Genomic DNA, 57,671 nt, shown 5'->3' with positions numbered 1-57,671 from the left:
CTGATGGGTTTATTCATACTCGAATTATGGCCTACTCAGCTAAATACGCATCTAGCTACTATGGCCCATTTAGAGATGCTGTAGGCTCTGCTGGTAACTTAAAAGGTGCTGATAAAAAAACTTACCAAATGGATCCAGCAAACTCTGATGAAGCAATACGTGAAGTCGCATTAGACTTACAAGAAGGCGCTGATATGGTTATGGTAAAGCCCGGTATGCCTTATTTAGATATTGTACGGCGTGTTAAAGACGAATTTGGTGTACCTACTTTCGCATATCAGGTAAGTGGCGAGTATGCAATGCACAAAGCAGCAATTGATAACGGTTGGTTAAGTGAAGAGGCTACAATAATGGAATCTTTACTTGCATTTAAGCGTGCAGGAGCCGATGGAATATTAACCTACTTTGCTAAGCAAGCCGCAAAATATCTAGCTAAAAAGTAATTTTTTATTAAAAGGCGGTTAAACCGCCTTTTATTTACATTCGTTTACATTTTTGTATTATTTCCGTCATATTTATTCTCTAAACTGGTGTCCCATTTTGGGATTAATACACGGGAATAATAAAAAAATGTTTAAAACAAAAATAACACCACTCGCACTTGTTATAGCAAGTCTCAGTGCACCAGCATCCGCTGATCTAATCATTTCAGAATATATAGAGGGAAGCAGTAATAATAAAGCAATCGAGCTTTATAATAATGCTGATACGGAGCTTTCTCTTGAAGGTTATACTTTAGGACTCTATTCAAATGGTAGCAGTTCGATTGGCAACTCGATTGATTTAACCGGAACATTGGCCGCCAATACCACCTACATTATTTCAAACCCCAGTGCAGCAGCTGCAATACTTGATATTGCAGATGAAACCAGCACAGTAACCTACTATAACGGTGATGATGCCCTTGTTTTAACTAAAGACGGTGTAATTGTTGATAGTTTTGGTCAAGTTGGTGTTGATCCGGGTTCAGAGTGGTCTGAAGGGGGTGTAACTACGGTTAACAAAACGCTGCGAAGAAAAGATAGCATTACCACAGGCCGAACTGACTCGACAGCCATTTTTGATCCTAGCGAAGAATGGGAACAGTTTGATATTGACACCTTTGATGGATTAGGTTCACACACAGGAAACGGCGGTACCGCTCCTGTGCCAGACCCTGAGCCAGAACCACTTGAACCACTAGTTTGTGGTGCAGAAAAAACACTAATAAATGCTATTCAAGGTGACGGCTCTGCTAGCCCACTTGTAGGTACATTAGTAGAACTTGAAGGTGTTGTAAGCGCCGATTTTCAAGGTGATGAACAATTAAAAGGCTTTTTTGTTAACTCACTGGCTGCTGATATAGATGCAAATCCACTTACCTCTGAAGGTGTATTTGTATATTTTGCAGATACTGACGTGAATGTAGGCGACCATGTACGTGTACAAGGTACTGTTGAAGAATATTTTGATGCAACACAAATTGGCAGTGTTAGCCAAGTTGCGGTGTGTGGCACTGGTTTAGCTGCAGCAGCTACAAAAATCACTTTACCTTTAGCTAATACAACTGATTTAGAAGCTTTTGAAGGTATGTTAGTCACATTAGAGCAACCATTAGTAGTGACTAATAACTTTGGTCTTGGTCGATATGGTGAAGTTGAATTAGCAACAGAGCGCTTGTACCAAGGTACTCAGGTTGCGTTACCTGGCGATGCTGCTAATGCAGTTGAAACTGAAAATCTACTTAAAAAGATTTTAATAGATGATGGCTCTACAGTACAAAACTTAGACCCTACAGCTTATCCAACTCCAGGCTTATCGGCAGAAAATACATTACGAACTGGCGATACTGTTAATACTGTTACAGGGGCACTTGCTTATAGCTTCGGTCTTTACCGAATTCACCCAACTTTAGCGCCTTCGTTTATTGCAACAAATGCACGTGAAGATGCGCCTGAACTTAATGCTGAAGCAGATTTACGTGTAGCTAGCTTTAACGTACTTAATTACTTCAATGGTGATGGCCAAGGCGGAGGGTTCCCTACATCTCGAGGTGCAGATACTGAAGCTGAATTTATTCGTCAAGAAGCTAAAATTGTAAGTGCTATTAGCGCTATTGAGGCCGATGTTGTTGGTTTAATGGAAATTGAGAATGATGGCTTTGGCGAATTTAGTGCAATTGCTAGCTTAGTAGATGCATTAAATGATGCAGATAGTGCTAACAACTATGCTTTTGTTGATTTTAATGTAGATCAAATTGGTACCGATGCAATTACTACCGCACTTATCTATCGTGCTAACAAAGTAGAAGAAGTAGGCACTGCAGCCATTACAACTGAGGCTCCATTTGATTTTAGTAACCGTGCTCCAATTGCACAAAGCTTTAAATCAATAGAAACTGATGAAGTATTTACTGTTGCTGTGTCACATCTTAAATCTAAAAGTTGTGGTAGTGCTTCTGGAAATAATGCAGATTTAGGTGATGGCCAAGGCTGTTGGAATGAAATACGCACGCAAGGTGCTAATGCATTCGCAGATTGGCTTGATAGCAAACCAACCGGTGTTGATGACGAAGATACTATTTTAGTCGGCGATATGAATGCTTACGCAATGGAAGATCCAATACGTGCATTTGCTGATAAAGGCTACAAAAATGTAGTTGCTGAAATTGATGGTGATACACTTGGTTATTCTTATAGCTTTTCTGGTCGTGCAGGAAGTTTAGACCATGCAGTAGCTACACAATCATTACTTAGCAAAGTTGTCGCTGCAACAGATTGGCATATCAACGCAGATGAACCTATTTCACTTGATTACAATGTAGAGTTTAAAAGCGAAGGTCAACAATCTAGCTTGTACTCTGAAAGTGCATACCGCGCATCAGACCATGACCCTGTGATTATTGACATTAAATCTGAAATTACTTTAACGCCTGAAGAGCAAACACCTGTAATTGCAGCCGATCAAGTTTTTGCAATCGATGAAAACAGCGCAATTGGCACAATTATCGGCACGCTCGATTTTAGTGATCCAAATGCCGATGAATCACCTGTTGTTAAATTTATTACATCTGATAATGACAGCGTTTCTATTAACAATGAGGGGCAGTTAATTGTTGCTGGAGAGATTGATTACGAATTCGAAAATCGTATTACTTTAACAGTACAAGCTCAAGATAGTGCTGGTAACTTATCAAACATTGAAAAAGTAGCCGTTAAGGTAAATAACTTACGCTCAGATGATGATAATGATGCAGGTTCATTATTATGGTTATCACTTCTTTTAGCACCACTATCAATAGTGCGTCGATTTAAAAAGAAATAATTAAGTAAAATCTAAACATATAAAAAGCCGCTTTTGCGGCTTTTTTATTTTATACAAATGTAATTCAGACAAGCTTCATTAAACTCCCCGTAATATGTTCATACGATTAGTGAGTCTTCTAGTAATTAATCAGTAACAACTACATAAGATTGAGTTAATTTTACACAGCAAAAACCTCAATGAGTTACGTATATTGGTTTTCCTATTGATAAATATGAACTTTTATAAGGGTTCACATTTTGCTTTAAGTAAATTAGAAGATACTTACAAAACAAAATCAATATTTACCCTAAACGTAAAAATAAGTCGTGTTTTTATAAAGGAATGAGAATGAAACAACTAACCCAAAACTTGCCTAAATGGCAAAAAAAGTCAGCACCACTACTGGGTCTACTTATTATTTTTTCGACTTGGGGCAATAGCAACCAAGCGATTGCTGCAACTGTTGATGTAGCAATTCCACAAAGTAGCTTATTTGATGTAATTAGCGCTCGCGCTAAAAAGCTAGCAAGCGAAGAATATGTGGCACCTAAAAACATCGAGCTTGAAGCACTAAATAATATTGATTATCAAGACTACCGTTCAATTCGATTTAAAAAAGACAAAGCGGTGTGGAAAGATGAAGGCCTGTACGAGCTGCAATTATTCCACCCTGGTTTTTTATATAAAACACCTGTAACAATAAATACTGTTGATAGCGACTCTAAACGTAGCCGCTTACCTTTCAGCACCGACTTTTACCAATACGATGGCACTGCTGCACCACTACAAGAAGAAATAGCTAAAAGTGTGGCGGGCACTCAACTAGGCCATGCTGGATTTCGCTTACATTACCCATTAAATACTAACGAGTATAAAGACGAAGTAATGGTATTTCAGGGAGCATCGTATTTTAGAGTCGTTGGCCCTCAACAAGTTTATGGCTTATCAGCAAGAGGCCTTGCCATTGATACTGCTGAGAATTCGGGTGAAGAATTTCCAATGTTCAAAGAGTTTTGGTTAGTTAAACCAAAGGCAGAGCAAACACAAATCATCATTTTTGCATTATTGGATAGTCCATCTATTTCTGGTGCGTACAAATTTAGCGTCGACCCTACAACTAACATGCTAGTTGATGTTGATATGCAGATTTTTGCGCGTAAAGATATTAAAAAACTAGGTGTAGCACCATTAACGAGTATGTTTTATCACGGCGAAAACAGCACCAAATTTTTTGATGACTATCGCCCTGAAGTTCATGACTCGGATGGCCTATTAACTCAATCTGCTGATGACAAGTGGGTATGGCGTCCTCTTAACAACCCATCACAACTCAGCGTTACTTCATTTTCGTACAATAACCCAAAAGGTTTTGGGTTAGCTCAACGAGACCGAGACTTTAATAACTATCTAGACACAGAAGCACATTACCACGACCGCCCTAGCCTATGGATTGAACCACAAGGTGAGTGGGGAAATGGTCGTGTAGAGCTTGTAGAAATACCGACTGATACAGAAACTAACGACAATATCGTAAGTTACTGGGTACCAGAAAAACCAATGAAGGCCGGAGATTCATTAAAATTAAGCTACAAAATGACCACCTTTAATTCAGTTTTAACTCAGCACGAGAAAGCACGTGTACTACGTACAAGAATTGGTAGCGCCGCTTTACCTGGTGAGGACAACCCACCACCAAAAAGCCACCGCCAATTTACTGTTGATTTTACTGGATCAGAAATAAATCAACTGTCTAAACAGTTAAAACTAGATGCCGACATTCAACTTACAACAGGCGAAGTAACCGACGTGAATGTACAAAAACTTCCGGATTCACGTGGATGGCGTGTAGCCTTTAAAATTGCACCACAGGACGATCAACCCGTTGATATGCGTTTATCGTTAAAACTACGTGACAAAGAAATTAGCGAGGTATGGAGCTATGTTTGGTACCCAAATGACATCAAGTAATAAAGGTAGGGGCACTCCAATGCCATTCAAAACACTAAGAGTATGGCTATTTGCCATTGCGGCACTTGGCACATCTGGCTACGGCATATCTATTATGTTTGAGATTTTAAGCTCAAACGGTATGACACTACTTGAGTATGCTCTTTTAATATTATTCTCAATCACATTTGCTTGGATTGTAACGGCCTTTTGTAGTGGCACAATCGGCTTTGTACTACAGTTATTTCGAATTGACCCGCTTACGTTAAAACGTATTAAACCAATTGAGTTCAATAACGAGGCAATTAACGCTCAGAAAACCGCCGTTGTAATGCCTATTTATAACGAAGATACCCACCGTGTTATCGCGGGCTTTGAAGTAAGTCTACAATCGTTAAAAGAAACTGGTCAGCTTGATAATTTTGATTTTTATTTATTAAGCGATACACAAGACCCTCAAATAGTTAAAAACGAGCTAAGTGCATGGCATGCATTGTGCGAACGTTTAGGGGATACAGCAAAGCATGTTTTTTATCGTCGTCGCGAAGATAACAAACACCGCAAAGTAGGTAACCTAACCGATTTTTGTGAGCGCTGGGGAAGTAATTACGACCATATGATTGTGCTTGATGCAGATAGCGTAATGACCGGTAAATGTATGTTAGAACTTACTACAAGCATGCTAAACAACCCACAAGCAGGCCTGATCCAAACGATTCCAATACCTGTTCGTCAAGATACCTTTTTTGGTCGTTTTTTACAGTTTGCGTCAGTGCTATATAGCCCAATGCTCGCTACTGGCTCAGCATTTTGGCAAACAGATAAAGCCAACTACTGGGGTCATAATGCAATCATTAGAGTTGAAGCATTTATAACGTGCTGTGGCTTGCCAACACTCAAAGGTAACGCACCTTTTGGCGGTGAGATTTTAAGTCATGACTTTGTAGAAGCATCACTACTTCATAGTGCAGGTTGGGATGTACTATTACTATCAGATATTGAAGGCAGCTACGAAGAAGTACCAAGTAATATTCTAGACTACGCTGTACGCGATAGACGCTGGGTGCAGGGTAATATTCAGCACTTAGGTTTACTATCGTCATCTAAATTAAAATTAATGAGTAAGCTGCACTTTCTATTAGGTGCAACCGCTTATATTTCATCACTAATTTGGCTCTCAATGCTAGCGCTAAGTACTATTGATGCAGTAACGCGCGCATTAAATAGTGATGTGTACTTTAACCGTGTTTATCAATTATTTCCTACATGGCAAATAGCTAAAACCGATCTTATTGATTCACTCTTGTATTTAACTATTGTTATTTTATTAATGCCTAAATTAATGGGCGTAATAGTCACCCTAATACATAGAAACAAACGCTTTGGTGGTTCAATTAAGCTCATACTAGGTTCAATCATTGAAACCGTATTTGCTATTATTGTTGCGCCATTAATGATGGTATTTCATGCTTACTTTGTGCTTTGCGTATTTTTAGGTAAAAAAGTGAAGTGGGATGCACAACCGCGCGAAGGTCGTATGGTTCCGTGGAAAGAAGCGTTTGGTTATACGTTATTCTCTACTATTGTGGCTATAGCATGGGGTAGCACAGCCTACTACTTCACACCTGTCTTCTTTTGGTGGCTATCACCTATATTATTAGGCTTAGTATTAGGTGCTCCAATTATCCGTTATACCAGTAGTATCAAACTCGGCGTACAACTAAGAAAGTTAGGTATATTTATTTGCCCTAGTGAAGTTGATAACGACTCAACTCTAGAGGCGCTTAAAGTACATCTAAAAGAGATTTCCGTGCCAGAGGAAGGAACTTACCCACAAACAATTCCGGCACTGCCACAAGAGCATATGGTATCAATGCCTATACAATCTTTTAAAAAGCCACGCAGGCTAAAGATGAAAGCGCTAAAAGCTAAGGCTATAAAAAAGTTTAATTAGCGCGTTATAAAATAAAAACAAAAAAGGAGCAATTAATTGCTCCTTTTTTCTATCTAAATTAAAAAATCATGCGCTGCATTTGCCGCTAATATTTTCTATTTTTCTAGCTAACTTATTACAGTACATTTTAGAAATAACTGATTGCGTTTCATCATCAAGTTGCCAGTTATAAAAATGAAAAACCTTACCATTCTCCATTTCTACTTTAAAATAGTGAAAAGAAAAAACGAGCTAAATGATACAACAGTAATTTCCTCACTATTGATATAACGCTCTGTGCATAGACGTGTATAACAAATCCCTGCTTTGTAACAATATAAATAAATTGCTCTAGTACCTTTTTATTAATTAAAAATATAGGACTAATTAATAATAAAAAGCAGTTATAAAAAGCTATAAAAAATAAAACCAAATTATAGGTAATAAAAAACCCGCAACATGTGCGGGTTTTTTAAAGAGTTAAAGAGCTAATTACTTAGCAGCTTTTTTCTCTTTTTCTGCAGCGATTACTGTGTCAGCTACGTTTTGTGGACATGGTGCGTAGTGTGAGAACTCCATAGAGAACTGACCACGACCAGATGTCATTGTACGTAGTGAACCAATGTAACCGAACATTTCTGATAACGGAACGTCAGCTTTAATGCGAACGCCAGTTAAACCAGCTTCTTGGTCGCTTAGCATACCACGACGACGGTTAAGGTCACCGATTACGTCACCAACGTGATCTTCTGGAGTGAACACGTCAACTTTCATGATTGGCTCAAGAAGTTGTGCGCCCGCTTTAGGGATCGATTGGCGGAAAGCACCTTTAGCAGCGATTTCGAACGCGATTGCTGATGAATCCACGGCATGGAAACCACCGTCAAAAAGTTCAACTTCAACGTCTAATACTGGGAAGCCAGCTAGAACACCTTCGCCCATCATTGACTTAAAGCCTTTCTCAACTGCAGGCCAGAATTCTTTAGGTACGTTACCACCAACAACTGATGATTTAAACGTGAAGCCTGAAGCAACTTCGCCTGGCTTGATGCGGTAGTCGATTTTACCGAACTGACCAGAACCACCAGATTGTTTCTTATGCGTGTAGCTATCTTCGATTTCACGAGTGATAGTTTCACGGTAAGCAACCTGTGGTTGACCAACGATAAGGTCTACACCGTAAGTACGCTTAAGGATATCAACTTTGATATCTAAGTGAAGCTCACCCATACCTTTAAGGATAGTTTCGCCTGAATCTTCATCAGTCTCAACTTGGAAAGATGGATCTTCTGCAACCATTTTACCGATAGCAACACCCATTTTCTCATTACCGCCTTTATCTTTAGGCTGTACAGCAATCGAGATTACTGGAGTTGGGAATACCATTGGCTCAAGTGTTACTGGGTGCTTAGGATCACATAGAGTGTGGCCAGTTTGCACATTTTTCATGCCTACGATAGCAATGATGTCACCAGCTTGTGCGCTAGTTAATTCATTACGGTCATCTGCTTGCATCTCAACCATACGGCCAACACGCTCAGTTTTACCAGTAAACGCATTAAGGATAGTGTCACCCTTATTAAGCTTACCTGAGTAGATACGTACGAAAGTTAATGCACCAAAACGGTCATCCATTATCTTAAATGCTAGCGCCTTGAAAGGTTCGTCAGCAGATACGATTGCGAATTCGCCATTTTCGTTACCTTCTTCATCCATAAGAGGTTGAGGATCAACTTCTGTTGGAGCAGGTAAGTAGTCAACAACAGCATCAAGGATTAGTTGCATGCCTTTGTTTTTGAAAGCAGAACCACAGAACGTAGGGAAGAAAGCAAGGTCACGAGTACCTTTACGGATGCAACGCTTGATATCTTCGATAGAAGGTACTTCACCTTCCATGTACGCTTCCATAAGGTCATCGTCTTGCTCTACAGCAGTTTCGATAAGCATTTCATGGTATTCATCAGTTTTTTCTACCATGTCTGCAGGAACGTCAGTGATTTCGTAGTTTTCTGGAAGACCAGTATCATCCCATACGTACGCTTTTTTAGTTAAAACATCTACAACACCAACAAACTCATCTTCGATACCGATTGGTAAAGTCATGATTAGTGGAGTTGCGCCAAGTACTTTACGTACTTGCTCAGTTACACGGTAAAAATCAGCACCCATACGGTCTAATTTATTTACAAAGATAATACGTGCAACTTCTGATTCGTTAGCATAGCGCCAGTTAGTTTCTGATTGTGGTTCAACACCACCAGAACCACAGAATACACCAACACCGCCATCTAATACTTTAAGTGAACGGTATACTTCAACTGTGAAGTCAACGTGTCCAGGAGTATCGATAACGTTAAAACGGTGATCTTTCCAGAAACAGCTTACAGCCGCAGACTGGATAGTAATACCGCGCTCAGCTTCTTGTTCCATGAAGTCAGTAGTAGATTCACCATCATGAACCTCACCTGTTTTATGGATTTGACCAGTAAGCTTTAGGATACGCTCAGTAGTCGTGGTTTTACCCGCATCAACGTGCGCGAAAATACCAATGTTTCTGTACTTCGATAAATCTGCCATTAATTTTACTCTTAATAAAGTCGATAAATTATTCGGCAGGAGTATAACATCACTTAATGCGAACATCACCATACAAGCCGCTTAAAATGCAATCAATTCAACATATTTTTTTTATCGTCAGAATCTATTAAATATCAAACATAACAAAAAAAACGCAAGACATTGAAATTAATAGTGTTTAATACTTAAGTTTCAGATACACCAAGTTACTTCGCTATTTTATAGCAACGTTCAGGACGGCCAATACTGCCATAACTTTGATCCGCTGTTAACTTACCTGATTCAAGCAAATACTCTAAGTGACGGCGTGCTGTAGAGCGACTCACACCGACCAAATCGCCCATTTGCTGAGCAGTAAATGCAGTGGTTGCGTGCTTTATAAAAGCATAGTGTATTTTGCAAAGTAAAATGTGTGCCGAGCAATAAGACAAACAGCAAAGGCATTTTTAGAGATAATTAAATACCTTTATGCTTTCATTGTATTTATAACCCATGCCTATAAATAATAAGCTAAATTGAGCTGAACTTATTCATTATCATAATTATAAATATAAATATAAATATGTCGATGGATTCTATTAACATCTCATTGTCAAAAAATCCTAAATTTGGTACATTATTCCTTCAATAGTATTTATAAAAACAACTATAAGACCCCACAATGAAATGGAACTTCCTTCGACTCAGTGCTTGGCTAATTGCACTTACCTTATTAATCTTCTCTCATAATATTTTTGCGCAGCAATATAAAATAGATAAACCAGCTAATTGGGTTAATACACATATAATTGAGCAACCCAAGGATTCCGATATAACCAAAGTACGTGACGGCACACTTTATTTGTTACTCGATAACCAATCCTATATACCGAGCAGGCAAAAACAGCAACGTTATACCCGTTTGGTTATGCAGGCATTGAATCAAAGTGGTGTTGATTATATAAGCCAGCTTAGTCTTGATTTTGATCCAAGTTACGAGTCGCTAACACTAAATAGCTTAACGATTATCAGAAATAATGAGCACATTGATAAACTTGATAGCGCGAGAATGACGGTTATACAGAGTGAATCTGAGTTAGCTGAGCGTATTTATAATGGTAGCTTATCACTCAATATTATTATTGATGATATGCGCAGTGGCGACATACTCGATTACAGCTACACAGTGACAGGCAGCAACCCTATATATGCTAATAAGTTTAGTACAAGACGCACGCTGAACTGGTCGGTACCCGTAGTGCAACAAAATATGCGTGTACTTTGGGGTAAACAAACACCTCTACATATAAATACAATAAACGGCGCAGCTGATATTCAAGAAACGCTTAATAAATATGGCAAAGATTATTCTATAACTCTTTTTGAAGAACCTTTACTGGAGCAGAATTCTCAAACCCCAACGTGGTACGACCCATATACACAAGTTTACTTTTCTGAGTTTGACGATTGGGGTCAGGTAGTTAACTGGGCATATCCGCTTTATCAATCAGCCATAGAAACCCCAAGCAGCATTTTGGATATAGCTAAAAAAATAAAAGCAAAACACACAAAAACATCAGATAAAATTGCAGCAGCACTGCGCTTTAGCCAAGACGAAGTTCGATATTTAGGGCTTGAAATGGGCACTAACTCGCATCAACCAACGTCAGCTTCAGAAACGCTTTCGCTACGATACGGCGATTGCAAAGATAAAACAGTACTGCTTATCTCGTTATTAAAAGCGATGGATATAGAAGCCTTCCCTGCGCTAGTTGATACAGAGGAAACCAAACGTTTAAAAGAACTTCCACCTTCTGCAAGTGTATTTAATCACGTTATTGTTACGCTTAAACAAAACGGAAAACGCTACTGGCTCGATCCTACGGTTAGCTACCAGCGAGGTACTCTCGAATATTTAGCACAGCCTGATTATGGCTATGCCCTAATTATTGATAAAGGTGAAAGCGCTTTAACTTCAATGGCGCAAAAACCTGTACATACAAATGTATCTGTAGAAGATAACTTTTTTATTGCTGAAAAAGTATCTGAGCCATCACGTTTTGAAACCCAGTACACTTATGCTGAATTTGAAGCAATTAACCGAAGAAGCAATATAGCCAGCAGTGGTCTAAATAGCGTTGCTAAATCTTATTTCGAGTATTACCAAGGCTTTTTAAATGGTCTATCAATCAATGAAGCAATGGCAATTAGTGAGCAAGAAAAAACGGGCAAACTAATAACCAAAGAATCGTATTTAATTAGTGAATTTTGGGAAAAAACAGACGAAGGCTACGAAGCTAGTTTTTATGCGAGTGAAATACAAAATAGCGTTTACGAACCAAAGCAGGTAAATCGTACCGACCCACTTTACTTTGACTACCCCAATATAATTAACACCACAATAAAACTACATTTTGCAGAAAAAGATTGGGGATTTGATAGCGATCAACAAGAAATTGACAACGACTACTTCAATCTAAAAACAACTACTGAATTTAATGATAACGTTTTAACACTGAGCTATAACTATTACGCAAAACAAGATCATATTAAAGCGGATCAAATAGATGATTATTTAGCACAGCGTAAAAAGTTAATATCAGCAACCCATTACTCTATTCTAAAATATGCAAAGGCGAGTGAAACGCCTCAAACAACAGCTGATGTGCTAGACAGCCTTGGTTATAGCTGGCTTAAATATGTGTTGGCTGGCTATATTTTAGTACTCATATTCTTTTTTGCCGATTGGCGATTAGAGTCAGCAAAAAAAGTTAAATTTGAAGATAGTCCATTTTATGCTGTATCTGTAAGTAAGTTTATAATTTACAGTATTTTAAGTTTAGGCATATTTGTTAACTACTGGAGTTATCGTAACTTTAAGGCCATTAAAGAACGCGATAACTCAAGTGTTATGCCTATTGCTCGAGGTATATTTGCATTTTTATGGTATTACCCTTTGTATCGCGCACTTGCACAGCACAGCCAACAACAGTTAAACAAAAATAGAGTAATGCCTAACTGGACTGCCTTAACACTCTGGCTAATGGTACTTGCCAGCGCCTTTGCTTATCGTATGGACGAATACGCAACCATAGTGATTTGTATAATGCCATTTTTATGGTTGCCTCTAGTTAGTTACATTGAACAAACCGATACAAGTAAAGAAGCCCTACATTACAACTCGCACTGGCGAATTAGGCAGTATTTAATCTCGCTTGCGTTTGCACCTCTATTATTTTTAGGCGTACTTCAAGAAGTAAATATTTTACCCAATGCTGCAATTATAAAAGGCGATAGTTTATGGCCTTACCAAGTACACTTTTTAAAACGTAATCGCCTCACACCTGAAAACGAAGAAATACTCTATTTTTATAGCGATGCAATGTTTGATTACCGAGAAGACGGTAACGGAATAACCGAGAACTATATTTTTAGTTACTACAAAAACGATGACGGTAAGCTTGAATCAGATCTTAGTCACTTTAAAGACATAGAAAAAATAGAAACCACATACGGTAAAACCAAACTTGATAACACAAGTATAAAAGTAATAAAAACTGACGGTAGTGACTTCTTACTCATTGTAGGGCGTCTAAACAAGCAGGATAAAGTACTAGTGGAGCAGATTAATTTACGTATAACAGCAAATAAAGTGCGTTAGTGGCTTAAAATATCCAATTAGTACGAATATTTTTAGCCACTAATTAAAGGCTGTTAATCTTTGAGGGCTAAGATTTTACAAGAGACTATTTGATTTGATATCAAAGCAGTCGCTGTCTTGGAAGGCGATAAAATCATTCCTAGCTTGAATTTATTTTAACTTTGAAAGATCAATGCTTTTATACTAAAAATCCATATCAAATTATTTAATAAGTATCAAAAACCTATTCTTAATTGTTTAACCAAGATAAGCATTTTTATGAAATGGCAGTGCTAACTAGCCGATTTATATATGAATAAAAAACAAGCTCCACAATAATAAGAATTATTTGCATTTAGGTGTTGACAGACTGTTAGATCTAACTGATAATCAATATCAACAAGACGGATTGCATACCACTTGTTAAGGAATGAATTGATTTGTTTCTCGACCCTGAAACAACGTGTGGCGCACGTAAACAGCTATGGTTACTTGTTATGAACCGCAACGCCCCTTGATGTTGATGATGAGTAACCGCCCTACTATTTTACTTGCTACATTGCTCATATCGGTGACGGTAGATATGAAACTAAAAAAGCCCTTACGGGCTTTTTTTATGTCTGTAATTTAGTTGGTTAAATTAAACTAAATCAATTAACGACGGTTTTTACGTGCGCGTGCTCGGCGTTGTTTTTTCTCTTCTTCTTTAGCTGCCTTTTTAGCTTCTGCTGCAGCGCGTAAACCAGCAACCATTACTTCTTCTTCCTCACGCATTTGCGGAGTTTCCATAGTAATACGGCCAATGATACCGTCGCGTAATTCGTTGATTAGTATTTCAGACATTTTGTATGTGTCTATTTGGTTACCACCACGAATACAGCCACGTTTTTTCCCCGCCATTTCAACAAATTCCCAATCACTTTGTGGTAATTCATCTATTTTATAACGCGCTTTTAATAACTCTGGGTATGCACGCAATAGGTACTCAGCTGTGTAACTTGCTACTTCTTCATACTCAAGTGCTGTATCACGAATGGCACCGGTAGCGCCTAAGCGATAACCTGAGTTTTCGTTTTCTACTTTTGGCCACAACATACCTGGCGTATCGTAAAGCATAATACCGTCTTCAAGCTTAATGCGTTGTTGTGCTTTGGTTACCGCAGGTTCATTACCTGTTTTTGCAACTATACGCCCAGCCAATACATTAATTAACGTAGATTTACCCACGTTAGGAATACCCATGATCATGGCTTTAATTTGCTTATCTGCACCCACTTTATGCGGCACTAGCTTTTTACAAAGCTCATTAATACGGTGTACTTCAGCTGCTTTATCATGCCCAAAAGAAATCGCTTTAACACCGTTTTCTTGCTCAAAATAATCTTTCCAGATTTGAGTCATTTTAGGATCAGCTAAATCAGCTTTGTTCAAAATTTTGATGACCGGCTTACCTTCACGCAAGGTTGCCACCATCGGGTTTTCACTACTGTAGGGAATGCGCGCATCAAGCACTTCAATGATCACATCCATTTGTGGCATTATTTCTTTAATTTCATTGCGGGCTTTATTCATGTGCCCAGGGAACCACTGGATAGCCATTTTTAACTCCTAACGTATAATTAACCGCTATTTTAACTGGCAATTCATTTAATTGCGCTATACTGGCGCAAATTTTTTCAGATTAGTTGTTATGGCTCTTAAATCCACCATTATGAAAGTGCAGTTATCGCTTAGCGATATGGACCGCCACGTTTATCAAGATTTTAATTTAACCTTGGCTCAACACCCATCAGAAACCGACCAAAGGTTGATGATTCGCTTACTCGCTTTTGCGCTAAATAGCTGTGATGGTTTAGAATTTACTAAAGGATTAAGTGCAGATGATGAGCCTGAGCTTTGGCATGTAAGCTATAGTGAAGAAATAGAACTATGGGTTGAACTTGGCTTACCAGATGAGAAACGCCTTAAAAAAGCCTGTAATAAATCTAAAAAAGTGGTGCTGTATACTTATGGTGAAAACAATCAAGCAATTTGGTGGCAAAAACATCAACCTAAATTGTATGAATTTAAAAATCTAAGTATTTTTAGCCTTGATTACGCAGCAACACAAGCACTTGCTGCTTTGGTTGATCGTGGAATTAAGCTCGCCATTACCATTCAAGATGGTGAAGTATGGGTAAATACCGATAAAACCAATATTGAAATAAAACCGCTAAAGTTAATGTAATTACGGTAGTTATACCAATTGCATTAAATTAGTTATGTATTATAGCGACAAATAAATAAGTCGATAACAAGGCGAAAATTATGACATATAGCTGTTTTATATAAATAATTTTTAACGCAGGTAGCGGATTATTTAATACGCTAGGATGATCATGTTTTTAATAAAATTGGTATTAGGGAGCATATGAAAGTTAAACACGTTATTGTTTTACATGGCTTGTATATGTCTGGCTTTGTTATGCGCCCACTTTGTTCACGACTTGAAGAGTCGGGTATGACGGTATTAAACATTACCTACAATACGCTCGACCCTCACCGCGATACCATATTTGCACAAATTGATGAGTGTATTTCTAACGAACCTGCAGCGCTTGTATGCCACTCAATGGGAGGGCTGATTGCACGTGCTTACCTAGAAGCAAACTCTCCTGCTAGCCAGAATATTACGAAGGTAATTACACTGGGTACTCCACATAAAGGCAGCCATATAGCGCAAAAAATGAAGCAAAAAGGGTTTGAATCATTTTTAAAAAATAGTGTTGAATTTTTGCTTACTAAAAATGGTAATTGGCCTTTTAAAGCTAAGCTTTATAGTATCGCAGGGGATTTACCTATTGGGCTTATGCCTTTAATAGTCAAAGGTAGCCAGTCAGATGGCACTGTATTACTAGATGAAACCAAACTTAAAGGTATGGCCGAACATAAAGTGTTTCATTTAAGCCATACCAGTATGATTTACTCGCGCCAAGTACTCGATTACATTTTAAAGTGCTTAAACGAGAAAGATTAATCCTCAGCATTGGCTGCTATTTTATAACTAATTAAAAATATCACAGCCAGTATCAGCGGAATGGGCGCCGCAATGTAACCAAAAAAATCTGAGTTCGCAAAGCTTGCTCCTGCTAAGTGCGCGACTAGCCCAAGCACAAATGCGATGACTGCAATTCCTACCACGATTAACTCTGCTTTATTTTGTTTCGCTGTTTTTGCATGCATGTTATCTCTCCTAATTATTTCGACAACATTATTATGCGCCGTTAGGGTGGATGATTTTTGACCTAAATCAATAAAAAAATAGCTAAGTTATTACCTTGAATAAAGTTTGTTTTAGATCATGATTTATATACTTCTGGGTTTTATTTATTTTTGAGGGGTAGTATTTTTATTAATCAGTCCCATTTCTATTAATAGTCTAAAGTGAATACAGGTATCAAAAACAGCTAATAGGTTAAAACTATTAACTAGATAAATTTAAACGATTTTACTAATTTATCGAAATTAGTAATACTTATCACAAGTTCACAAACAAACGGTTATTCAGGAGCAAGTTATGTCACATGTAAACGCAATTGGTCTAAACAGCGCAAAAAGCGAAGACATCATAAAGTCACTCAATACATTATTGAGTAGCTACCAGATTCAATACATGAATGCGCGTGGTTTTCACTGGAATATTAAAGGCCGTAACTTTTTTGAACTACACGTTAAGTTTGAAGAAATTTATAACTTGCTACTTCTAAAAGTAGATGAAGTTGCAGAACGTATTTTAACGTTAGATGGCGCACCACTACATGCATTTTCTGATTACCTTGAAGTAAGTAAAATTAAAGAAGCTAAAGGTATTAGTGATGGTGTTACAGCCGTAGAAAACCTACTTGCTGGTTACAGTACATTAATTCACATGCAGCGTGATATTTTAAGCCAAGCTGGTGATGCAGACGATGAAGGTACAGCCTCACTAATGAGCGATTACATTTCAGAGCAAGAGAAACTGGTTTGGATGCTAAAGGCTTACTTAGACTAAACCAGCAAAAAAAAGCCCTCAATGAAGAGGGCCACAAATAGGGATAAATCGTTAAATAATCAAGCGATTCGGTTACTATATTAGCCTCCTCCCAATACTAAACAACGCCCCTGTTACCAGTGGCGTTGTTTTGGGTTTAAGTGGGTGTAATGCTCATATATTGGGATAAACAATGTATAAGCATTACTACTACATTATTTTTCCCCATGAAAAAGCCCCAGCAATACTGAGGCTTTGTGAACGTTACGAATTAAGTAACTATATTAGTGTCGTTATTGTTGGTTAGAATTTACTTCTAAAACCTATGTAGAATGATTGACCAATTGGGTCATACGTACCTGCATCTGTTTCAGTACCAGTACTTGAACCGCTCACACCCGATAAAATGCGTGGTGGCTCTTTATCAAATAAGTTACTCGCACCAGCGTAAAGCTCTGTTGAATCGCTGATATGGTAACTTGCTTGAACATCATGATATGTCACTGAACCAATCCCTACTCCACCTGGAGCAATACCAAAACCACTTAAGAATTGATCATCAAAGTCTGCAGCGCCAATGTAAGTTAAGCTCCAGTTAAAATCAAAGTCGTTAAGTTTATAACCAAAGTTCCAGTTAGCTTTATGCTCTGATGCACCAATTTCTCCAGCAAACTCATCTTTATCAGCGCCTGGAAGTGGGATGCTATAACCATCAATTAGGTAAGTATAAGCAAGGCGAGTTCTAAACGCACCTGGGCCAATATCAGTAGAGTACGTTAGTGTTAAATCAACACCTTCTGTACCTAAACCACCACTGTTAGATACACCACTGTCAATAAACTCTAGTGAACCAGCACTATTATTACCTGATGGCGCACTACGACGAGTTACAAAGTCACAAAAGCTTGTATCGCCACCACCATAACATTGGTCAAGAATAAACTGACGAGGTGTTGATACGATTGCATCTGTAATTTCGATATCAAAGTAATCAAGCGTAATGTCTAGGCCTGATATTAGATTTTCTGGTGTAAATACTAAACCTACTGTCACAGAGTCACCAACTTCTTCTTTTAAATCTTGGTTGCCACGGTTAAAACCACTAATACCTTGTAAGTCAGACTGGTTAAGCGTGAACTCGCCATTTGAAGCGATATTAGTTGTAACACCAACATCTGTACGACAAGCATCACCTGCAGCACCACCGCCACTATTAGTAACACCTAAACATGGATCGTTTAAACCACTTGGGAAAGTTTGTGAAGGTGGAGAAAATAGTTCATCGATATTTGGAGCACGTGTTGAACGTGCACGGGTAGCACGTAAACGTAAGCTATCCATTACTTCCCAGTCTATACCCACGTTCCAACTTTCAGTATTGCCTACTGTTGAGTAGTCAGACAAACGAACTGCTGCATTCATTGTTACAGAATCAAGCACGGGGATGTTTGCTTCTACATAATATTCAGTTACATCAAACGAGCCTTCTGTTGCTGGAATTGCATTACCCGCATTAAGGCCAGCTTGCTGTAGAGCATCAAATTCACTACGTGAGAACTCTTCACGGTATTCAAAACCAGCAGCGATACCTACCGTACCTGCCGGTAAATCAAATAAATCACCTGAAATATTACCACCAATGATTTCTTGCTCAACCGACGTTGAAAGTGAGCTAGGTGCACTTACAAAATCAATAGCACCTTGCGATAGCGAATTGAAACCGTAAATGTCTACCGGCGCACAGTTAAAGCCACGTGCTGTCGCATCGATACAAATAGCCTCATCAGTAATACCATCACCATCTAAATCTTGGCTATCGATAACAGCCTCTAAACCTTGACGAAAGCTTTGTACGTTAACTAAACCACCAGAAACTTGCTGCTCTTTTGTTTTACCGTATACATAGTAAGTATCGTAGAACCAACCATCTGCTATTTCACCTTGAAAGCCTAGTGCTAAACGGAATGTATCACGCTCAGCTCGTGCTCCACGGTTACCGATATCACTTAAGCGCTTTGCAAAAAAGATATCACGCATACCATCACCATCGGTGTCGGTTGCTGCGTTATATATATCATCAGGTACAAATGCGTTACGCAATATTTCTCCGTTTACATTAAATTCAATTGGTACTTGGCCATTTGCATAGATGTCGTCAGAGGCAAAAGGAAATGGCTCTAATTCAGAAACGGTTGTTGTTGCAGCGTAAGTACCTTCATAAAAAAAGCTATGCTTGTCGCTTAGCTCGTAGCTACCATTTGAGGCAAATAAGTAACGTTCTGTAGGTATCGCTATCGTACGTACGCCACTTCGGTTAAAACCATTTGCAGCTACGCCATCGCCACCGTTAGTACTAAACGAGTTTTGTAGGGTGTTTGCATCATTAAACGTAAATGTTTCATCCCCAGCGCTAAAGCGACCCTGTGGCGGAAATGAAGATAAAAATGGGCTTACAGCATCAAATACAGAGCCCGGGTTTGCTACTGGATCATCTTCAAAGAAGATACCTGAAAATTGGTCTACTGCCGAGCGGTCACGGTCACGTGAAAAAACAGCACCTTGATCAGAATACCCAAGATGGAACATCGCGTGCCCTTTCCCATCTGAGCTTGATAAGCCTGAGGTAAAGTTAAATTGGCGTGATTCATCATCGCCTTCGCTTGATTCACCATATTGGCCTTCGAATTCAATACCTTCAAAATCATCTTTTAGTACAAAGTTAACTACACCAGCAACAGCGTCAGAACCATAAACAGATGAAGCACCACCTGTCATAATTTCAACACGTTCGATGAATTGACTCGGAATAGTATTTAAATCGACAGCAGAGCTACCTGGTACACCTGATACATAACGACGACCATTCACTAAAACCAATGTGCGGTTAGAGCCTAAATTACGTAAATCAACAGTAGCAACACCCGCACTTGCGGTATTAAAGTTTGAGTTAGTACGGCTAATAGCTGGTGTACCAAATGCAGGGTTCTCTAATAATAAGTCTTGAATATTTAACGACCCTGATGCATCGATAGCAGCACTATCTACAACTTGAATAGGAGCCGATGACATTGCCTCAGCTGAACGAATTCGAGATCCTGTAACTTGTACGCGTTCTATTTTAGTTATTTCGTCATCTTCTGCTGCAACACCTTGAAATGAAAAGCTTGCAAGTATCGCGCTGCTTAGCGCAACTGTTAACGACGATTTTTTAAATAATCGCGCGCTACCTTTGTTAGTTAATGTCATATAATTCCCCTGAATTGTTATTTTTGTAACTAAATGGTTACTTCGCGGATTACAGTAAGGGGATTTATTTAAACACTCTACGGGCATTATTTATGAGGCGTAGTCTTTGGTACGAATAGCAGCTTTTATGGGATGAATCAGTACGTCACAATTATTTTATAAATATATTGTACTTTTCATAACATTTTTTCCGCTAAGCACGGTCTTTATTATTATATACAGCAAGAGATATAAAATAATGATCGCTTCTTTTCATGCATTAACTTTTGTTAGTAACACTAAGTTTGCAACATTTTTAACAAAGCGTGTGCAAGATCACCGACACTTTGAATCTCAATCTTTTCTTCAAACAAATAGATTAGATCAAATAGACACAGATCAATACAATGTACTGTTTTACGAACTAACCAACCTAGCTGACCCTATGCAAATAGTGCATTTAACTGAGCTTGCTAAAAAGCTGAAGTTAGTCATTATTGCTCAATCGGGACATTTTGCGAGTTTTGCCTTTGAAGTTGGCGCTGTAGATTTTTTAATATTAGATTCAACTGCATCACGTATTGATAAATGCTTTGATAAGCTGATTCACCTTTGCCCGATTGCAAGTGCGGCCGAACGCCAATACCAGCAAAGCACACAAGCTGAAAAGCCATCATCACACATTGTGGTTAAAGATGTCGGTAAGGTAAGGCTAATTGATATCAATGATATTATTTGGATAAATGGCGCGGGCAACTATGTAGAGCTGCATTTTACCCAAGGTAATACGCCGGTACTACATCGCGAAACCATGAAAAATATTGAACAACAACTAGAACCAGAAGGGTTTGTTCGCATTCATCGCTCAACGCTGGTAAGAAAACAAGCTATTTGCGAACTGATGCCTACTGACAGTGGCGATTATAGAGTAAGGCTGAAAAACGATATGTGTTTAAACCTTTCACGGCGCTATAAAGGGTGTTTAGAGAGTATTATAAGCCCTTTTCAATAGCGGTTTATAATACTCATGTTAGTTACCAGTTCTGTTTTATATAACTGTCATTTGGGTGCACTAATAAATAGCTTTCGGTATCTTTATAAAAATTAACTTCTACATCGCTATTTTTCCATACTTTTTCAAACATATTTTTAGCTATGATATTAATGTTTATATAATCAACTCGTTGATAGCCACGTTCTTTTACACCGGCAAAATAGGCCTCTAATGAATCGAGGCCATCCAAAGTTAACAGCTCAAACTCTTTTAAATTAACAACCACAAACTTAATCGTATTTTCAGGGTGAGTGCTCAACTCCTGAACAACTCCATTAGTTAACAGCGTAATGCCTTCATTATTAAAGCTCCCTTTCAATTCTAAATACATCTGAGGGGGCTGTGAACAAATTTGAAATTCACCATGTGCTCCAAACATAAATCGCCTTACATATATCAACTTCTATATATAGGATAATACAATTTTCTGATTTTGCAGTTAATTTAATAAAGCAATAAAAAAGGCCATTTCGAGTGCTTTTTCCTCTAAACTTTTAAAGCGACCTGATGCACCGCCGTGCCCTGCATCCATATCGGTTTTAAATACTAAAATATTACTATCAGTCTTAAGTTCACGCATTTTTGCAACCCACTTCATAGGCTCCCAATACTGCACTTGTGAGTCATGAAGACCGGTAGTAACGAGTATGTTCGGATAGTTTTGGGCGCGAATATTGTCATACGGCGAGTAAGCTTCAATTACATCATAAAACTGAGGCTCATTTGGATTACCCCATTCATCATATTCATTTGTTGTGAGCGGAATACTTTCATCAAGCATCGTGGTTAATACGTCTAAAAATGGTACATGACAGCCAACACCGCAATATAACTCTGGTGCTTGGTTTACAACCGCCCCCATTAATAAACCACCAGCACTGCCGCCTGAGGCAAACACCTTGCTGCTATCACAATAGCCTTGTGCAACAAGCGCTTTTGTCACATCAATAAAGTCACTAAAGCTATTTTGTTTATGCTCTTTTTTACCTTGCTCGTACCACTCGCGGCCTAGCATTTCAGAGCCTCGAACATGTGCTATTACATAAACAAAACCACGATCGAGCAAGCTCAGCGATGAACTTGAAAAACTTGGATCAATCGTATAGCCATACGCACCATAACCGTATTGAAATAACGGATTTGAGCCATCTTTTTTAAAGCTGTCTTTTCGATAAACAACTGATACGGGTACTTTAACTCCGTCGCGAGCAGTTACCATTAATCGCTCAGACTGATAGTCATCGGCATTAAAACTACCGAGTACTTTTTGCTGTTTAAGTAGTGTTTTTTCGCCAGTTGCTAAATCAACATCATATAAAGAACCTGGTGTTGTTAAACTTGAGTAATAAATACGCGCAGTGCCTGTGTCTGGCTCTGGGTTCATTGCTATTGCAGCATAATAACAAGGATCGGCAAACTCAAGTGCCATACGATCCCCTTGCCTATTAACAACTACAAATCGAGCTTGCCCTTGCTCGCGTTCACTCAATACTAAAAAGTCATTAAATAACTCTACACCTTCAAGCAGTACATTCTCTCTGTGAGCTGTATGCTCAACCCATTGTGTTTTATCTGCAATTGTTTCGTTTGTTGCCGTCATTAATCTAAAGTTTTTAGCTTGCCAGTTAGTCACAATATAAAATGTGTCACCTAGCTTATCTACGTCAAACTCGTGGCCATCTTCACGCGGCATTAATGCTTTAAATTCGCCAGTGGGCTTATTAGCATCAAGCACCCATGTATCATTGGTCTCTGTCGATGCTAAATCAATAATAATTAAGCTTTCATCGCGGCTTTTACCAAGTCCCATAAAAAAGCTGCTGTCTTGCTCTTCGTAGACCATTACGTCTTGGCTTTGCTCGCTGCCAAGCTCATGCCTAAATACTTGGTATCCTAATAGCGTTTTTAAATCTTTTTTTACATAAAAAACAGTTTTATTGTCGTTAGCCCAAACAACTTGTCCTTCTGTATTTTCAAGTACATCAGGTAGCATTTCACCGGTCGCTAAGCTTTTAAAGCGAACATTATAAATACGACGACCTTCAGTATCTTCAGAGTAAGCCATAAGCTGCTCGCATGGACTTAGTGCGACTTCGCCCAGCTCAAAAAACTCAAATCCTTCAGCTAAGACATTCACATCGAGTAAAAGCTCTTTATTATCGGCCTTTATGCTCGTACTTCTATAGTGACGCGAGTATTCATCATCACCACGAACTTCTGAGTGATACCAGTATTTCCCGTCTTTAACGGGTACCGAATTATCATCTTTTACAATGCGTGCTTTTAACTCTTCAAAAAGTGTATTTTGTAGTGGCTTCATAGCAGCTAACTGTTCATCGCAGTACGCATTTTCAGCATGTAAATGCGCAAGTACTTGCTCATCCTGGCGATCGTCATCACGCATCCAATAGTAATTATCGGTACGTATCTTATTATGAGTACTTAATGTATGGGCTTGCTGTTTAGCAATCGGGAAATTAGGTAATAAACTTAAAGAGTAGACAGGACGAGACACAACAAAACCAATTAAAAAAATAATGTGATTTGCAGTTTATCATAAAAATAAAAAAGCCCATCCAATAGTTGGATGGGCTAAAACGGTAAACGCTTCATTACTAAAACCGCTATACCTTTGGGAAGATAATTTAAGCTTTATATTTGCTGCCAAGCCATAGCCCAGCTTTGCCCTACACCGGGTTCGAACATAGACTTATTATCGTCATTCGTGCGGCAAAACTCATTAAATGGCCAAGGCCTGCATTGATATACATGCCCAGTTTTTGGCTGCAATACCTTTGTACCCGCATTATAGTTTTCACAATTTTCAGGGTACACGTAATCATAAGTATCAAGGTTCTTAACAACACGCTCATCGCATTTTGCAATACAATGAAAGCCGACGTGTGCTTTACATATACCACTGCTTTGCAAAGCAAAAATTTCATTATTTCTATAGGCTACAATTAAACCCTGTTCGGTCATTTTACCTGCGCTAACCAGAGGAACATGCACATTAATATGCTCGGCAACTAAACGTGGCCATGCGTGAGGCTCACCTTGCTCAAGCGAGGTGATCTTGTAATCAAATGATAAACTAACCAGCTCTCCTTGCATGTCGTAAAAGGTTACACTCACCACATCACCAATAAATAATTGGGTATGATGATTTAAGCAACCTATTGTTGACCACTTTCCACAGGCCAACGACGTATGCATAAACACGGCAACACCTTAAGAGTTACAAAATCTTATCCATACACTATGGATACACAAAAAATACACTGAGGGCAAGTGATACATAACAACACGTTATGCAGTAGTCCCGCTACCATAGCTTTTAAAAAGACTTAGACCGGAAACTTTGCGTCCTAACCTTTCGGCTAGTTTGCCAGCAATGCGGCGATTATAATTCGACCCCGCATAACAATCAAACAAAAGAATGTAACCAAAAACAAAAACCAACCCTTTAAGGTTGGTTTAATGTGTTTTTAACTAAACAAATAAGTTAAAGGCTCTTTCGCCCACGTAAATACCAGCAACACCAATAAAGATATAAATATTAACCACGCAGGCCAAGACGCTTTTGTTACTTTAGCCTCAGGGTCATCCGCTTTTAACTCTTTTGAGCCTGTGATCATCGCCTTAACCAGCGGTTTGCCTTTTATTCTATAAACAATAATAGCTAATACATGTAAGCCAATAGCATAAAGTAAAATGTCAAAATTCAGCTCATGTAGCCAATTGGCAAAATCAATCGTATCGCTAGACACATATTGAGCAAGCGGCCCGTCAGTTAAAATACCATCACTGCTCATTAAGCCACTTACAAGTTGCGTTATGATCAATATAAAAAACACTATCACCATACAGCTACCGGGTGCTGAATGGCCTAACGATTCGCTTGGTGATTTTAATGCCTTTAAAATAGCTCTAGGAGAATGCAGTAACCCACTTAATCTCGCGGTTTTACTACCAATAACACCCCAAATTAAACGTGTTACTATAAGTGCTAAAGTAAAAAAGCCAGCAACAAAATGAAGCTCAATCATGCCCTCTTCAATACTAAAATAAAGCACTGCAATACTTACAACCAAAAACCAATGAAAGCATCTAATAAACCCATCCCACACTTTTAACGTCGTCATTGTGCCTATCCTTAAAAAAACAGTATTATTTAATTTGTTAACTACTTTAACATCATAATATTAAGGTATCCTTATGAGCCATTCTACAAGCCGTGAGAGTAAATATCATGCAACCAGTTAAAAAAGCTATTTTAAAAGGCTTTTTAGATATGCTACCACTGTGTTTAGCCGTTGTTCCTTGGGGTATTTTATGCGGCTCTTTAGCGATTCAAAATGGTTTTAGCGCCTTTGAAACCCAAGCAATGTCGTTATTAGTATTTGCAGGCTCTGCACAGCTTGTTGCGATTGAACTTATGGCGGGCAACACACCATTGCTCACAATTTTATTCACAACATTTATTATTAGCTCTCGGCATTTTTTATACGGGTTAGCCGTGCGTCATAAGGTGATTGATCAACCTATGCGTTGGCGCTTACCAGTAAGTTTTGTTTTAACCGACGAGCTGTTTGCGTTTTCTCATCATCGAAGAGCATATAGAACAAAAACACGCTTAATATACGCATTAAGCGCTGGTTTTAGCTTTTATATTGCATGGAATATTTGGACGTTAATTGGCATTGTAGCGGGCACAATGCTGCCCGACCTAACTAATTTAGGGCTCGACTTTGCAATTGCCGCGACGTTTATCGCGTTGGTTATTCCGGGAATCAAAAATTTGGCCTCACTCGTTACGGTAATTGTAGCTGGTATTAGCGCAACGCTTTTAAAAAGTACAGGATTTGAGTTGTGGCTTGTTTGCTCAGCGCTGCTGGCAATGGCCGCAGGTTACAGCACAGCAAGGCTAACCGCTAAAAAGGAAGCAACGCCATGATGACAACTATTTTACTCATGGCGTGTATTACATTTTTTACGCGTTATTTATTTTTACACCGCGCTTTACCGTTTAAAGTAGGTCCTAAAATGCAGCAATTTTTAAGCTTTAGCGCACCTGCGGTGCTTACAGCAATTTGGGTGCCTATCGTGTTTTTGAATGAAGATGGCATTAACTTAGACTGGCAAAACCCTTATTTAAGCGCAGCGATAGTCGCCATCATTGTTGCCTATAAAACACATAATATTTATTACACAACGCTTGCCGGTATGGGGCTATTTCTGATTTTAAATTAGAGCGCTCTTTATACTTTATGAAATACTGTACTCAGGTTAAAATACCGATAACAATAATAAAAAAGACGCCAATATGCACAAATTCCATCAATTAAGCGCAACAAGCTTGCAGGGTCAACCTATTAACTTTAGTGATTTTGAAGGTAAGGTTGTGCTTATTGTTAATACCGCAAGTAAATGTGGATTTACCTACCAATACGAGTCGCTGCAAGCTTTGCATAATAAATATGCCAGCCAAGGTTTAGTTATTTTAGGGTTTCCGTGTAATCAATTTGGTCAGCAAGAACCCGGCGACGCTACACAAATAGAGCAAGGATGTTTAATTAACTTTGGTGTGAGTTTTTTAATGGCGGCCAAAGTAGATGTAAACGGTAAGCATGCTCACCCAGTCTTTCGTTTTTTAAAATCGGCTTTACCTGGTTTTTTAACACGTAAAATAAAGTGGAATTTTACTAAATTTTTAATTGCTGCAGATGGCACGCCAATTAAACGTTATGCACCTTTTACTAAACCAGAAAAGCTAGAACTTACAATTCAAAAAGCTTTGGCACAAACTAAAAATGCGCTTTAAAAAGTAATAAAGAGGCGCAAGGCCTCTTTATTGCCAATACTACTGAAACTTAAACATACGCATAACTGCACATTTAAACTCTCAATATTAATTGGTATTTTATTTATACTAGTGAAATTTAATCGGTGTAATCGCTTAAATCATCTTCGCCTAGATTTTTACGCAAGCGTTTTTGCTCAAGGTAGTCTTCCAACTTCTTTTTAACCTTTTGCTTGTTCTTATCGTGTTGATTACGGCCGAGCATTTCGTACTCGTCTTCAACAAAATCGTCATCTAGCGCATCGTAACTAAATGTCTTACCCACAACCCACTCCATAAAGTGTTTGAGACCAACCAAGGATTTTATTATCGCAATAGTCGGTAAAATTAAAATGTTTAACGTCAAAATGCTGTGCAAATTAACATCAAAATAAAGCCACGTGACTACTGTAAATAGTCTTCATGTCAGTAATGTGAATAAATAGCGCTAAATTTGAATTGAGGAAAGTGAGAGTTTTTTATCGTATCGATAAATAAAATTTATTAATTTTTATTAGTTAGCCAATTTGACTAAAAAATAGTTATTTATTAATTAATTTCATTTACTAAAAAACAAACAAAAACAGTTAAGCATATGTTTTATATTAAAAAATAAAACTGGCATCAAACTTGTTATTAATTAATCGTCATCAACAAAAAGTAGAGAACAAACATGAAAAAATTACTATTAGTTAGCGCATTAATTTGTTCACCAGCCGCTATGGCTCATAACGATAACGATTCTGCAATTTCATTTAGTAATGATGAATGTAACGTCGAATTTAAAAATGATGTGCGCATTAAGCCAAACGAATTGGAAATTTTTACCGCCAACAATAAAACCATGCAGTTTAATACCCATGGTGACTTAACCGTAAATGGCGAACTTGTAGCGCTGAATAGTTCGCAGCGCGACGCGCTAACCAAGTACTCTGATAGCTTACGCACTCAATTACCTGAAGTAGCTAATATAGCGCTTGAGGGTGTAAAAATTGCCGGAGTAGCATTAGAAGAAGTAGGCAATGCATTTAATATTGACGGTCTTGATAATATGTCTGAGCTTATGGATGACATTAAAATCGAAGTAGAAAACACATTTTACCAGCAAGGTACATTTGTGATGGGCCAACAAAGTTTTAATCAATTTGGCGAAAACTTTGAACAACAATTTGAGCAGCAGATAGAAACAGCGGTTGAATCAGCAGTAATGCAATCAATGGGCAGTATTTTAGTAGCTTTAGGTTCTGAGTTACTTGGTTCAGGCGGTGATATGGATGCCTTTGAACAACGTATGGAAAATATGGGTGCACAAATAGAAGAAAAAGTAGAGCTACATGCAAGCGCACTTGAAGAACGTGCCAACTCTTTATGTGGAAACTTTGCTGATATTGCAAAACAAGAAGAGCAATTAGTAATGCAAGTGCCTGAGCTTGAAGGTTACCAGTTATTTAGCTTTAAACAAAATTAGTACAGCAAACGTTATTTAACATCCCTTTGGCAGCACTTAAGTTTACTTAAATGCTGCTTTTTTGTGTTTCGCAAACTTATACCAACCTGCATAAATCTTTGAGCAATTTAACGAATTAAATTGCACTATAACGTCGTTAAAAATTTTTTATTTAGAACAACTCGATACAAAAACTTTTGCCTAGTTCTAGCGTAATTTTCTTAACGTTAAATAGACCCCATATATAAGCAGATTGGTATTACTTTTTAGCTAATAAAGTAAGCTTACCCAATGTAACTATTGCTTGCTCAATTTGCGCGTTCCATTGCACACCATAACTTAATCTTACGCAGCTTTTATATTTATTAGAGGCCGAAAAAACAAGCCCAGGGGTAATACTAATACCAACCTCAAGCGCAAGTAAAAACAATGTTTGGCTATCGTACTCGCCTCCTAAATCTAGCCACATAACGCAGCCTCCTTTTGGATCGCTTATACGTGTGTTTTTTGGCATAGCTTGTTGTAAGCACCATCGCATACGCTCTTTATTATCGCGCAAGCGTTGCCTAAGTACTTTTAAATTTCGGTCGTACTCGCCGCTGGCAATAAATTCAGATAACGTCCATTGGTTTATTAACGAAGCAGAGCAACTTAGTGCTCTTTTATATCGCCTTGCTTGCGTTGCAAATTTACCCGCAACTAACCAACCTACACGATAGCTCGGCGCTGCCGTTTTAGAAAAAGATGAGCAACTAATCACTAATCCTTTTTTAGAGTACGCTAAAGCAGGTGTGCCTCGTTTTGCCGTAAAATATAAATCGCCATATACGTCATCTTCAATAAGCACTACGTCATGACTTTCAAGTAGCTCCACCAGCTGCTGTCTGTTTGTATCAGGCATAAAGCTGCCCACAGGGTTACTAATTGCAGTCGAGAATAAACACGCTTTTATATCATGCTCATTTAAAGCGCGTTCCAAATCACTTAACCAAATACCATTATCTGGGCACAGTGGTATTTCGAGCGCTTTAAGCCCTAGGCTTTCTATTAACTCGATAATCCCGTGATAGCAAGGCGTCTCAATGGCAACTACATCGCCTGGCTTTGTCACACACTTAAGTGCAATAGCCATGGCTTCTTGCGCACCATTGGTGATCACAAGCTCGTCCATATTTATGCCAATACCAAAATCTAAATAGCGATGCACCAATTGCTTTTTCAGCGGTACAAACCCATCTGTTGGTCCATAGTTAATAGCTTTACTGCCCGCAATTGTCATTACACGGCGCATGTTTCTGGCGAGTGCTTTATCGGTGGGTGCAGCAGCAATTGGATTAGCGATACCAAAAGGAACTACGTTAGCTTGATGAATGGCGCTGTATACCTGCTCTATTAAGGCTTGTTTATTTACCACAACAGGTTCGCGACTTAATTTAACTCGCTTAGGTAAATTATGCGCCATGCTAACGACTTTTAAAAAATACCCTGATTTTTCACGTGCCTCTACTAACCCCTGATCTTCAAGTGTTTGATAAGCTTGCTTCACTGTCGGAATACTAATGTTTAAGTTATCTGCCATTTTACGCAGTGATGGAAGTTTTTCGCCAGGAAGTAAAACCTGCTGGGCGCTCATATCTCTGATCAACTGAATAACTTGCTGATATAGAAACTCATGCCCCTGGCTATTTTTTTGTCTTATCATCACGCATCCAAATCTGTATAGGTTACATTTTTACTTTTCTGTATATGGTAAGTATACAGACAGGTCTTAAAATAGCCATTCAATCGGGCTTTGGAGAGTAACCATGAAAAGTGCAGCGCTATACATTACAACCGTTTTAATTTGGGGTTCTACTTGGTTAGCCATCGAATTTCAGCTAGGTGATATTGCGGTAGAGCTATCGTTATTTTATCGCTTTGCTATTGCAGCACTTTTAATGTGGTTATATGTAGCGTACAAAAAACCGGATATGCGCTTTTCATTAATCGATCATGGCTTTTTTGCTTTGTTGGCTATTTGTAATTTTGCCTTAAATTACTTAATGCTTTACTGGGCACAAAATTACTTAACCTCCGCTATGACCTCTATCGCCTTTTCACTATTGCTGGTTATGAACATAGTTAACACTCGACTATTTTTTGGTAAACCTATCTCAAAACGAATTTATACCGGTGCCGCACTCGCTGTATTAGGTATTACGTGTCTGTTTTGGCCACAGTTACAGCAGTTCGACTTAAGTAACGGTGCATTGGTCGGGTTACTACTTGCCCTTGGTGGCACCTTTGTGGCTTCATTGGGCAACATGGTAAGCGTTCGTAATTCTCGTAAGCAAATTGGCGTATTGCAGGGCAATGCATGGGGCATGTTATATAGTGCTATAGGCTTAGCTTTATATGTATTAATGAACGATGTGCAATTTAGTTTAAACGCCCCAACTAGCTACTGGTTATCATTACTTTATTTATCAATATTTGGCACAGTAATCGCTTTTGGTTGTTACTTTGCACTACTAAAAAATATAGGCCCTGAAAAAGCCAGCTACGTTATTGTTTTATTCCCATTAGTGGCAGTAACACTGAGTAGCTTTTTTGAAGGCTTTGAATGGCACGCAAATACCTTTGCAGGGTTTAGCTTAGTGCTATTAGGTAACGCCATTGTGCTTACCCCAACAAAACGAATTAACGCCTTTTTAGCTAATAGAGCAATAGCTAAAAGTGGCTCCGTCCCCAGTTAGACGCGTTATTAACGCAACTAACGCAAAAGCGCCTACTTTACTGTAGGCGCTTTTTTATTGGCATATGAAAAAGTAAGGCCTGTCCATACACACTAACAACTGCAGGAGTTTTACCTATCAGCTCACCATCTGCTTCAATCAATAGCCCTTCAGTATTTATTGAAGCTGTATTTAAGCGACTATAGGTAAGGTTTTTTATATACTCATGACGCTTAAAAAATAACTTAATAAAGCTTATTACATTATAAAAAAGCCCACCCGATCGCATTTGATAACACTCAAGCTGGCCATCAGTTAAATCTGCTTTTGGCGCTATTTTTAGCCCGCCACCAAAGTACTTATGATTAGCAAATACAGTAATTAAATTTTGATACTGCCGAGCATCGTTATTAAACGTACCTTGTAACTGCTGAGCTTGATAATAAAATAGCTCTTTAATGCTCGTCCAACTGTAATCAAAAGATGAAAAATTAGCTTTATCGTTAATAGTTTTAATCACATGAGCATCAAATCCTACCCCTGCAATATTAATAAAATAGCGGCTATTAATTTTTCCTATATCAATTGCTGTCGGTGTATTAAATAATGCCTTTCGCCAACCATCTTCTTTGCAATTAAACCCTCTGGAGAAATCGTTACCTGTACCGCAAGGTAATAATGCTAACGAACAACTGCTCCCTATTAGCGCATTGACCGCCAAGTTCAATGTACCATCGCCACCTAGTGCAACTACTTTGGGAAATTTACTCAGTAACAACCTTATTTGAGCGCAGTCATCGTCAAAGCTTCCCGTTGTAGTAAATATACAATAAGAAAAGCTGCGTTTTTTACAGATATTTTTAAGCCATGCCAATGATTTTTGGCTCTGTTTTTTGATACTTGGTTTAATAATTATAAGTAGTGACAAGCTTTTGTTTCCAGCAATGTATTTTAGAGTGAGATAACAAACGTTTAATTAAATTTTTTTAATCTGAATAAATAATCAAAAAACATTGTATAAAATGCATAAAAATAAATTAAAAAACCAAAAACCCCAACATCAAAGGGGTTAAAACCAACCGTCATATAAATAGCTATGCAAAAACAGTAATGCAACTTACTGAATCGCATATTAATAAAATCAATTCAGATTAGTTTAACTAATCTCTCAGGCTCAATTTTTATCGTTGTATTTTTAATCAAACAACGTGCAAAATGCACGCGATTTCAACAGATACGACCGGAGCAAAATAATGAAACCAATTAATACATTAAATCAAACAGCAGTAGCGCAAGTAGCCGTTAAACCAACTAACCGTAAAGCAAGAATGTTAGCTAAACTTAACACGATTGGTAAAAGACTAGCACTTAGCGGTGCAGCTCAATATAAATAATCACCCAACCATGATTATTTTTCGGTGCAGCGAACACTCAACCACTAAATGAAGTCACTTATTTAGCTCCCATTGTTTGCTGCAACCTATTTATTTTATTAAAAATTGCCTTAATTTCCCCTTATTTACAAAAAAAACCTCATTTACGTATATTTTTTAGGCAAACAGTCATTTTGCTATTTACACAGCGGTATCACCTAAGTATTATTCTGCGTCACGGAGAGATGGCAGAGTGGTCGAATGCACCGGTCTTGAAAACCGGCATGGGTTTATAGCCCATCTAGGGTTCAAATCCCTATCTCTCCACCATATTTTAATTGGTGGCTTTCTTTACTTCCATCAATACAAACGGTTATGCGTTGGAGAGGTGTCCGAGTGGCCGAAGGAGCTCCCCTGCTAAGGGAGTATAGAGTTTGTAGCTCTATCGAGGGTTCGAATCCCTCCCTCTCCACCATACTTAATTTAAACCACTTGATTGTGGTTTTTTTGTGCCTAAAATTTAACACCGATACTAAATTGGGAGGGTGAGAACCCTCGACAGGGTTCGACAAAATGTCTGGAACATTTTGGGCCGCTGCAAGCGTCGCGCAGCGATTGATTACATGGATGTAAGCAAGTCTATCCCTCCCTCTGGACCATACTTAATTTAAACCACTTAATTGTGGTTTTTTTGTGCCCAAAATTTAACACTGATACTAAATTGGGAGGGTGAGAACCCTCGACAGGGTTCGACAAAATGTCTGGAACATTTTGGGCCGCTGCAAGCGTCGCGCAGCGATTGATTACATGGATGTAAGCAAGTCTACCCCCCTCTGGAACATACTTAATTTAAACCACTTAATTGTGGTTTTTTTGTGCCTAAAATTTATAAAAACTAAACAAATTGTGCCTAGTAATAACTTAGGGCATTATTAACACAACTTTAGCCACTTTTAGGTTTAGCTATGATCCGGTTCATATTGCTATCATTTTGCGCGGCAGCACCATTTTTTACCTTGGCACAAAGTACAACAGTGTATAAGTGTGTAATTAAGGGCGTTCCTACTTTTAGCCAAACGCCTTGCGCTAAAGATGCACAAGTTATTACTCTAAAAGATATAAATGTAATTGAAGCATATAAAAGCTCTACGCCCGGTAAAGGTATCACCGATACCTCTGTTGATGACTACTTAGAGGTTCAGCAAATAGAGCGTGAAATAAAGCGCCTTGAGCTATCTATTGAACAAAGCCAAAAAGAATACGCAGCTAAAAAACAACAAATAGATTATATGACCCAAGATAAGGCCAATCGTTTAGGCGCTTCGTCTATTGCTGATGCTATCGCAACTAAAACAAATTCATTAAAACAAGCCTACGACGCATCAATTAGTCAAACGCAGCAAAAAATAGAGTCATTAAAGCAAAGAAAGCAGCAGCTTAGCCAAAACCCTTAAGCGCTCGTTTTACTATAGAAATAAATTGCGCAACGTCTTCTTGAGTATTATAAATATGTGGCGATACTCGTATTCCAAATTTGCGAGCATCTACACTGACTTTCGCTTTATTAAGCTCTGTAAGTACATGGTCTTGCTGCTTGTTAAAAAACAAAATAACAGTCCCGCTGCATTTATCACCACTCATAGGTGATACAACATATTCGCTTAGTTGCTCATGAATAAGCGTAAGCATCGCTAAGTTATGCACCCTTACCTTGTGAGCTGTTAGCTCTGCAAAGTAGGTAATACTATTTGCGGCAATAATATAAGGCGCTACAGAAGGGGTGCCACCCCAAAACTTGAGCGCACTGGCGTTATATTCAAAGTGGTTAATATCGAACTCAAATGGATTTTGATGCGAAAACCAACCCACATCTTTAGGCTCACAATACTCTATTTGATTTTTGTTAACCCATAAATAAGCTGCACCTGGGCCACCACATAACCATTTAACGCTCGAGCCAATCATAAAGTCCGCATCGAGCACGCTTAAATCAAGCGGTATAACACCCGCTGACTGAGCAACATCAACTATTGATAAACTATTGGTAAATTTACTTATAGCTACAATATCGTACACAGGCGCCTGTACACCTGTATTTGAATATACATGACTTATAAAAACTAAATCGATGTCGGCGGTTATATAACGCTGCCAAACACTAATATCAGTTAGGTTTTCGTGCTCAGGTATAAATATGATTTGCGCGCACTTTGGCAACGCTTTTTGCATTGCAAAACCCATACTCGGAAAATCACTTTGCGCCATAAGCACTTTACAATTTTTTTGCTGTAGCCGTGGATGCGACATAAGCAATTTTGTTAAGCCACTTGATAAATTAACCTGAGGACAAAACTGCGAACTAGGCGCATTAAATAACTTACCAAGCGCGGTAGTAAATTGCTCAACTGCGGGCAGCCATTGTTGCCAAGGTTCTTTATTTGAGCTCTCCCACGGTAAAAAGTAGTGCTGTGCTAAATATTGCTGTGTACTTTTAAGAGGACGCCCTACCGAGTGGTTTAATAAATAACAGCCATCGGCCATACAAAAATCATTTTTAAGCATACTATTTAACCCATTCTTTAAGTGTATTTAGATCGTCAAAACGTGTTTTTATATCGTCGCGTTTGGCACTGGCTCGCCTATCTCTTAATTTTTCGAGCGAATCAAGTAACACATGAAGCGGCGGACCACTTGCTGTTACCTTGCTCATATGCTGCTGTTGCATATTTTTTGAGGGCTGAGCAATAAACTTTTCAACCAGTTGATTATGATGACCGACTGCGGTGTCGCCATGTAATTTACACACTTGGATAAATAACGTTGCGTGGCTTTTAAACCAATCTGTATTTTTATATTGCTCTGCTTGTAAAAAGTCATCCATAAAGCTTTGCATACGCATGGCTTCTCGCAGGATTTGTTGATCCTCTGGCATCATATATAAAAACTTATCCACCAGCATTTGCGAGTAACTAGGCTCGTTTGCACTACACAGCCCTAACAGCATATCAATCACGTTAATACCTGCAAAGTCACCAGCATTTGCCCCTCTGTAAACCTCTTTACCTACACGGTACGGTTTATAATAAGGGCGAACGCAGTTAAAAAAGCGATCTGTATCGAGCTCAGAATAAAGTGCATTGTTTGACTCAATTACATCTATAAGCGCTTGTTTAGCTACTTTTAATAACTCACCACACAAGGGATGTGAAATACCTAACGGCAATATTTTTAATAATGCATCACTTGCCCGTTTGTAGGCCAAAATGCCTTGAGTGTTATAATCAAGAAACAGCTTTTCATCAGGTAAATTGGTAAATCGTTTATAAATACCGTTAAGTGCTTTGTTATGAGTAGTTAAGTGGGCGGTAGCAAAACGAGGGGTTACGCCAATAGATGCGCCTATATGCATAGCAAGCGCTGAGGCTTCTATTAGCGGTGAAGTGGTTTCTCTGCTTGGCTCAGTAATTTCATGGCGCCTACACGCTGCCATAAATAATCCTACGTTACCGAGTAAGTCAAAAGCGCTATCAAAGCCTTGATCTGTGTTTCCCTCGGCTAATAAATTGCTAATTAATACGTTGCCTTCTTTTTCTAATTGTTGCTTTAAGGCCTCGCCTACCCCTTCTACATTTGCTTTATCGGTTTGCTGCCAATAAAGCTGCTCTAATTCACTATTTAAAGTGACAAACTCTGTTCGTATCCAGTGATCGAAAATAGCGGTATGTGTGTTCATTGTTGTGCTCTATTATTTTTATAGTTAAATGCTAACAGAGTTCAATGAGTGTAAAACGCCAAAAAAATTAGTAAAAACTGCAATACTTAGCAATAATCACTACAAATATAAAAATAATTAATAAAAGCCGACAACTATGTTAGATAAAAAAGATCAGCAATTACTCATTGCACTGCAAAGCCAAGCTCGTATGTCGGTTTCAGATTTGGCCAGCAGTATTAACCTATCGGATACGCCTTGTTTAAGGCGTATAAAAAAGTTAGAGCAAGAAAACATTATTACCGGCTACCACGCCGCCATAAATCCTAAAGCACTTAACCTTAATGTGTTGGTATATGCGTTTGTACGATTAAGCCAAAACTCGGTAAGTGCTGCAGAGCAATTTGAGCAACATGTAGAAAAGTTACCACATGTATTAGAGTGTTGTGTAATATCAGGAAGCTATGATTATTTATTAAAAATCATTGCACATGATCTTGAGAGCTACGAAACGTTTGTGAAACATCAACTAGGTGGCTTAAGTTGTATCGCAAATATAGAATCAACAGTTGTGTTAAAGCAGTCATTTAGCAAAAAACAGTTACCTTTATAAAAATAACCAAAATAACTTACTGTTAGCTATACTGATATTTCAAAACGACAATAATAATTGCTTGGACCTTATGTGAAAAATTTTAACTCTAAAAATCATTCCATTATTTTTTACATCATGTTTGCCTTGGCATATTTTTTAGTCGGCATAGCACTCACTAAACTTGCTTTTAACTCGCAAATAATTCCAATTTGGTTACCTGCCGGCATAGCTTTAGTTGGCTGTTATATTTGGTGGTGGCGCTTTATCCCGCCTCTATTTGTAGCTGCAATTGCATTTAATCTAAATATTTTTGATAGTTCAGCTCATGAGCTAGTCCTGGTCGGTAACTCATTTAACGAGGCTATGTATATCGCCTTTGGTGTTGTTATACAGGCAATGGTCGGCGCAGCTCTTTTAAAGTATTGGCTTGGGCACCCGCTGCGCTTTAAAAAGCGCAAAAATATAATTTACTTTATCCTTGTCATAGCAATATTGGTCAGCTTAATTTCGGCTAACTTTGGCGTATTTGCCTTAAGCCAATTCAACTCGGTTTACAGTGTTGATAATCATTGGAAGAATGTTACTTACTGGTGGCTTGGTGATACATTAGGAGTATTAATTGCGACTCCGCTTTTACTTTCTTTATTACCACAAAAGTCTAATCAACATAATATATCGGCGTTTCCGACAATTGCAGTATGCTCTATTTTATTTTTATCAGTCGCGGTAACAACGCAGTTATACGATCAAGAAAATCGTATAAACACTATTAAAATTGCTGAACGTGAAGTCCATGTTATAGAAAACAGCCTTTATAGATATACAAATCGTAGTATTATTGCAGTGCAGAGCCTAGCAAGTCAGGTACAGTCATCTCCCATGCTAAGCCAGCAAGATTTTTATTCTTATGCTAGCCAGTTACTAACTCAGCACGCATTTATTAACGCCTTATCGTGGAACGCAAAAATACCTCAAGATCAACGCGACGTCTTTGCCCAAGAAATATCAAACATTTATCATTTAGATATTGATGTAGTTGGCGAACCTCTTGAAAGTAGCGATCCCCTTGTGATAGTAAAATACATAGCTCCTTTTAATGGTAATCAAAAAGCTATTGGCTTCAATGTATTTTCAAACCCTGATCGAAAAAGCTCTCTGCTTAACCCCGCTATAAAGTACATGCCAGTAGGAACTAAAATAATTCAGTTAGTGCAAACCAAACAACCTAAACCAGCCTATTTATTATTTGCCCCTGTGTACTCCCAGCATAGTGATGAAAAAACAATTAAAGGCTATGCCACTGGTGTATTTTTAGTGCGTAGTATTATTGAGCAGGCAATTTCTAAAGAACAGTCTGATATGTTTTCGATTGGTATATACGAAGATACAAACACTCCGCCGTTTTATAGTAATTACTCTCAAAATGTTCAGCAAGCTAAAGGCAGCCGCTTAATGTCATTTGATGTGGACTTTGCAGGGCAAAAATGGATTGTAAAACTAGCCCTTAAAGAAAGCTTTTTAACACTACATAATAGTCAACTAACTTTATTATTACTCATACTTCAAGTTGCCGTATGTTCTTTAATTTTAATGGTTTTACTGCTGTTTAATCAGCAACAAATCGCACTTACACGTCAAGTTGCAGAGCGTACTCACTCACTCGCACAAGCAAAGAAGCAGTCCGATTTAGCTAATCAGGCTAAAAGCCAATTTTTAGCGAATATGAGCCACGAAATACGAACACCATTAAACGCCGTTATTGGTTTTTCTTCACTTGCTAGAGAAACAGACAATGCAAATACACTCATTGGCTATTTAGATAAAATAAACTCAGCATCTAAAAGCTTATTAAACTTAATTAATGACATTCTTGATATATCAAAAATAGAATCACAAAAGTTAGTTATTGAATCTATTGCATTCGACTTAGGTGCTTTAATAACACGTATAAACAACATGTTTGAGCAAAGCGCAGTTAACAAAGGTATTAAATGGCAAGTTAATTCAAAGCTACCTGTTGATACCTGGTTTATTGGTGATCCTATGCGAATTGAGCAAATATTACTTAATTTATGTAGCAACGCGATTAAATTTACAAGCCAAGGCAGCGTTACTTTAAACATAGAAACAGAGTTTACCGCCGCCAATAAAGTACAGCTAGTTATAACCGTTAGTGATACCGGCATAGGTATAAAACCAAGCCAACATAAAAAATTATTTAACGCATTTACCCAAGCGGATAGTTCTACCTCAAGGCAGTTTGGTGGTACAGGCCTTGGCTTAACCATAGCGAAAGAGTTAAGCCAATTAATGGGGGCTGATATAACACTTAAAAGTGAAATAAATAAAGGCTCTACTTTTACATTTTCAATGCGATTAGAAACAACAGAACCTAAAAAAGAACATGTTATTACATTTGATAATACTAATATTACTTCGCTAGATATTTTGGTCGCAGAGGATAACCCAGTAAATCAAATGGTTATTAAAGCGATGCTTGGCTCGTTAGGAATTGTGCCGTATATAGTAGAAAATGGCGAACTGGCCGTTGATATAGTTAAAAAGCAGCATTTTGACTTAGTGCTTATGGATTGCCAAATGCCTGTAATGGATGGCTATAGAGCAACGGCACTGATCCGCCAGTTTAAAACTGAACAAGAGCTCCCGATTATTGCTTTAACTGCCGACGTTATGCCAGAGGATAAAGCACATGCACAAGCCGTTGGATTTAACCAGCACCTTGCAAAACCGCTTGAACTCATTAAGCTAACCGAGTGTCTTGTCCAATATGCAGAAATTAATGAACAATAGTGGTTTAATTTTAAGAATAGTTTTAAGAGTCGCTTTTGGTTTTGTTTTAAGTGTTTTTTCGCATACAGCTATCGCTCAAAACTGTATCTCGCAGGCGAGCGACTTTAAATTTATAACAAAAAGTAAGCAACAAGGCTTATTACGCTTTGAAAAAGAGCACAACCACCAGCGCTTTAATTACCACGCACTTTTACCATTTAACGATTACTTAGATTTTGCATATAAACATATAAATAAAACCAATCCACGTGCAGATATGCCATGCCCTGTTATTACACAAACGTACCAGCAATTAGTAACACAAGGTACGCGAAAACCTGACCCTACTATTGCAGATATTATTGCCCCTTTTGAGCTTACGCATCCAAACAGCAATAAAGTTGCACTATTAGTTCACGGGCTAACTGACTCACCCTTTACGTATCACGATTTAGCACAAGTGTATTATCAACAAGGCTATACTGTGCGTACTATTTTATTACCAGGACATGGAAGCGCCGCAAGTGCATTACTCAATGTAGAGGTTAGCCAATGGCAACAGGCAATAAAATACGGTATTAAACGCTCGGTGCAAGACTTTGATGAGGTGATACTCGCAGGTTACTCTACCGGTGCAGCGTTACTTATTGATTACGCAACCAAGCACACTGTTTCACCCAAAATTAAAGCGCTTATGCTTTATTCGCCAGGCTCCGAGCCACATAATAAGTACGGCTGGATAGCAAAGTGGATTGATGCCATACCCTTTGTTAATTGGATAGATAAAGACGCCGATGTAGACTTTGCTAAGTATGAATCATTTCCTTTAAATGCAGCTGCCACGTCGTACTATGCTATGTCACTTGCAAGCGTAAGTAGCTTAAACAAACGCTCTGCACTTAAATTACCTATTTTTAGTGTACTTAGCGATATTGATACCACGATAGATACGCGTGCCACGCTAAAATTATTAAGTGCATTACATAAAGATAATTCAGTAAAATATAAGCCGCTCGATACTTTAGTACTTTATGGAAGCACTGATATTTTACCGCTAGACTTTGCTAGTGACTACACAGTAAATAACCCGCAATGCACATCGCCTCAGTGTAAAAAAATTCATGGTATGTCGCATATTGCTATTGTTAACTCACCGCAAAATCCACATTATGGAATTAACGCAACCTATCGTAATTGTGGCAGCTTTATTAACGACGAGTCCCTGTATAAAACATGTAAAACAACTAAAAATCCACAACTAGGAGAGCGTACAAGCGCCAACTTAAAACACTATCCGGCTTTACAACGCTTAACTTATAATCCTCATTTTACCGAGCTTAAAAAGCAAATTAGTACGTTTATTAAAAACGTAGAACAGCTTAGAACAACTACAAGGTAAGTAGTCATGGGAACGTTTTCGCACCAATGGTTTAGCAGTATTAATGAGATTGATCAGGCGCAGTGGCAACGTTTATTTGGTGATGAACCATTTACTCAACATGCTTTTTTATATGCCCTTGAGCAAAGCCAATGCGTAACACAAAAAAGCGGTTGGCAGCCCCATCACCTCGCTATTTTTGAAGATGATACGCTCATTGCGCTTGCACCTGGGTATTTAAAAAGTCATTCATACGGCGAGTACGTATTTGACTGGGCATGGGCTGAGGCATACGAAAAACACGGTTTAGAATATTATCCCAAGTGGCTATCTGGCATTCCCTTTAGCCCTATTGAAGGCAAGCGTATTGCTATCGAGCACGCTAACCCAAATGCGGTGTATCAGTACATTACAGAGCAACTTAATATACACAGTGCTGAGCAAAGGTGGTCGGGGTGGCATGTTAATTTTTGCGACCAAGCCCAAGCAACATCATTAACTGAGCAACATGCCATGCTAAGAGTGGGTGTGCAATTTCAGTGGTTTAATAAAGGTTTTGAAACCTTTGACGATTTTTTGCAAATACTTAACTCACGAAAACGTAAGTCACTTAAAAAAGAGCGAGCTAAAATAGCGCAACAAAATATTGATATTGAATGGCTGCAAGGAACGCAAATTACGCCCGAGATAATGCAATTGTTTTGTGAGTTTTATCAGCGTACCTACTTAAAGCGATCTGGTCATTTGGGCTATTTAAATATGGAGTTTTTTACGCTTTTACATGCATTAATGGCTAATAACCTCGTTATTATGCTGGCCAAAAAAGACGACAACGTGATTGCTGCAACACTTAGTTTAGTAGGTGAGAATACACTTTATGGGCGCTACTGGGGAGCAAGTGAGGAAGTAGATTCGCTTCACTTTGAGTTGTGCTATTACCAAGGTATTGAGTTTGCAATAAAGCATAAACTCAGCTGCTTTCATTCGGGAGCACAAGGTGAGCACAAAATAGCACGCGGATTTGAACCCGTACTTACCTACTCTGCTCACCATATTGTTGATGGCGATTTCAGTAATGCAATAAGCGACTACTTAAAGCGTGAACGCGGCCATATTGATATATATAAAGAGCAATGTAGCTCATTACTGCCGTTTAAAAACGAGTAACTGATTATTTGCAGGCATGGCAGTATCGCTAATAAGCGTAAGCCCTGCTTGCTTAGCTAGTTGTTCAACTGCTTCAAAATCTCTTATTCCACTTAACGGATCGCGCTCTGTTAAAAAGGCACTAAAGTCATCATTACTTGGGCTGGTAAATTCACCTTGGTATTTGAATGGCCCATAAATACACAACATACCGTCGCTATTTAAGTGACGTTTAACACTGTCAAAAAAACGTTCAACTAATTGCCAACTTACAATATGAAATGTGTTTGCAGTATAAATAGCGTCAACCTTATCTACAGGCCATTCATTATTTAAATCAAGCTCAAGTGGTGCATGTAAATTAGTTAAATTAGCTTCGCGGTGCCATAAATTAATCCCTTCGTGGTTTATAGCGCGATCACTTGTATGCCATTGTAAATGCGGTAATTGCTCTGCAAAAAACACACTATGTTGGCCGGTTCCTGATCCGACTTCGAGGACTGTTTTAGTATTTTTTAATACGTCCTTTAATTGCTCTAAAATAGGGGTTTTATTGTTTTCACAGGCTTGTGAAAATGGCTTTGTCATTACTGTGCACCAAAATTGTAGATTAATGCACAACAGTAAAGCAAATTTAGCTTATTTTGTCGTGATGAAAAAAAGCTAATTTTTAAATACTATAACTATCATATGGTTGAGCTGGTTCATTATGGTTGGTACGTAATATGCTTTTATATTGTTAACCCACTAAAGGGTTTAACTTATATTAAATTTCAAAGGATAAAATTATGCATATACCCCCTTATACCGCTGTAGACGCGGCCATTGCTATAACCGAAAAAACCACCGACGATCATAGTTACGCCGTTGATATGAGAGCTACAGTAATCGATTTACTTTCGCACCCTAAACATAATCAACAGGCGATGACCAAACATGAAACAGATCAGATATTTATTCTTGGCTACAATTAATACTCAAATTAGTATCGCAAATAATTTTTATAATAACTGTTTACACTGAAACCGATTAAATGTAATGATAACTATTATCGTTAACTTGAGTCGGTTTTTTTATGTCTTCAAATTATGCCCAGCATCGTTACCATCAAGAACTCTCTTGTCATTGCTTAAGACCTGGCCTGCATGCACCCATGCTCGTTGCCGATTACATAGAAACCGCCCTTAACGTCGCCAAAAAATTTGAGCAACAACATAATCCCTTGCTTCAAGAGTTTTATCTTAGGCGCACACACCATGAAATTATGAACAAAATGTGCGACCCTCTTATACATAATGCTATTCGTAAACAATGTTTAGAGCAGCTATACAAACCATTATTAGCATTAAAACGGTTTTATAAGGTGCATAACAATACTGCACAATTTTTAATACTTGAGCGTGAAGCTCGTATTCTTAGTCACGAATTCAACCCTTTTTAAGGAGCACACTTATGAGCAACTTTAGAACAGAATCAGACAGCATGGGCGAGCTACAAGTACCTACTGATGCGCTCTATCAGGCGCAAACACAACGAGCAGTTAATAACTTTGCCATTAGTGGCTTATCTATGCCAAAGCAATTTATCACTGCACTGGCTTATATAAAACAAGCTGCTGCGCAAAGTAACTGCGAGCTTGGCCATTTAAGTAAAGACAAAGCAAATGCTATTGAGCAAGCTTGTCAAAGTATTATTGATGGCGAGCATGTTGAGCATTTCCCCGTTGATATTTTTCAAACCGGTTCGGGCACAAGCTCAAATATGAATGCCAACGAAGTTATTGCAACGCTTGCTAGCCGATTAGGCAGTGAAAGCATTCACCCTAATGATGATGTAAACATGGGGCAAAGCTCTAACGATGTAGTCCCTACTGCTATCGCACTCAGTAGCGCAATAAATGTAGTGTATGAATTACTTCCTTCGCTTGAAAACTTATCGCAAAGCCTAGAAAAGAAAAAAGCTGAAGTAGGCCATATAGTTAAAACGGGCCGTACGCATTTAATGGATGCAATGCCTGTTACATTTGATCAAACACTAAGTGCATGGCAGTCACAAGTTAACCATGCCGCAGCAGGAATTAGACATAGCTTAGAGCGTGTATGCGAACTGGCACAAGGCGGTACAGCTGTTGGAACAGGAATAAATGCAGACCCTAAGTTTGCAGCCAAATTTGCAGAAAACCTGAGTGCCAATGTAGGCATTAGATTTACGCCTAGTAGTAACTTTTTTTATAACATCGGCTCACAAGACGCCATAGTAGCGCTTTCGGGGCAATTAAAAGTACTCGCTGTAGCACAAATGAAAATAGCGAACGACCTACGCTGGATGAACTCAGGACCACTTGCGGGCTTAGGCGAAATAGAGCTAGAAGCACTTCAACCGGGCTCGTCTATTATGCCTGGCAAGGTAAATCCGGTAATACCAGAAGCCGCAGCCATGGTAAGCGCACAAGTAATCGGTAACGACGCGACCATTACAGTAGCAGGCCAAGCGGGTAATTTTGAGCTAAACGTTATGCTGCCAGTCATTGCGTATAATATTTTGCAAAGCATAGAATTACTTGCCAATAGCGCACAAGCATTGGGCGATAAAGCCATTGCCAGCTTTAAAGTAAATAAGCCTAATATAGATAAAGCACTCGCTAAAAATCCAATTTTAGTGACTGCGCTCAATCCGGTGATCGGTTATGAAAAAGCAGCAAAAATAGCAAAGCAGGCTTATAAGGAAGCCCGCCCTATTATTGATGTAGCCGAACAAGAAACCGATTTACCACGCAGTGAACTCGAAAAGCTACTTAATCCCACCAAACTAACGCAGGGGGGACTTTAATAAACGATATTTTTCACGGCTTTAATTACTTGATAATATAGTTTTTATTGCTGTAAAAAATGCACCGTGTATGATAGTGATGAATATTTCATCACTATCAAGGTTTGTTATGCGTACCCCATTGTTAGCCATACTTTTACCACTTTGTTTAACTGCATGCTTAGATAAAACGCCAACTGAAACGCAGCAAGTAACAATAACCTCAGAAGCTGAAGCACCAAAGCAAGAGCTACAAAAGCTAAAAGAAAACACTCAATTACAAGGAAATACTAAAAAGAACGTAGTTGCTGAAAAAATACCAAAAGCTGATTTAAAAAACGTTTCAATAGACGATATAAAAACAGCTAAAGCCGAATTAAATACGCTAATTACAGATAAGCAATGTGATACCAGCACTCAATGCAGAATAAGTGCAGTAGGCAGTCGCGCGTGTGGCGGGCCAAGTAGCTTTGTTGTGTATTCAACAAAATCAGCGTCTGAAAAACAAGTAGCAGCCCTTAGCGACAAAATTACTAAGCTTGAAAGTAGTTATAATTCACAAAAAGGGATGATGAGCATTTGTCAGCATTTAACAACGCCAAGCACGCAGTGTGTTGAAAATAAATGTGTTAAACTTGAAGGTTCAGCGGTAAGTGCATTTTAAGGATAACGTTATGAGTTGTTTACCATCGGCAATTAAACTATCAATTTTAAGCATTGCTAGCAGCATTTTACTACTAAGTGGTTGTGCTAGTACTGTGACGTCAAATGAGCAAAGTAAAAACTTATCTGACTTAAACTATGATCTGAATAACATGGTGAGTAATAACAGCTGCACTGCAAGCTTTCAGTGCAAAGTACTTGAAGTGGGCGCCCGAGCATGCGGCGGACCGAGTAAGTATGCTGTTTATTCAACGCTGAACACATCTCAAGAAGAAGCAGAACAGCTTGCTCAACAAATAACAAAACAAGAAAAAATACAAAATAAAGCACAAGGCTTAACCGATTGTTCACCAGTACTTGAAGTGCAATCGCTGTGTATTAATCACCAATGCCAGTCGTTTGATATAAAATAAAAACGGTCGCGTATAAGCTAATTTCAGCGTTAACCTAAATACGGAATTAACGCTGAAATTACAACAACCAGCACTACGCAAATACCCGCTTTTATAATGTACTTCATGGGCATTGTTTTAAGCACCCAATATGCATAAATAAAGCGTACAAAATAACTCGCCGCAGTACCAAACAACGCAAAAATAAGTAGATAAGCAATTAGAGTAATATTCATAATAATCTAGTGCAACTACTTAGTTTTTTTAGTGTGAGCAATTAGTAAGTCAGCTACTTGTTGTTTTACGGCTCGCTTATCATCACTTGGGACATCAAAGCGACTGGCTAGTTGCGCAATCTCATCATCATTTAAATTAAACGATAAACGTTGACGCGTTTTTTTAGACTTTACATCTAAGCCAAGTATTTTACGGATCATATCTGACGGCGTTAACTCTTGGTCAATAGCTTGCTTTTTTATCAGCTTTTGAACTTCACTGCTTAGATCAAATGCCATTTGTGTGGCACGTACAGCTTGTTCCTGACGTAACCACTTGTCTTTAGCATCACTCACTTAGCATCTCCGGGAAACAAGTCTACAATATCAGACATTGGACGCATGAGCGTTAGCGATACTTCGGTTTCGCCGCCATCCCAAATTTCGATATTTAAACCAAAGCCTTCATTATCTGATGCTAAACAAATCATTTCACATGGCTCACCACCTTCTTGCTCATAACGAGGCAAAGTTTGGTTGCGGTAATCTTTATTATGGAAATAACACACATAAGGCGACTCGCTTTGTTGATAGCTTTTAGCTAAAAACTGCATAAAGCGCTCTGGTGTATTTTGCACTGTAATGTGGGTTAACGACTCTTCATCAAAAATACGCGCAAACTCATCAAGGCCAAATATCTCTTCAACTTCGTTTCGCTGAATTTTAATAGAAAAGTTAGCCCACTCTTCGCCGTCATCTTGCTCAATTTGTAAAAATACAACTTGGCCGCTATTTGTCTCAAGTACAAATTCAGTATCGCTGCTGTGCTGATATTGGTAAGTCTGAATATCAGTAACACGTAGCGTTTCACCTTTTAACCATGCCGGATAAGCAAATGAGTCGATAACGCTAAACATGTCGCCTTTTTTAAGCTCGCTCGGATGATTAAGCTGACGCTCTGGCTCTTTTTTAGATTTGAAAAAATTAAACATAGGAAGGCTGCCTTCTAAGCAAAAAAGGTAACTGAGCAAAACTCGGTTACCTTTTTAAAGTATAAACGTAATGGTTAGCTATTTTGCTTCGCTTTGATGCGAGCTAAAATATCAGCACTTTTTGGACTTGTGTCGCCAATGCCTGCTTCAGCCATTTTTGCTTTTAAGTCATCGCCATTTACGTCTGACTCAAGTTGCTTTGCAGCACCTAGCTGGTCGCTACGATCTTGTTGACGCTGTTTAATACGTTCAAGCGATTGACGAGCCGATGTCATAGACGAGCTGTTTGTATTAAGCGTGCTGTTAACAGCCATTGTTGCTTGCTGTACGCTTTCAGTGGTTTTAACCATTGTAAGCTGGCGTTGATTCTCTTTAATCGATTTTTCAGCATCTTTAACTTGCTGCTTAAGCGCAACAATATGGTTACTAAAGCCAGATAATACTTGCTCGTTTTCGGCTTTTTCAGCTTCAAAGTCACCAATTTTTTCTGCAATTTCTAATGCTAACGCTTCGTTGCCCTTTTCAAGAGCTTGGCCTGCATACGCTTCGTGTTCCGCGATTGATGCATCTACAGCGCTAATTTTACGCTTAGTTTGCATTTCTTTAGCCATTACTTCTGTAAGGCTTTTTTTAGCGCGGTGAAGTGCATTTTGCGCGTCTGCAATTTCTTGCTCAAAAATACGGATGCCATTTTTGTCTACAATTGCTTCGCCTGCTTCACGAGCGCCGCCACGTACTGCTGTAAATAATTTTTTTAAAATACTCATAATCTTAACTCCACTAACTGGCTATTAATCGTTTAAATACAAGGTCACGGCTTCTAGTGCATCGATAGCGTTATCGGCTAATGTCACTAGTTCGTGGGTAACGTCATCTAATGATGAATTTACCGACAGTGCACCAAAAATCGCGTATTTGTTATCGATTTTAGCAAATGCACTCAGTGGAATTGGCACGTTTAAACGTAGTAATGTTTCGTTTAACTCGTTGCGTAATTCACTCTTAACTTCATCTTCGTCAAACAAGTAGCTAATACATAACAACTGCTCTTGCGTTTGTGTAACAAAAATTGGAAGTTCATCATTTCCATCAACAATGACTTGTAAAACATCTTGCTCGCCAGGGTTGGCAATCAAGAAAGACTCAAAGTTAGCGCCTTCAGTTTCAAAAGAAGCTAATTTTATTGAAAGTTCATTTAATTCCATGTCTCTGCCTTTTGTCGTTTGACATATTATGTCTGAGTTAAGATTCTCACGGCCGACATATTATGTCAACCATGTTTTGTTAATTTTTATACAATTCGCTTTCTATTTGCCATGCAGTTCGGTAGTAATCATACAACTGACCAGATCCTAACCTATTGACCTCAATACTTTTAACTTGTTCAAAGTAGTGGTTAGGAAATACAAAGCTTGCCAATAAATATTCTTTACTAATCCACCTTGATGGCACAGGCATAGCCGTCGCATCATTAATACGGCCACTGGCCGACTGACCCATTTTAGTGGCTATAGTCCAGCCCCACTGCCCAAACGAAGGTATGTTTTGCTGATACTGCTCAACATAGCCAAACCCTGCGGCTTTAACTGTTTTAGCAATGCTTAAAAACGCTTTTTTAGCGTGGTAAGGTGAAGTTGATTGAACCGCCATTGCGCCATCGGGTGCTAATAACTGACGTACATGATTATAAAAGTAGTCACTGTACATTTTATTTAGATCAGGGTGATTTGGGTCCGGTAAATCAATTAAGATAGTGTCGAACTGCTTAGATTGATCAAGCAGCTTTTCAACTTCTAAAAATGCATCACCCACAATTATGTTGGCTCGCGAGTCTTGCATCGATTTATTGTTTAGCTGTAGTAATCGCTTATTGATGTGCTCTGGGGGCGTAAAGTCACCGTCTTTGTGGCCAAATAAATTGAGAAGCTGCGCGTCTAAATCTATTAGCGTTACTTCGCTTACAGGCCATTTTAAAACATCTCTAAGTGCAAGCCCGTCACCACCACCAATTATTAATACACGGTCGTGTCTGTTAGAGGCAAGCATTGCAGGGTAAACCAGCATTGAATGATATATTTGTTCATCAATACTTGAGAACTGCAAACGCCCATTTAAATATAAATCGGTGATTGGCTGAGGTTGGTTTTTGCTTAACCTTTCGGTTAAAACTACGTGCTGGTATTTGGTTGCTTGCGAATAAATTACTTTATCTTTGTATAAAACATTACTTAGATTGTTCATCCAGCTACTGCCAAATACTAAAATAAAGCCAAACAATGCCAGCAGTACTATATGGCAAACTAAAAGTGCCTTAGCAAAGCGTACATGGGCATGGTAACGCCATAAAAAAGCGAGTCCTGCGATGATATTAAATAACGCCGTCCACGCCGCAGCTTGCATTATAGGCATTGAGAGCATGATACTTACCCAAATGGCTGCACCAATACCAGCACCGATATAATCGGCACCATAAATAGTCCCTGCGTTGTTTTCTAAAAAACGGCCATAAACGTGCTGACGAATGCGCGCTATAAGCGGTATTTCCATACCAATAAATAAACCCAGTATTAAACCAAAAACATAAGGTAGAAAACGTGACCACTCTTGTAGCTTTTGAAATACGTAACCATTAAGTACAACATCTGGGGGTAAATTAAAAATGCTCGAAAATAAATGAGGAAGAGAATAACTTACAGCTATTACACCCGCTATCGCTAAAATGCAGCCCATGCCAACCAAAGCAATAATGCTTTCTAGCCAAGCAAAAGCGGTAAATGCATCTTTAAACCAACGCGCTAAAAAAGCGCCTAAGCCCATTGCTACAATCATAGTACCGATCATGGCGTAAATAGCGCTTTCTACTGAGCCAAGTACACGGCCCGCATAATGAGACAGTAAGTATTCATAAATAAGGCCGCACCCAGCAAGCACGGCCATAACAGTAATTAGTAATATATCGTGCCCAAGTAAGCGAGACTTACTTGGGGGAGTGTTGGTTGATGACACTGATTATGCGCCTAGTAAGGTTGCCATAGTGATACCTACAGCAAATGATACTGCTGCAGAAATAGCTGCTACACCTACATTTTTTTGACGATTAACTTCATCGGAAATATCGCAACCAGATAAAATTATTTTAATTGTCACTAAGTGCAAAATAATAAATGCGACAAGGCTCACAACAGCGCTAATAGCCCAGTATAGTAAACTCGCATTAATGTTATCAGCAGCGTATGGCGCAACACCCGTTGCAGCTGTAATAGCTAATGCACTACCTATTAAAAATCCAGCGTAACGAATACCCACAGCTAAGTTACCATCAACAATTGCTTGTTGTAGGCAGTCGCCACTTTTGTTTGTACGCTTAAATAACTGCACTCGGTACTGGCTAACAAGTAGTAATACAACACTACCTATAATAAAGGCAGCAATTACAATTGGAAGACCATGCCAGCCATCAGTAGCCACCCATAAAAGTGCTGAGCGAATAACTATTGCAACGCTAACAACATGACCAAAATCAATTATTGAAGCTGTAACGTTACCTTTAACTATTTCGTCGTGCAGGCTTACTTTACGAAGCGCTACTTTATCTTGAAAAAAGTGACCCAACTTAATAAGTACAATTGCTAATGCGCCGTAAGCTAACATTTGCAGTGCTTCTTGTTGCAATGTAGCAGCAAAAGCACCACTACTTACACCTGTTAATACAATCGCCAGTGCCACTAAACCAGCGGCAAAGCTAATACCAAAAGCAAAGTTATCACGCTCTGTTATTTCATCATTTGCGTGTAAGTTTGAAACCCAACCTTTTATATATTTAAGGCTTACAAATAATAAAACAATAATTGCAAAATCAATCGCCAATGCTTGTAGCGACCACATAGTTATTCCATTAAATTCATACATATTATTCTAACTCCAACTTTATTCTTTTACTTACCACGGCTCACGCCACGAGAGGTTCTGCTACCGCTATCACGCACCGATCCTGAGCTATTGCTATAACTGCTAGAACGAGAATAACTACTGCGGCTTTTTGGTGGCGTATAACTACTACGGCTTAAACCGGATGCACCTGTTTTTTTACTCGCATAAGGGCTTGTAAACTGCTTACCTTGGCGTTGGTATGTTTGGCGCGTGCGTGTTTCTAGCGCGCTTTGGGTTTTAATTTGTTTAGGGCTTGAATAACGCGAACGGCCATAGTCATTGTAATAACTATACTTTCGGCGTTTGCTCCAACTTCCATATTCAACACGGTCAAATACATCGCCTAAAATACGGTACATGCCGTACCATTGCCAAAAGCTAATACCATTACTATTTGTTTGCCAGTTACCATAGTTAGGGTTACCTACCATTTGGTTACCAACACCCTCACCTTCAGCTTGCTTACTAATTGCGCCTACACGCGCTAAAGTGCCTTTGGACATATCAGCTAGCATATTAATAGGATCGGTTAACGCATCAGAAAATAGCGTAGGTTTAGACGCATCACGCAACAAATCAATGCTATGCAACGTATCTTCGTAAGGAGGAATTAAGTAAGTTCCTTTAATATCTTTAAGTCGCTGTGTTAAACCACTATAAAGTGCACCTTGACGCGTTGCATCAAGGGTAATTACATCAACAACTTTTGTAAGCTCTGGCTGTTGTTTTTTAAGGAGCTCGCCATATCCTTTAAGTAATACAGCATTGCGCACATTCCCATTATCAAGCGCAGTACCAAGCTGTGACAGCTCTGTATCTGCTTTTTTAATAGACTCTTGAATTGTTTGTTGCAGCTGCTCTTCTTTAGATTGACAACCCATAAGCACTGCGAACAAACAAAACAGGCTTATAAGTTTCCAAGCTTTAATATTCGACATTCATGTCACCTGATTTACTAAATTAACTTAGGTAGTTTTACACAGGTCACTTATTAAACCAAGAATGAAATTGCAACAAAGTAAGTCAGTACAAAATTAAATAAACAGCTATATTTAGTATATGAATTTAAAAGCATTCTCAATGTTAAGCTTTTAGTGCTACAAAGGGCGTAGTAAGTAACTTTTTTGTAATTATGGATTGCCTGATTACACAATAATAACTAAAACATAATTAAATGATGGTTAAGGGTTAGATTTGATGCTTCATAGTATTCGATATAAATTTATTATAATAACAACGGTTTTAATTATATTTAGCGCAAATTTAGTTTTTTTCCTCGCAATTAATGAACACGAAGATTTATATCGCCAATCTGTTAAACAAAACTTAGATGCAATGTCTTCAAATATTTCCGATAGCTTATTACGTGTTATGTCTGAGCAAGTTGATTTGTTCTCTATAACCACCGAATTGCTCGGTTTTGATCGATATGAACACATTAAGTTTGTTAATGTATTTGACGCTGACTGGCAATTAATCCAATCGTATGTCCACCCTAACTATTTAGAGCTTGAGAGCTTTAAGCCTGAACTTATAAGTATTCAACCAAAAAATTTACCTTATGCGGTTACAATAACCAATGAAGGACTAGTGGCCTTAAAGGCAATTGGGGAGGAGCAGTTTCCTATTGGATATTTGCTCATTGTGCAAGACTTTAAAAAGCCACTGAATGAAAGTAAAATTAGCCTTTTTTATAGTGCAGCTCCATTTGTTGTTTTAATTATTGCACTCACCATTATTATTTCATTTTGGATATATCAGCGTTTATTAAGCCCACTTTTAGCGCTCTCGAAGTTCACACAGAAAGTTGAAAAATCAACAAATTATAAGCTTCAATACCAAGTCACTGGTCATGATGAAGTATCTCAACTTGGTAACGACATTAATGCATTACTACAAACAATTGACTCCCAAGTTCAAACCAATCATAAACATACCGCACAACTTTTAGTACAAACGCATTCAATGGAGCGCCTCGCCAACTACGATATATTAACAGGTTTACCTAATCGCATGTTTTTTATGGACCTACTCAAACTCGAGCTGGCTAGTAGTAAAAGTAACGATCAAGACGTTGCGATTATGTTCTTTGATGTTGATAGTTTTAAAGGCGTTAACGACACCCTAGGCCATGAAACCGGAGATATGCTTTTACAAGCTGTGGCTAAAAAAGTGAAAAGTTATCTGCGTAGTAACGACATAATTGCACGCTTAGGCGGTGATGAGTTTTTAATTATGCTACCTAATATCACTGAGCAATCTATTGTTATAGATATTGCCGAAAGTATCATTGAGGGTATGAAAGAGCCATTCACTATAAATGAGTGGGACGTACCAGCGGGTATTAGTATTGGTATTGCAAGTGCCAAAGAAGCTGAATTTGATATAAATACATTTATCAGTAATGCCGATATTGCAATGTACACATCAAAAGAAAAAGGCAAAGGCGCATATACAATATTCCACTATAAAATGCTTGAAGATAACAAACGAAAAGCGCAAGTCGCTAACTTAATATCTCACGCAATAGCGCAAAATGAATTTGAGTTATTTTATCAGCTTAAAATGTCGAATACAGGCGAAGCTCAAGGCTTAGAAGCCTTAATAAGATGGCAAAGCAAAGAGCTAGGCTTTGTTTCTCCTAGTGAGTTTATACCTATAGCGGAACAAGCAGGTAAAATAAAAGCGATTACTCAATGGGTGATCACACAAGTATTTAAAGATATGCAAATGCTAAAACAACTTATGGGGAATAATGTACTCGTCTCCATGAATCTTTCAAGCCATGACTTAAAAGATCATAACTTCATTCATACTGTAAAAAGTAAACTACTTGAACATAGCGTCGATATTTCAAATATTCAGTTTGAAATAACAGAATCAAGCTATTTAGAAAATTTTGAAAACGCGAATCAATTTTTTAATCAAGTTAAAGTTATGGGAGGCTCAATTGCATTAGATGACTTTGGCACAGGTTACTCTTCATTGAGTTACCTTACTAAAATTGAAATTGATACATTAAAAATAGATCGAATGTTTGTAAATCAATATGCAAGCTCAGCAAAAGACACTGCAGTATTACAAGCAATACTCGATTTAGGCCAACGCCTTGGTTTAAAAATATGTAGCGAAGGAATTGAAACAACCGACCAAGCTAACTACCTAGTATCAAATGGTAGTGATGAAATGCAGGGCTATTACTTTGCAAAACCAGTGTGCATTGCACAACTACCACACGCAATTGAACGAGCGAAAATATTATTTAAAGAACTAACAATAACTTCAAAATAACTCAGTGCAATTGATTTTTTACTAAGCAAACGGCTTACTTTTAATTTAGTGCAATTATGGTGAGCTCTTTAGGTATAGTAATTCCTGCTGGAAGGTAAGCTACTGAGTCTTCAACGGTTAGTAAGTACTCTATAACCTCTTCTGTAGACTCAAATTCAACAGGGGGCTTGCTGCGCCCCGTGAATCGCATTTGGGCCCAATAAGCTTGTATTCTAGACTCAGTAAGACCTACCATCCTAGTGTTAAAATTTATTCTAAGCGGGTTGCCGACAAATAGGTTAACTGCTTTAAATTGTCTGCTCATAGCTCCGCCCATATAAATATGGCGAATTTGTTGCTTACTAAAAGATAAGTTTTTATCTGTGGTATTTACTACAATAATGACGTTCGAGGGGTTTGTATTTTCTGCATAAACTGAAATGCTAAAACCAAATAGGCTACTAGCGACTACAAAGAGCATCATTATTTTTTTAATGTTATTAATAGGTTTAAAAAATATCATTAAAACACCCAATCCAAACCAATAAGATAAAGATTAGTTTTTTTATCAAAATCAGAGTCATCAGGAGTAACAAAAAACGAGTCTTTTACATCGTCGCCTTCTAGGGTTGAAAACTCAGCTTTTAAGGCAAGGTTTGGCAACACATCCCAGCGTACACCAACCGTCCAACTCTTAATTGAGTCAGGCGTAGATTCATCAAAAATACGATTGTACCCATATGCAAGTTGATCTAAGTCGCTATTAATACCTAACGGAATTTCATTTTCAGCAGAACGAGTTTCTACGTCGCTATCTGCAAATGTTAAGTGGTAAGTAAAAGGAGCATGATTAACACCGGCAGTTAAATAATAGCTTTGAATTATAGGCACTATCCCTAAATCAGTTTTAATGCGGACCCATTCACCTCTAAAAAAATAATCTAAATTGTCGTAAATTACGCCAAATTGATTTGCATGTGCTCTACCTTTTGTTTTTACCGAGCTGGCGCTTTTTGTAAAATTAAGGCTATTAAGCACATTTTCTAGCTGTCTTATCTCATCAATATCAAGCTTGATATTCCCATTATAACGGGAAACTCTAAATTCTAAGTTTTCAATATTAATCTTACCAATGAACCCTAAAAGATTATCAACTTCAAAGCCCGTTCTTAAGGCGCCAATCCCTATATCACCCGACTCTTCACCATAGTAACCTTCAAAGCTCAAATCAAAGTTTTCTGCACCAAATTTATAAACAGCATCTATGCCATTAAATGTTTTAAATAAATAAGTATCGTAGACTTGTTGAGGTGGATTGATCCATGGGTACGCAAAACCAACATCCGAAAAGTCACTCATAGTAAAAAAAGGTGTGCGTAATTTTCCGAGTTTTATCTGAATATTGTCAGTTGGCCTATATGTTAAATATAACCACTCTAACCCAGAGTTATCAGAAGCTGTTGTGTTATTGCTTCTTAGCAAAACTTGGGCTGTTGCAGACCACTTATCATCAAATTGATACTCGCCTTGGAATCCAATTAAACTAGATGGAGAAAATTTAATACTGTCTTCATATCCCTTAAACTCGACATTTTTTTCGTCTAAGTAGCCACCAATAACTCGAGCATAACCAGAAAATTCAAACTCATTAGAAAAAGCTGAAAAATGAGTAAGCATAGTGGTAAAAAGTAAGCACCAAGATATTTTATATCGCATCAGAGAAAATTAAATCCTTTGTTGAATTATGCAAAATACAGTGAAGATTAATTATGCTAACGATGAAATAACTCACCTGTTCGGATAATCAATTATTTAATTATTTTAAGTAGCGCATTTTACCGCTATCTAAGCTTAGCTAGCAAAGTCATAACTAGGATTAATCATTATAGTCAATGAATTACATGTTGGAACAATATATGTGTTCTATAAAAACATTAAGCATCTAGGTAATACTATTTACATGGAAAAGCACCTCACCCCTCTTGAATATTACTGAGATAGAGCTTAATTATACTTATATAGATACTTATCAACTAAGCAGGAGATAAAACAGATTCTTAATTCATGTCGTTCACTAGGATTGAGTGTTTAATGTGGGTGTTTGATAAAGCGTAATTGATTTAATTATAATCCGATATATGAAAAACCCACCCAAACTTTACTTTTTTGCAGACGTAAAAAAGCCCGAATCGTTAAATCCCGGCTTTCTACAATGTGAAGCCTCCGTAATATCACGATACCTACAGCGGTGCAGAGTCACGTAGCAAATACTACTGTATTGGCCGACTGAGATATTGAGGGGTTTTGTTGTGATTTTAACGGCGGGAGTCGCTATGCTCGCCCGACCTACGTGATAGGTGTTGATGTGAAAGTGTGTTAATTGTGCGCATTTCACTTTTCTGCAGACGTAAAAAAGCCCGAATCGTTAGATTCGGGCTTTCTAGAATTTGAAGCTTGGAAATGTCTTGGTGCCCACAGCGGTGGAGAGTCACGTAGCAAATGCTACTCTATTGGCCGACTTAGTTATTGAGGGGTTTTGTTGTGATTTTAACGTCGAGAGTCGCTACGCCCGACCTACGTGCTAGGTGTTGATGTGAGTGTGTATTAATTGCGCACATTTCACTTTTCTTCAGACGTAAAAAAGCCCGACTATTTCTAGTCGGGCTCTCTACAATTTGAAGCCTGGTAATGTCCTACTTTCACATAGCAAATGCTACACTATCATCGGCGCTGTTTCGTTTCACTACTGAGTTCG

General features: G+C 38.3%; 51 protein-coding genes, 2 tRNA genes, 1 pseudogene and 1 riboswitch (1 of these 55 running past the window's edge). Of the genes and pseudogenes, 28 read left to right on the top strand and 26 right to left on the bottom strand.

Translation table 11 applies throughout. The annotated features are described in order from the left end of the window. From hemB to mdoH, 4 genes are all read left to right on the top strand, one after another. Positions 1-443: the final stretch of a porphobilinogen synthase gene (gene hemB / locus H5118_RS16915; protein ID WP_182749555.1), read on the top strand. 568 nt of this gene lie to the left of the window's left edge; the window shows 443 of its 1,011 coding nt (coding positions 569-1,011); its start codon lies off the left edge, out of view; it ends in the stop codon at positions 441-443. Positions 444-570: 127 nt separating this feature from the next. Continuing rightward, entirely contained in the window at positions 571-3,303 is a 2,733-nt protein-coding gene (locus H5118_RS16910; protein WP_182716479.1) for an ExeM/NucH family extracellular endonuclease, read from the top strand. A gap of 330 nt (positions 3,304-3,633) precedes the next feature. Next, entirely contained in the window at positions 3,634-5,253 is a 1,620-nt protein-coding gene (locus tag H5118_RS16905) for a glucan biosynthesis protein (RefSeq protein WP_182725046.1), read from the top strand. Beyond that, on the top strand, positions 5,225-7,186 hold the full coding sequence (gene mdoH, locus H5118_RS16900; protein WP_182696413.1) for a glucans biosynthesis glucosyltransferase MdoH: 1,962 nt from the start codon (positions 5,225-5,227) through the stop codon (positions 7,184-7,186). The genes H5118_RS16905 and mdoH overlap by 29 nt, the downstream gene beginning before the upstream one ends. Before the next feature lie 471 nt (positions 7,187-7,657). Here the strand turns inward: mdoH and fusA are convergent, their stop codons facing one another. Together fusA and H5118_RS16890 are read right to left on the bottom strand one after the other, a co-directional pair. Beyond that, positions 7,658-9,742, bottom strand: coding sequence for an elongation factor G (gene fusA, locus H5118_RS16895; RefSeq protein ID WP_004334977.1), 2,085 nt, complete (start codon positions 9,740-9,742; stop codon positions 7,658-7,660). Positions 9,743-9,948: 206 nt separating this feature from the next. Beyond that, positions 9,949-10,152, bottom strand: a pseudogene (locus tag H5118_RS16890) (HTH domain-containing protein); the annotation flags it as partial. Between the two features lie 251 nt (positions 10,153-10,403). Here H5118_RS16890 and H5118_RS16885 point away from each other — a divergent pair. Beyond that, positions 10,404-13,382, top strand: a complete 2,979-nt coding sequence (locus tag H5118_RS16885) for a DUF3857 domain-containing transglutaminase family protein (RefSeq protein WP_182749553.1) — start codon at positions 10,404-10,406, stop codon at positions 13,380-13,382. A gap of 272 nt (positions 13,383-13,654) precedes the next feature. On the opposite strand, the gene H5118_RS20940 is transcribed toward H5118_RS16885, so the two are convergent. Both H5118_RS20940 and ylqF read right to left on the bottom strand, forming a co-directional pair. Next, positions 13,655-13,801 (bottom strand): hypothetical protein, encoded by a 147-nt coding sequence (locus tag H5118_RS20940; protein ID WP_409074715.1) that lies wholly within the window; start codon positions 13,799-13,801, stop codon positions 13,655-13,657. A gap of 214 nt (positions 13,802-14,015) precedes the next feature. Beyond that, positions 14,016-14,960: a ribosome biogenesis GTPase YlqF gene (ylqF, locus tag H5118_RS16880; protein WP_004334981.1), complete on the bottom strand. Its 945-nt coding sequence runs from the start codon at positions 14,958-14,960 to the stop codon at positions 14,016-14,018. Positions 14,961-15,051: 91 nt separating this feature from the next. Between ylqF and H5118_RS16875 the strand changes: the two genes are divergently transcribed. Then, a complete protein-coding gene (locus H5118_RS16875; RefSeq protein WP_165744885.1) occupies positions 15,052-15,588 on the top strand; it encodes a YaeQ family protein in 537 nt (178 codons plus the stop codon). 183 nt (positions 15,589-15,771) lie between these two features. Continuing rightward, positions 15,772-16,377 (top strand): alpha/beta fold hydrolase, encoded by a 606-nt coding sequence (locus H5118_RS16870; RefSeq protein ID WP_004334986.1) that lies wholly within the window; start codon positions 15,772-15,774, stop codon positions 16,375-16,377. On the opposite strand, the gene H5118_RS16865 is transcribed toward H5118_RS16870, so the two are convergent. Further along, positions 16,374-16,583: a hypothetical protein gene (locus H5118_RS16865; protein ID WP_024597139.1), complete on the bottom strand. Its 210-nt coding sequence runs from the start codon at positions 16,581-16,583 to the stop codon at positions 16,374-16,376. The two genes, H5118_RS16870 and H5118_RS16865, sit on opposite strands and share 4 nt — an antisense overlap. Before the next feature lie 334 nt (positions 16,584-16,917). On the opposite strand from H5118_RS16865, the gene H5118_RS16860 reads away from it, so the two are divergent. Beyond that, positions 16,918-17,391, top strand: a complete 474-nt coding sequence (locus H5118_RS16860; RefSeq protein ID WP_004334993.1) for a Dps family protein — start codon at positions 16,918-16,920, stop codon at positions 17,389-17,391. Positions 17,392-17,673: 282 nt separating this feature from the next. On the opposite strand, the gene H5118_RS16855 is transcribed toward H5118_RS16860, so the two are convergent. Beyond that, positions 17,674-20,616 carry a TonB-dependent receptor domain-containing protein gene (locus tag H5118_RS16855; RefSeq protein ID WP_182716496.1) on the bottom strand — a complete coding sequence of 981 codons (2,943 nt, stop codon included), beginning with the start codon at positions 20,614-20,616 and terminating at the stop codon, positions 17,674-17,676. A 238-nt stretch (positions 20,617-20,854) separates the two neighbouring features. Here H5118_RS16855 and H5118_RS16850 point away from each other — a divergent pair, with 238 nt between their 5' ends. Beyond that, complete coding sequence (locus H5118_RS16850; RefSeq protein ID WP_182749552.1) at positions 20,855-21,607, top strand: LytTR family DNA-binding domain-containing protein; 753 nt, start codon at positions 20,855-20,857, stop codon at positions 21,605-21,607. Between the two features lie 22 nt (positions 21,608-21,629). Here H5118_RS16850 and H5118_RS16845 read toward each other — a convergent pair whose 3' ends face one another. The 4 genes from H5118_RS16845 to H5118_RS16830 all read right to left on the bottom strand — a co-directional run bounded on the left by H5118_RS16845 (position 21,630) and on the right by H5118_RS16830 (position 25,794). Continuing rightward, a complete protein-coding gene (locus H5118_RS16845) occupies positions 21,630-22,028 on the bottom strand; it encodes a hypothetical protein (RefSeq protein WP_024597142.1) in 399 nt (132 codons plus the stop codon). Between the two features lie 60 nt (positions 22,029-22,088). Further along, entirely contained in the window at positions 22,089-24,164 is a 2,076-nt protein-coding gene (locus tag H5118_RS16840) for a S9 family peptidase (protein ID WP_154903817.1), read from the bottom strand. A 137-nt stretch (positions 24,165-24,301) separates the two neighbouring features. Next, positions 24,302-24,865, bottom strand: a complete 564-nt coding sequence (locus H5118_RS16835) for a chitin-binding protein (protein ID WP_182749551.1) — start codon at positions 24,863-24,865, stop codon at positions 24,302-24,304. Between the two features lie 96 nt (positions 24,866-24,961). Next, a riboswitch (cyclic di-GMP riboswitch) is annotated at positions 24,962-25,049 on the bottom strand. Between the two features lie 88 nt (positions 25,050-25,137). Beyond that, positions 25,138-25,794: a cytochrome b/b6 domain-containing protein gene (locus H5118_RS16830; RefSeq protein ID WP_182749550.1), complete on the bottom strand. Its 657-nt coding sequence runs from the start codon at positions 25,792-25,794 to the stop codon at positions 25,138-25,140. Between the two features lie 107 nt (positions 25,795-25,901). On the opposite strand from H5118_RS16830, the gene H5118_RS16825 reads away from it, so the two are divergent. From H5118_RS16825 to H5118_RS16815, 3 genes are all read left to right on the top strand, one after another. Next, positions 25,902-26,606 (top strand): AzlC family ABC transporter permease, encoded by a 705-nt coding sequence (locus H5118_RS16825; protein WP_182749549.1) that lies wholly within the window; start codon positions 25,902-25,904, stop codon positions 26,604-26,606. Beyond that, positions 26,603-26,902 carry an AzlD domain-containing protein gene (locus H5118_RS16820; protein WP_024597147.1) on the top strand — a complete coding sequence of 100 codons (300 nt, stop codon included), beginning with the start codon at positions 26,603-26,605 and terminating at the stop codon, positions 26,900-26,902. The genes H5118_RS16825 and H5118_RS16820 overlap by 4 nt, the downstream gene beginning before the upstream one ends. Before the next feature lie 73 nt (positions 26,903-26,975). Beyond that, the gene (locus H5118_RS16815; RefSeq protein ID WP_182749548.1) at positions 26,976-27,473 is read left to right on the top strand and encodes a glutathione peroxidase; all 498 of its coding nucleotides are present in this window, start codon (positions 26,976-26,978) and stop codon (positions 27,471-27,473) included. Between the two features lie 118 nt (positions 27,474-27,591). On the opposite strand, the gene H5118_RS16810 is transcribed toward H5118_RS16815, so the two are convergent. Then, positions 27,592-27,777 carry a PA3496 family putative envelope integrity protein gene (locus H5118_RS16810; RefSeq protein ID WP_007579801.1) on the bottom strand — a complete coding sequence of 62 codons (186 nt, stop codon included), beginning with the start codon at positions 27,775-27,777 and terminating at the stop codon, positions 27,592-27,594. A gap of 387 nt (positions 27,778-28,164) precedes the next feature. Here H5118_RS16810 and H5118_RS16805 point away from each other — a divergent pair, with 387 nt between their 5' ends. Continuing rightward, positions 28,165-28,959, top strand: a complete 795-nt coding sequence (locus H5118_RS16805; RefSeq protein ID WP_033030970.1) for a YggN family protein — start codon at positions 28,165-28,167, stop codon at positions 28,957-28,959. Between the two features lie 238 nt (positions 28,960-29,197). On the opposite strand, the gene H5118_RS16800 is transcribed toward H5118_RS16805, so the two are convergent. Further along, on the bottom strand, positions 29,198-30,640 hold the full coding sequence (locus H5118_RS16800; protein ID WP_182196311.1) for a PLP-dependent aminotransferase family protein: 1,443 nt from the start codon (positions 30,638-30,640) through the stop codon (positions 29,198-29,200). Positions 30,641-30,743: 103 nt separating this feature from the next. On the opposite strand from H5118_RS16800, the gene H5118_RS16795 reads away from it, so the two are divergent. After that, positions 30,744-31,673 (top strand): DMT family transporter, encoded by a 930-nt coding sequence (locus H5118_RS16795; protein WP_039488714.1) that lies wholly within the window; start codon positions 30,744-30,746, stop codon positions 31,671-31,673. Positions 31,674-31,710: 37 nt separating this feature from the next. On the opposite strand, the gene H5118_RS16790 is transcribed toward H5118_RS16795, so the two are convergent. Next, positions 31,711-32,580 (bottom strand): diacylglycerol kinase family protein, encoded by an 870-nt coding sequence (locus H5118_RS16790; RefSeq protein ID WP_182749547.1) that lies wholly within the window; start codon positions 32,578-32,580, stop codon positions 31,711-31,713. 325 nt (positions 32,581-32,905) lie between these two features. Here H5118_RS16790 and H5118_RS16785 point away from each other — a divergent pair, with 325 nt between their 5' ends. The 4 genes from H5118_RS16785 to H5118_RS16770 all read left to right on the top strand — a co-directional run bounded on the left by H5118_RS16785 (position 32,906) and on the right by H5118_RS16770 (position 34,479). After that, a complete protein-coding gene (locus tag H5118_RS16785) occupies positions 32,906-33,046 on the top strand; it encodes a hypothetical protein (protein ID WP_164487637.1) in 141 nt (46 codons plus the stop codon). Positions 33,047-33,264: 218 nt separating this feature from the next. Next, positions 33,265-33,355 (top strand) — tRNA-Ser (locus H5118_RS16780). Between the two features lie 52 nt (positions 33,356-33,407). Continuing rightward, positions 33,408-33,500: transfer RNA gene (locus H5118_RS16775), tRNA-Ser, on the top strand. Positions 33,501-33,990: 490 nt separating this feature from the next. After that, positions 33,991-34,479, top strand: coding sequence for an RNA-binding protein (locus H5118_RS16770; RefSeq protein WP_024597153.1), 489 nt, complete (start codon positions 33,991-33,993; stop codon positions 34,477-34,479). Here the strand turns inward: H5118_RS16770 and H5118_RS16765 are convergent. Both H5118_RS16765 and H5118_RS16760 read right to left on the bottom strand, forming a co-directional pair. Further along, complete coding sequence (locus tag H5118_RS16765) at positions 34,463-35,587, bottom strand: aminotransferase class V-fold PLP-dependent enzyme (RefSeq protein WP_182749546.1); 1,125 nt, start codon at positions 35,585-35,587, stop codon at positions 34,463-34,465. The genes H5118_RS16770 and H5118_RS16765 overlap by 17 nt on opposite strands. Before the next feature lies 1 nt (position 35,588). Next, positions 35,589-36,758, bottom strand: coding sequence for a monodechloroaminopyrrolnitrin synthase PrnB family protein (locus tag H5118_RS16760; protein ID WP_182749545.1), 1,170 nt, complete (start codon positions 36,756-36,758; stop codon positions 35,589-35,591). A 136-nt stretch (positions 36,759-36,894) separates the two neighbouring features. On the opposite strand from H5118_RS16760, the gene H5118_RS16755 reads away from it, so the two are divergent. The 4 genes from H5118_RS16755 (at position 36,895) to H5118_RS16740 (ending at position 42,667) form a co-directional block, all read left to right on the top strand. Next, positions 36,895-37,350, top strand: a complete 456-nt coding sequence (locus tag H5118_RS16755; protein ID WP_039488718.1) for an Lrp/AsnC family transcriptional regulator — start codon at positions 36,895-36,897, stop codon at positions 37,348-37,350. A 72-nt stretch (positions 37,351-37,422) separates the two neighbouring features. Continuing rightward, positions 37,423-40,143, top strand: a complete 2,721-nt coding sequence (locus H5118_RS16750; RefSeq protein WP_182749544.1) for an ATP-binding protein — start codon at positions 37,423-37,425, stop codon at positions 40,141-40,143. Beyond that, positions 40,133-41,521 carry a carboxylesterase gene (locus H5118_RS16745; RefSeq protein WP_182749543.1) on the top strand — a complete coding sequence of 463 codons (1,389 nt, stop codon included), beginning with the start codon at positions 40,133-40,135 and terminating at the stop codon, positions 41,519-41,521. The genes H5118_RS16750 and H5118_RS16745 overlap by 11 nt, the downstream gene beginning before the upstream one ends. A 6-nt stretch (positions 41,522-41,527) precedes the next feature. Next, positions 41,528-42,667 (top strand): GNAT family N-acetyltransferase, encoded by a 1,140-nt coding sequence (locus H5118_RS16740; RefSeq protein WP_138489881.1) that lies wholly within the window; start codon positions 41,528-41,530, stop codon positions 42,665-42,667. Here H5118_RS16740 and H5118_RS16735 read toward each other — a convergent pair. Continuing rightward, positions 42,644-43,234 (bottom strand): DUF938 domain-containing protein, encoded by a 591-nt coding sequence (locus H5118_RS16735; RefSeq protein ID WP_182749542.1) that lies wholly within the window; start codon positions 43,232-43,234, stop codon positions 42,644-42,646. The genes H5118_RS16740 and H5118_RS16735 overlap by 24 nt on opposite strands. Positions 43,235-43,434: 200 nt before the next feature. Between H5118_RS16735 and H5118_RS16730 the strand changes: the two genes are divergently transcribed. The 5 genes from H5118_RS16730 to H5118_RS16710 all read left to right on the top strand — a co-directional run bounded on the left by H5118_RS16730 (position 43,435) and on the right by H5118_RS16710 (position 46,530). Beyond that, positions 43,435-43,620, top strand: a complete 186-nt coding sequence (locus tag H5118_RS16730) for a hypothetical protein (protein WP_010554833.1) — start codon at positions 43,435-43,437, stop codon at positions 43,618-43,620. A gap of 101 nt (positions 43,621-43,721) precedes the next feature. Next, positions 43,722-44,087 (top strand): hypothetical protein, encoded by a 366-nt coding sequence (locus tag H5118_RS16725; RefSeq protein WP_223231703.1) that lies wholly within the window; start codon positions 43,722-43,724, stop codon positions 44,085-44,087. A gap of 11 nt (positions 44,088-44,098) precedes the next feature. Continuing rightward, positions 44,099-45,475 carry an aspartate ammonia-lyase gene (locus tag H5118_RS16720; protein ID WP_154903812.1) on the top strand — a complete coding sequence of 459 codons (1,377 nt, stop codon included), beginning with the start codon at positions 44,099-44,101 and terminating at the stop codon, positions 45,473-45,475. 109 nt (positions 45,476-45,584) lie between these two features. Further along, the gene (locus H5118_RS16715; protein WP_182749541.1) at positions 45,585-46,118 is read left to right on the top strand and encodes a hypothetical protein; all 534 of its coding nucleotides are present in this window, start codon (positions 45,585-45,587) and stop codon (positions 46,116-46,118) included. A 10-nt stretch (positions 46,119-46,128) separates the two neighbouring features. Next, the gene (locus tag H5118_RS16710) at positions 46,129-46,530 is read left to right on the top strand and encodes a hypothetical protein (RefSeq protein WP_024597425.1); all 402 of its coding nucleotides are present in this window, start codon (positions 46,129-46,131) and stop codon (positions 46,528-46,530) included. 29 nt (positions 46,531-46,559) lie between these two features. Here the strand turns inward: H5118_RS16710 and H5118_RS16705 are convergent, their stop codons facing one another. The 8 genes from H5118_RS16705 to H5118_RS16670 all read right to left on the bottom strand — a co-directional run bounded on the left by H5118_RS16705 (position 46,560) and on the right by H5118_RS16670 (position 52,584). Next, entirely contained in the window at positions 46,560-46,745 is a 186-nt protein-coding gene (locus tag H5118_RS16705; RefSeq protein ID WP_024597424.1) for a hypothetical protein, read from the bottom strand. A gap of 15 nt (positions 46,746-46,760) precedes the next feature. Beyond that, the gene (locus H5118_RS16700) at positions 46,761-47,081 is read right to left on the bottom strand and encodes a hypothetical protein (protein ID WP_024597423.1); all 321 of its coding nucleotides are present in this window, start codon (positions 47,079-47,081) and stop codon (positions 46,761-46,763) included. After that, on the bottom strand, positions 47,078-47,716 hold the full coding sequence (locus H5118_RS16695; protein ID WP_024597422.1) for a DUF4178 domain-containing protein: 639 nt from the start codon (positions 47,714-47,716) through the stop codon (positions 47,078-47,080). Before H5118_RS16695 ends, H5118_RS16700 begins: the two co-directional genes overlap by 4 nt. Positions 47,717-47,790: 74 nt before the next feature. After that, on the bottom strand, positions 47,791-48,483 hold the full coding sequence (locus H5118_RS16690; protein ID WP_004335088.1) for a PspA/IM30 family protein: 693 nt from the start codon (positions 48,481-48,483) through the stop codon (positions 47,791-47,793). Positions 48,484-48,507: 24 nt separating this feature from the next. Then, positions 48,508-48,921: a YjfI family protein gene (locus tag H5118_RS16685; protein WP_004335098.1), complete on the bottom strand. Its 414-nt coding sequence runs from the start codon at positions 48,919-48,921 to the stop codon at positions 48,508-48,510. Positions 48,922-49,000: 79 nt separating this feature from the next. After that, positions 49,001-50,722, bottom strand: coding sequence for a polyamine aminopropyltransferase (locus tag H5118_RS16680; RefSeq protein WP_182712675.1), 1,722 nt, complete (start codon positions 50,720-50,722; stop codon positions 49,001-49,003). 3 nt (positions 50,723-50,725) lie between these two features. After that, positions 50,726-51,625 carry a DUF350 domain-containing protein gene (locus H5118_RS16675; protein ID WP_024597420.1) on the bottom strand — a complete coding sequence of 300 codons (900 nt, stop codon included), beginning with the start codon at positions 51,623-51,625 and terminating at the stop codon, positions 50,726-50,728. Positions 51,626-51,651: 26 nt separating this feature from the next. After that, positions 51,652-52,584, bottom strand: a complete 933-nt coding sequence (locus H5118_RS16670) for a CHAD domain-containing protein (protein WP_182696304.1) — start codon at positions 52,582-52,584, stop codon at positions 51,652-51,654. 259 nt (positions 52,585-52,843) lie between these two features. Here H5118_RS16670 and H5118_RS16665 point away from each other — a divergent pair, with 259 nt between their 5' ends. Next, complete coding sequence (locus H5118_RS16665; RefSeq protein ID WP_182749540.1) at positions 52,844-54,937, top strand: bifunctional diguanylate cyclase/phosphodiesterase; 2,094 nt, start codon at positions 52,844-52,846, stop codon at positions 54,935-54,937. Between the two features lie 40 nt (positions 54,938-54,977). Here H5118_RS16665 and H5118_RS16660 read toward each other — a convergent pair whose 3' ends face one another. Both H5118_RS16660 and H5118_RS16655 read right to left on the bottom strand, forming a co-directional pair. Then, a complete protein-coding gene (locus H5118_RS16660; RefSeq protein ID WP_024597417.1) occupies positions 54,978-55,439 on the bottom strand; it encodes a hypothetical protein in 462 nt (153 codons plus the stop codon). Beyond that, positions 55,439-56,632, bottom strand: a complete 1,194-nt coding sequence (locus H5118_RS16655; protein WP_182749539.1) for an outer membrane beta-barrel protein — start codon at positions 56,630-56,632, stop codon at positions 55,439-55,441. Before H5118_RS16655 ends, H5118_RS16660 begins: the two co-directional genes overlap by 1 nt. Positions 56,633-57,671: the final 1,039 nt, after the last annotated feature.

Origin of the sequence: Pseudoalteromonas sp. SR41-1 (genome assembly GCF_014164015.1) — a bacterium.
Lineage (GTDB): Bacteria > Pseudomonadota > Gammaproteobacteria > Enterobacterales > Alteromonadaceae > Pseudoalteromonas > Pseudoalteromonas distincta.
Note: the sequence above shows the minus strand (reverse complement) of the source record. Positions and strands in the feature narration are given on the sequence as shown.

Excerpts from the sequence above, each read along its gene's own strand:
- H5118_RS16910 (WP_182716479.1), top strand. The coding sequence starts at position 571 with ATGTTTAAAACAAAAATAACACCACTCGCACTTGTTATAGCAAGTCTC.
- H5118_RS16905 (WP_182725046.1), top strand. The coding sequence starts at position 3,634 with ATGAAACAACTAACCCAAAACTTGCCTAAATGGCAAAAAAAGTCAGCA.
- mdoH (WP_182696413.1), top strand. The coding sequence starts at position 5,225 with ATGTTTGGTACCCAAATGACATCAAGTAATAAAGGTAGGGGCACTCCA.
- fusA (WP_004334977.1), bottom strand. The coding sequence starts at position 9,742 with ATGGCAGATTTATCGAAGTACAGAAACATTGGTATTTTCGCGCACGTT.
- H5118_RS16885 (WP_182749553.1), top strand. The coding sequence starts at position 10,404 with ATGAAATGGAACTTCCTTCGACTCAGTGCTTGGCTAATTGCACTTACC.
- ylqF (WP_004334981.1), bottom strand. The coding sequence starts at position 14,960 with ATGGCTATCCAGTGGTTCCCTGGGCACATGAATAAAGCCCGCAATGAA.
- H5118_RS16875 (WP_165744885.1), top strand. The coding sequence starts at position 15,052 with ATGGCTCTTAAATCCACCATTATGAAAGTGCAGTTATCGCTTAGCGAT.
- H5118_RS16870 (WP_004334986.1), top strand. The coding sequence starts at position 15,772 with ATGAAAGTTAAACACGTTATTGTTTTACATGGCTTGTATATGTCTGGC.
- H5118_RS16865 (WP_024597139.1), bottom strand. The coding sequence starts at position 16,583 with ATGCATGCAAAAACAGCGAAACAAAATAAAGCAGAGTTAATCGTGGTA.
- H5118_RS16860 (WP_004334993.1), top strand. The coding sequence starts at position 16,918 with ATGTCACATGTAAACGCAATTGGTCTAAACAGCGCAAAAAGCGAAGAC.
- H5118_RS16855 (WP_182716496.1), bottom strand. The coding sequence starts at position 20,616 with ATGACATTAACTAACAAAGGTAGCGCGCGATTATTTAAAAAATCGTCG.
- H5118_RS16850 (WP_182749552.1), top strand. The coding sequence starts at position 20,855 with ATGATCGCTTCTTTTCATGCATTAACTTTTGTTAGTAACACTAAGTTT.
- H5118_RS16845 (WP_024597142.1), bottom strand. The coding sequence starts at position 22,028 with ATGTTTGGAGCACATGGTGAATTTCAAATTTGTTCACAGCCCCCTCAG.
- H5118_RS16835 (WP_182749551.1), bottom strand. The coding sequence starts at position 24,865 with ATGCATACGTCGTTGGCCTGTGGAAAGTGGTCAACAATAGGTTGCTTA.
- H5118_RS16830 (WP_182749550.1), bottom strand. The coding sequence starts at position 25,794 with ATGACGACGTTAAAAGTGTGGGATGGGTTTATTAGATGCTTTCATTGG.
- H5118_RS16825 (WP_182749549.1), top strand. The coding sequence starts at position 25,902 with ATGCAACCAGTTAAAAAAGCTATTTTAAAAGGCTTTTTAGATATGCTA.
- H5118_RS16820 (WP_024597147.1), top strand. The coding sequence starts at position 26,603 with ATGATGACAACTATTTTACTCATGGCGTGTATTACATTTTTTACGCGT.
- H5118_RS16815 (WP_182749548.1), top strand. The coding sequence starts at position 26,976 with ATGCACAAATTCCATCAATTAAGCGCAACAAGCTTGCAGGGTCAACCT.
- H5118_RS16805 (WP_033030970.1), top strand. The coding sequence starts at position 28,165 with ATGAAAAAATTACTATTAGTTAGCGCATTAATTTGTTCACCAGCCGCT.
- H5118_RS16800 (WP_182196311.1), bottom strand. The coding sequence starts at position 30,640 with ATGATAAGACAAAAAAATAGCCAGGGGCATGAGTTTCTATATCAGCAA.
- H5118_RS16795 (WP_039488714.1), top strand. The coding sequence starts at position 30,744 with ATGAAAAGTGCAGCGCTATACATTACAACCGTTTTAATTTGGGGTTCT.
- H5118_RS16785 (WP_164487637.1), top strand. The coding sequence starts at position 32,906 with ATGAAACCAATTAATACATTAAATCAAACAGCAGTAGCGCAAGTAGCC.
- H5118_RS16770 (WP_024597153.1), top strand. The coding sequence starts at position 33,991 with ATGATCCGGTTCATATTGCTATCATTTTGCGCGGCAGCACCATTTTTT.
- H5118_RS16765 (WP_182749546.1), bottom strand. The coding sequence starts at position 35,587 with ATGCTTAAAAATGATTTTTGTATGGCCGATGGCTGTTATTTATTAAAC.
- H5118_RS16760 (WP_182749545.1), bottom strand. The coding sequence starts at position 36,758 with ATGAACACACATACCGCTATTTTCGATCACTGGATACGAACAGAGTTT.
- H5118_RS16755 (WP_039488718.1), top strand. The coding sequence starts at position 36,895 with ATGTTAGATAAAAAAGATCAGCAATTACTCATTGCACTGCAAAGCCAA.
- H5118_RS16745 (WP_182749543.1), top strand. The coding sequence starts at position 40,133 with ATGAACAATAGTGGTTTAATTTTAAGAATAGTTTTAAGAGTCGCTTTT.
- H5118_RS16740 (WP_138489881.1), top strand. The coding sequence starts at position 41,528 with ATGGGAACGTTTTCGCACCAATGGTTTAGCAGTATTAATGAGATTGAT.
- H5118_RS16735 (WP_182749542.1), bottom strand. The coding sequence starts at position 43,234 with ATGACAAAGCCATTTTCACAAGCCTGTGAAAACAATAAAACCCCTATT.
- H5118_RS16730 (WP_010554833.1), top strand. The coding sequence starts at position 43,435 with ATGCATATACCCCCTTATACCGCTGTAGACGCGGCCATTGCTATAACC.
- H5118_RS16725 (WP_223231703.1), top strand. The coding sequence starts at position 43,722 with ATGTCTTCAAATTATGCCCAGCATCGTTACCATCAAGAACTCTCTTGT.
- H5118_RS16720 (WP_154903812.1), top strand. The coding sequence starts at position 44,099 with ATGAGCAACTTTAGAACAGAATCAGACAGCATGGGCGAGCTACAAGTA.
- H5118_RS16715 (WP_182749541.1), top strand. The coding sequence starts at position 45,585 with ATGCGTACCCCATTGTTAGCCATACTTTTACCACTTTGTTTAACTGCA.
- H5118_RS16710 (WP_024597425.1), top strand. The coding sequence starts at position 46,129 with ATGAGTTGTTTACCATCGGCAATTAAACTATCAATTTTAAGCATTGCT.
- H5118_RS16705 (WP_024597424.1), bottom strand. The coding sequence starts at position 46,745 with ATGAATATTACTCTAATTGCTTATCTACTTATTTTTGCGTTGTTTGGT.
- H5118_RS16695 (WP_024597422.1), bottom strand. The coding sequence starts at position 47,716 with ATGTTTAATTTTTTCAAATCTAAAAAAGAGCCAGAGCGTCAGCTTAAT.
- H5118_RS16690 (WP_004335088.1), bottom strand. The coding sequence starts at position 48,483 with ATGAGTATTTTAAAAAAATTATTTACAGCAGTACGTGGCGGCGCTCGT.
- H5118_RS16685 (WP_004335098.1), bottom strand. The coding sequence starts at position 48,921 with ATGGAATTAAATGAACTTTCAATAAAATTAGCTTCTTTTGAAACTGAA.
- H5118_RS16675 (WP_024597420.1), bottom strand. The coding sequence starts at position 51,625 with ATGTATGAATTTAATGGAATAACTATGTGGTCGCTACAAGCATTGGCG.
- H5118_RS16670 (WP_182696304.1), bottom strand. The coding sequence starts at position 52,584 with ATGTCGAATATTAAAGCTTGGAAACTTATAAGCCTGTTTTGTTTGTTC.
- H5118_RS16665 (WP_182749540.1), top strand. The coding sequence starts at position 52,844 with ATGCTTCATAGTATTCGATATAAATTTATTATAATAACAACGGTTTTA.
- H5118_RS16660 (WP_024597417.1), bottom strand. The coding sequence starts at position 55,439 with ATGATATTTTTTAAACCTATTAATAACATTAAAAAAATAATGATGCTC.
- H5118_RS16655 (WP_182749539.1), bottom strand. The coding sequence starts at position 56,632 with ATGCGATATAAAATATCTTGGTGCTTACTTTTTACCACTATGCTTACT.